This is a genomic window from Calditrichota bacterium (genome assembly GCA_013151735.1).
Classification (GTDB): domain Bacteria; phylum Zhuqueibacterota; class JdFR-76; order JdFR-76; family BMS3Abin05; genus BMS3Abin05.
Genome location: JAADHR010000017.1, coordinates 57,672 through 100,809, shown reverse-complemented (window position 1 = coordinate 100,809; position 43,138 = coordinate 57,672). Strand labels below are relative to the sequence as shown.

Sequence of the window (43,138 nt, the reverse complement as noted above, 5' to 3'; positions counted from 1 at the left end):
ATGCTGGAGTTGGTGGACAAGTTAGTGGAGATTCGGGTAATCCCGTATTATCTTCACCAATTGGATCCGGTTCAGGGAGCTGTTCATTTCAGGGTGTCCGTCAAAAAAGGAATTGAAATTATTCGGTATTTGCAGGAACATACGGGCGGAATGGCTGTGCCACGCTATGTTTTTGATGATCCGGAAGCTCCCAGTAAGGTGCGGCTGGCCTGATCTGCCCGCCGGATTATTAAATCATGTTGCAATAAACTGCCAGTACAAGTCCGCCAGAAGCGTGCAACAGTGACCATGCGCCACGGCGTACAAACACGAAGCACACTATTGAATGTTAACGAACCAGCAGCAGCTTTTGCGAGAGAACGTAGTGATCCGATTTCAGCCGCGCGAAGTAGGTGCCGGAGGGAACATTCCACCCGGAGGCGTCTTTTCCATTCCAGATAACGTGGTGTAGTCCGGGGGATTCTTTTTGCCGAACCAATACTTTGATCAATTGGCCCCGGGTATTCCAGATTGAAAGTGACACGTCCATTTCATTCGGCACATTAAACTGAAGAATGGTTTCGGGATTAAAGGGGTTGGGGTAATTCTGAAAGAGAATGAGTACATCCGGAACAGACGCTTCGCTTGAATTAAATTTTGCGGGCGCACTCACTTCCTTGGAAAACTTGCTTTCATTATTCCAGTAATCGTAAGCGGTCAGGGCAATATAATAGACCTTCCCTTCTTCCAGATTTGTAATCTTGAATTTCGTGACATTGCCCACGTCAATTTGGTGCGAATAGGCATGCGACCGCTCTCCGTAGTATACCCGATAGCCCGCTAAGTCGGATTCGGTATTCGGATCCCACTGAATGGTCAAACTTCCGTGTTTTCTTTGTGCAAAGCTACTGGGGGAGAACAAAACAATCGACAGAAGAAAAATAGCTATGCCAACAATTTTATTTTTCATGTCTGTTTGTATCTCAGTTTATTTACTGTATTTTCGCCAATTGGGATGCTTAATTTCGTAATGCGCAATTTTGTAATTGAGAACCCGGGGTGAAATCCCAAGGAGCTCCGCCGCATCCTTTTGTACCCAATTTGACATTTTCAAAGCTTTGACGATGACTTCCTTTTCAACGTCTTCCAATTTCAAACTATTTAAACTGAGAAGAGTTCCCGATTTTTTTCGCCGATCCTTTCCTCCAGCTGCAAAATAATCCCGTCCGGCCATGGCTAAATCCCTCGGCAGGATGGGTTGACCTTCTTCGCAAACCAGCACCGCCCGTTCAATCATATTTCGCAATTCCCGAATATTGCCCGGCCAGTAGTGATGCACCAGCAAATCCATTGTCTCGGGGTGAAATCCCGGGACATCCTTTCGTAGCTCCTGACTGAATTTTCGTCGAAAAAACTCCGCAATGAGCGGGACATCGTCTCTCCGGTTCCGAAGCGGCGGTAATTGAATATTCACCACGTTAATTCGATAGTACAAATCAGAGCGAAAATTTCCACGGTCAATCTCTTGAATGAGGTCCTTATTCGTGGCAGCAATCACCCGCGCATCCACGCGGATGACCTGGTTGCCCCCCACCCGCGTAAATTCCTGATCCTGCAGCACGCGAAGGATCTTGGACTGGGTCGTCAGGTGCATGTCCCCAATTTCATCCAGAAAAATCGTTCCGCCGTCCGCCTCTTCAAATTTTCCTTTCCGGCGTTGAAAGGCCCCCGTGAAAGCGCCCTTTTCGTGGCCGAACAGCTCACTCTCCAATAAATTCTCAGGCAAGGCTGCACAGTTCACCTTCACAAACGGTTTCGACGATCGCGGGCTGATAAACTGGATTAATCCTGCAATCAATTCTTTTCCCGTACCCGTTTCTCCCTGAATGAGAACGGTCGCGTTGCTTTTGGCTATCTTTTTTATCAACGCAAAAATGTCCTTCATTTCAGGGCTGCGGCTTACAAGCGGGTAATTATTGTCGAAACCGAAATTTCCCCAATCCCGTTCCCCAGACTTACCCATGAGTCTGGGAATCCCGTCAACCTCTATGGCAGCTTCCGGCATATACACTTCCTCAATTGTGTTATGTACGTGCAAAATTCCCCGAACGACTAAACAATGGCAAAATCTATTCCATTACAAAAAATCAGTGCCAAATTTGTAATTCGGTTGATCTTTAATCCTCATATCTGTATCGGCAAAATCGGGAAAAAATAAAGGAGGAATGATCACAAAATTACATTTTTGTGATCCGAATGGATGCGTGAATTAATTAATTTTATTAAAGTTAGTATTTACAAGGTGTTCGAGGAACGCTTGCAGTGTTGAAACATCGTAAACCGGAAAGGGACACGGGATACCCTTATTTCGGAGGGACCGGGCGAGGTGCAATACGTCGGGTTCCTTTAATCTTGCAGCTTTTAAAAGACGTTCATCGCTAAAAAACGTTTCTTTTGTCCCATCAAAAATCACATGTCCGCTTTTTAAACAAATGATACGCTCTGCCACCTCTGCAATAAAATCCATATCGTGGGAAACCAAAATGACCGTTTTCCCGGTAGTCTTTAATTCCTTGATGAAGCTTTTCAGGCGGTTCACTCCCTGAAAATCCAGCCCGGCGGTCGGCTCATCGAAAACCAGCACATCCGGCTGCATGACCAGAACACTCGCAATGGCAACCCGCCGCTTTTGCCCTTCACTAAGCTGAAACGGAGACCGATCCTTAAACTCCTGGAAATCAATATCCAGCAAATGAAAGGCCTCCTGTATCCGGCTTTGTATAACCTTTTCCGGTATCTTTAAATTACGCGGGCCGTAGGCCACTTCATCGTAAATCGTATTTTCGAAAAATTGAAACTCGGGAAATTGAAAAATAATCCCGATTTTCTGGCGGATTTTTCCGAGCTGCTTTTTTTGTTCCGCCAGGTTTGTTCCGTCAATCAACACCTTCCCGGCAGTCGGAAGAAGCAATCCGTTAAAATGCTGAATGAGCGTGGTTTTTCCGGAACCGCTGGGGCCAACGATACCCACAAATTCTCCGGGAGCAATCTCAAAGGAAACATGTTGGATTGCCTCGCCTTTTCCGGAGAATGCCTCGAGTCCCTGAGTGTATCGAAATGAAACATCTTCCAGACGAATCCTCAAAATGCCCCCCACAAATTCAGTTTTGTCAGATAGGGCTTGAGTCTGAAGCTCGGAGGAACGGCAATGCCAATGCGATCAAGATAATCTGTATTCTCGAATACTTCGGCTGGTTTTCCGTCGAGGACAATTTCCCCCCGGTCTAAAATAATGAGCCGCTGTGTTCGGAGGGTTTCCTCCGGAAATTGCGTAATCAGGATGGGTGTAATTCCCTCTTCCAATTGGAGACCAAAAATGGCATCCAGAATCTTTTCGCGCGAATAGGGATCCAAGAGAGAGGTGGGTTCATCGTAAATAATGTATCTGGGTGCCATTGCGAAAATGGCCGCCAGGGCCAGAAGCTGTTTTTCTCCTCCTGAAAGATAATGCGGCGATTGATGCCGGTATTTTTCCAGATCGAACTGCCGGAGAATCTCATTCACCCGCTGCTGCATATCAGGCGTGGGGACCCCCAGATTTTCCAGACCAAAGGCGATTTCCCGTTCAACGGTTGTGGAAACAATCTGGTTATCCGGATTCTGGAAAACCATCCCCACAAGGGCCCGCACCTTCAGGTTTTCTTCACTGTTTCTCGTGTCCAAACCATCCACGAACACCGTCCCCTCCGTTGGTAACAACAGACCGTTCAGGCATCTGGAAAGCGTGGTTTTCCCCGAACCATTGGCTCCCATAATGCTGACGGTTTCACCGGTCCTGATTTGGAAATCAATGGCGTTGAGAACAGGGGAAGGAGTTGAGGGATAGGAAAATGTGAGGCGAGACACGTTGATCATGAATCTGTTTTTCCATATAAAATGTGTTCAATCTTTTCTGCAATTTTCCGGGTCGCCCCTGCATTTTCAAGTACAATCGATTTAGCGCCCCTCCGAAGGATTTTTAGCTTTTCGCGATCCGAAATGAATTCATTCAATTTTTCAAGGACATTTTCCTTGTTTCGAATGATAAACCCCACACCCCGGCGTACCATTTCCTGCGCCTCGGGAGAATTCAGGATTTTCGGGCCAAACAGAACCACATTTGACGAAGCTGCCGGTTCCATAACATTGTGCACACCCGGATCAAAGCTCCCGCCCACGTACGCCACGTGACTAAATGCGTACAGATTGGCCAGTATTCCGATTTGATCGACCAAAAGTACGCGGGCCGCATTCATTCGCCCGGTGTTTTTCCATTCGGAATAACGCCGTACGGGAATGGCTTCCTCCCGGAAGTGCTGCAACAATTGGGTAATGTGCTCCTCTGTCGGCTCGTGGGGAACCACAACAAACCGGCTTTCGGGGTGCCTCCGGCAAAAATCAATAACGGCCGGTACGACGTGCTCCTCGTCTGAGGGCCAGGTGCTGCCAGCGATAAAAATGAAGGGCGCCGATTTCCACTCCTCCGGAAAAAATGCCCCTTCTTTTGATTCCTCTGCGCGCCGGAGCACCTGATCGAAACGGGTGTCACCCAGTGCTTCCTTCAAAGAAGCGGTTGCGTTTACTTTTTTAAATTGCTCCCGGTCGGTTTCGGAGGCCGGGTGAATGGCCGTGATTTTCGAATAGATTTGCCGGTACAAACTTCTGGCAGGGAAACGGGTAATTTTCGAATCCAGGGGCAGCGTACCATTAATAAGCATGGTGGGAATATGCCACCGATTGGCCGCCCAGATAAAATTCGGCCAGACATCGTGTTTTGTAATCACGATGAGATCGGGATGCAAAAGTTTGAAAAACCGGTTGATGCTTCGCAGGGAATCAAACGGCAGATAAACCGCCAGATCACTGTCTTTTGTCTTTTTAAAATGCTCAAATCCGGAAGGCGAAAAAAAGGTAATCACGAGCTTCCACTCCGGATGTTTCGTTTTAATCTCGGAAAGAATGGGTCGAATTTGCTCGTATTCGCCCAGAGATGCGCTGTGAAAAACAAGCAGGGGATGTGCATCCTTGCCGTGCGCGGTTAAAAACTCCTCAAGAGCTTTCCAGAGGGCCTGACGTCCGCGGATCCCATGGCGGATTTTTTGATTAAATAACCCGCCCAGGTGAAAACCCACCCACATCAGGGGGATAACAATGGAATTGTACAGAACAAACCAGAATAAGTCTTGCACAGAATACGTCACCTAATTTATGACATAGAATGTTAGATCGTTTTCCCGGAATCGGGTTTGGCCCTCTTTTTACCGGCGAAAAAAGCGATCATGAAATGTGCGGACGGCATTCAGAACCTCTTCGGGCAAAATAGTCCGCATGCACTGAAAATGCTCCAGCGGACAGTTGTCTGTGCCGTGAAACGAGCACGGGCGGCATTCCAGGTCTTTTTCCAGAACGGCGTGGGGGGTCCGAAAGGGGAAAAATCCAAATTCTTTCACCGTCGGTCCGAACAGAGCTACCACAGGTTTCGAAAAAGCCGAAGCCATGTGCATCACCCCCGTATCATTTGTGACCAGCCCGATCGCATTTTTCAACACGGCTGCGGTTTCCTGCAAGGAGGTCTTCCCGCAAAGATTTTGATCCCTGCCGGAATCCCCCTCAAGAATATGCCGGCACAAGGGCACATCATCCTTACCGCCAATCACCACAAGGTTTATCTGAAGCGTTTTACGCATCTGATCCGCCAGCCGTTTAAAGTAGGCGGCCGGCCACCGCTTGGTTGCACGTCCCCCGCCCGGAGCCAAAACCCAGTAAGCCCCGTTCTCCAGGTTCCAGGCTCTTTTCAGATTTTCTTCCACCTCTTCCGGGATAAAAAGTTCCGCTCCCCGGCCATCATCTTCAACTCCCAGCGATTTGAGCGCACTTAGATAGCGCAGCGGTACCGGAGCCACCTTACGATAATAATTTTTTTTGAAATAAACAAGAAAAAAGCGCTGAACCGAATATTTCGGATAGCGCCTAATTTTACCACCGACCAACCAGGACAATACATAACTTTTTGTGTGCTTTTGCCAGTCAATGACCCAGTCATAACGAACGGCCCGAAGCCTTTTCGCCAGGGCCAGCAATTCCCGCCACGAAAAGGGGTGGGGCAACGTAAAAAGGGTGTCTAAATGGGGATTGGTCTTAATCAGATCCTCCAGTTCAGGCTTAACCACCATATCGATTTGGGCAGTCGGATGGCGGGCCCGCAGCATTCGGATGGCAGGGGTAGCAAGAACCACATCCCCGATCGCACTAAAACGAATCAATAAGATTTTCAAAGAAAAACATTCTCCCAAAGAAAGTGGCGTTTTTACCGAACCGTAAACAAACCTTATCGAAATTGAATTAATTCACGTCTTCGTTTATCTCCCGCGACCAATCGCGCAGACTGCGAAACCAGGCAATCGTTTTGGTGAGTCCTTCTTCCACCTCAACTTTTGGCTCCCAATGAAGGATTTCCCTGGCCAGCGTAATATCGGGCTGGCGGACTTTGGGATCGTCAACCGGAAGCGGCTCTTCTTTAATAATGCTCGTACTGTTCGTCATCTGAATAATTTTTTCGGCAATCTGCCGGATGGTCATTTCATGGGGATTGCCGATATTTACCGGATCGTGATAATCTGACATCAGCAATCGGTAAATGCCTTCCACCGTATCATTCACGTAGGTAAAGCTTCGGGTTTGAGACCCATCTCCAAAAACGGAAACCGGTTTATTCATCAGGGCTTGCGGGATAAACGTGGGGATGGCGCGGCCGTCTCCCAGGCGCATCCGCGGCCCGTACGTATTAAAGATTCGTACAATTTTCGTATCCACGCCGTGGTAGCGGTGATAGGCCATCGTCAGGGCTTCGGCAAATCGTTTGGCCTCATCGTACACGCCCCGCGGCCCTACCGGATTCACATTTCCCCAATAGCTTTCTTTTTGCGGATGAATTAGCGGATCGCCATAAACCTCGGAGGTCGATGCCAGCAAAAAGGTGGCATTTTTTTCTTTGGCCAGTCCCAGGGCCTTGTGCGTTCCAAGAGAGCCCACTTTTAGGGTCTGGATGGGCATTTTCAAATAATCGATTGGGCTGGCCGGGGAGGCAAAGTGCAATATATAGTCAATCTTGCCGGCTACGTAAATATATTCGGTTACATCGTATTTAATGAATTTAAAATTTTCACTTTGCAGATGTTCAATATTTTCAATATTGCCCGTTGCCAGATTGTCCATCGCAATCACGTCGTGTCCTTTTTTAAGCAAATATTCGCACAGATGCGATCCCAAAAACCCGGCTCCGCCGGTAACCAATGTCCGCGGCATTTTTGCCTCCTTGTTAGAAAAATGGGTTCCCTGAGTAAAAATCAATGGGTTTCTATTTTCTGCCGGAAGGCTACGGCACCCAAACACTACGCACCCGCGGGGCTCTTTACGCCCGCGCCTTCCAACTGGATTATGTTCAGACCCTATTCAATAGATGTGTCGACAACCGTCAGCTTTTTCTGAAGTCCCGATGAAACAAGATATCCCAGCTCACGGGCATTTTTTTGAAATAAAATAACCCCCTCAATCCCCGGATGCGCTTCAATCACCTTCATTCCGGCCTGAGGACCCAGAACAAAAATCCCGGTAGCGAGGGCATCGGCCTCCATCGTGGTGGGGGCTACAATGGTCACACTAACACATTTCCGTGCAGGCCAGCCGGTCTTGGGATCCAGAATATGATGGTATCGAACACCCTTTATGATGAAATACTGCTCATAATCACCCGACGTGGCCACACATCCGGAATCCATCGGAAACCAGCCGAAAAAGGCATCCAATTTTCTCGGATGTCGAATCCAGACCTTCCGCTTCCCGGCCGTTAACGAACTGGCAATGGCACTGAAATCCCCGCCGGCATCCACCATGGCATCGGTCACCTGAAATGACCTGAGCACATCCATTCCCTCATCCACGGCAAAGCCTTTGGCAATGCCGCCCAGATCCACCTGCATTCTGCTTTTTTTTAAATAGAGGGAATGGGCTGTCATATCCATATTTCGGTAATCAACCAACGGCACCAGCCGGGCAATGGCCCCGGAATCCGGCAGGGTCGTTCGGGTGGAATCAAAATTCCAGAGCCGCCGCAAGGGACCAACCGTCACATCAAACCCGCCGTCTGTCCAGTCGGAGATTCTTTCCGCTTCCTGAAACAGACGAACCAGATTTGAATCGGCTTCAACCGGATGTTTCCCGGAAGAATGATTCAATTTCCAGATGGCATTATTGGGAATAAAACTGGATGTTTCCTCTTCCAGTTCGTGAATACGCTGAAACGCACGATTCACAGCTTCTTCAATCGCTTTTTCTGATTTGTTCTGATCGTAGACAGAAATGGTTACAAACGTCCCCATCATGAGCTGTGTTTTCTTAAAGTACGGGAACGGCTGTTTCCGAGAACAAGAGGAGAGAAAAATAACAACGAGTAAAAGAAAAATGAACCGTTTATTTTTCACGATTGGCTGCAAACTCCACCAACTGAACGAGTGCATCTTTGTAGGGGCTGGGTTTAAAGGGGTCCAAAAGTGAGAGCGCTTTTTGAATGTAACCGGCGGCCTTCGCCCGCGAATAATCGACCCCCCCGTTCTGAATCACAAAATCGCGTATTTCGTCAAAATTATCGCCCGCATCTCCTTTTTCCAGGAGCTTTTTAATGATTTCACCCTTTCCGTTTTTGGAATGATTCAGTGCATATAAAAGAGGCAGTGTGATTTTGCTCTCCTTCAAATCATTTCCAACCGGCTTTCCGACAATTTCTTCATTGCCCAGATAATCCAGAAGATCATCCTGAATCTGAAAGGCCCGTCCGAGATATTCGCCAAAATCCCAGAATCTTTTGATCGGATAAGCCTCCTTCCCCGAAGAGGTGAGGGCCCCAAGCTGGCAGGATGCGGAAATGAGCGATGCTGTCTTATTGGAAATCATTCGGAAATAGGTGGATTCATCCAGCTCATACCCCTGTGCACGCTCGATTTGAAGCAGCTCCCCCTCGCTCATCTGGATGGTAACCTTCGAGATCACTCCGTTAATGTCCCTGTCATTCAGCTCCACCATTTTATGCAATGCCTGGGAGAATAAAAAATCTCCAACCAAAACGGAAACCTGATTATTCCACAGGGCATTTACGCTTGCCCCCCCTCTTCTAATATCTGCTTCATCAACAATGTCATCATGAATCAGGGTGGCTGTATGAATAAGTTCCACAATAACAGCTGATTCGATGGATTTTCGGGTGCTGCCGCCCTCCAAATTGGAAATCAAAAAAATTAATAGGGGACGAAGCCGTTTTCCCTTGTGTGCCGCCAGGTAGGAAATAACGCTGTTTATAAGATCAACATCTGTTCTTAATGCTTTTAAAAACTCTTCCTCAAAAGCCTGCAGCTCTTGAGCAACAGGCGATTTTATTTCTTGAATTTCTGCAATTTCAGCCACTCGGTGATACCTGCATTTTAGATTTACTCATTTTTGACTTGATAATAAATGTAATAATTTTAATGAATATTGTCAATTAAAAATTTCAATTACCCATTAAATTTTGATCGGAGGGTGTGTTTTTCTCTTTTAATTTGCAGGCATCTTTCAGCTCTTTTAGCAGGTCTTCCATAGGAAGGGGTTTCATAAAATATTTGCTGGCCCCCATTTGTAACACTTTCCTTTCGGTGTCCATTGAACCGAATCCGGTAAAAACCAGAATTTGAACGTCCGGGAAATCGCGCCTGGCTACCTCAATAAGGCGCATCCCGTCCATGGCCGGCATTTTAATATCCGTTAAGAGCACATTAAAGTCATATTGATTTAATTTCATCAGGGCATCCATGCCGTTTTCTGCTGTTTTCACCTTGAATCCCTTCCGGGTCAAGAGAATCTCCAACAGCTGAAGAATATCCATTTCGTCATCGACAACCAGCACATCATAGCGATCCTTCATTGGCCCGCTCCTACTGATTTTTCGCGGATCAGCATCTTTTCCGCAATGGGTAATTCAATTATAAATGTGGTTCCTTCTCCCAATCGACTTTTTACCGATATTTCACCGCCTTCACGCTGAATAATTGAATGCGAAACATACATGCCGAGCCCGGTGCCTTTTCCGACCTCCTTGGTGGTGAAAAATGGCGTAAAAATGTGTGACATATTTTCATCGGGAATCCCCTGCCCCGTGTCGGTGAAAGTGATCCTCAGCTTGTCATCCCCCGTCGCACTGGTTTCAATAAAAAGCTGTCCTCCCCCGGGCATGGCCTGAATGGCATTGATGATAATATTCAAAAAAACCTGCTTTAAGGAATCGCTGTTAAAATAGGCCTGCGGAATTTTCTGATAGCTTTTGACAACCGAAATATTGTTCGCATAAAGATCTTTTTCGATCAAAGACAACGTCCGGTCAATTAAAAGGTTGACATCAATCTTTTCCTTATCTTTACCGGAATGACGTGAAAATTCCAGTAGATTATTGATAATATTGGAGGCGCGCGTAACACTTTTTTTGATAATCATGAGTTTATTCTGGGCATCATCGTTTTCTTCGGGTAAAATTTCACTTAAATAATAGCGCGCCGTTTCAATAATATTCAGGGGATTCCGCAACTCGTGGGCCACACCGGAAGCCAGCAATCCGATTGTGGCCAGTTTTTCCGATTGAATGAGCTTCTTTTCCAGATTCTTTTGCTCTGTAACGTCCTTCACATATTCAATCACATATTTGAGCCGGCCTTTTAGATCCAGCATGGGGTAACTCCAGAATTGGAACACCTTGTCCCCCATTCGTTTTTCCATGAACTCCGCTTTATTGGATTTCATGGTTTTTTGAAGCACACAATTCAAACAGGGTTCTCTATCTTCAGAATACACCTCATAACATTTTCGTCCAATGATGTTTTCGGGCGTTTCCCCCACCTTTTTGGCTACCATCCAGTTTGCCATCACAATTCCATAGTTTTTGTCAACTACCGTGATATAATCGGTAATGCTGTCAAAAAGGGTCTGGAGTTTATTCTTACTTTCCTGAATCATCTCCTCTAATTTTTTCTTCTCTGTAATATTTTTTGCGATTCCCAAAATGAGTTTTCCCTTTTTATCGGTCAAATGAGAAAAGGAAATCAGCATGTACTGAATGGAGCCGTTTTTCGTTTTAAACTGCAATTCGTAGTTTTTTTCAACCGGATTTTGAAGAATTTCATTGACCTTTTGCGTATCGGTAAACTCGGGCAGCAGTGTCAGAAACGATTTTCCGATAAACTCATCCGGATCATATCCGAGATCTCGAATGGTCTGGTTAACGAATGTAAACCGGTAGTCCATATCAATTGAGAAAATGATATCATCGACATTGTCAACCAGTTTTTCCAAAAACTCCTCTTTTTCGTGCAGTTTCTCTCGAAGGCGGTAGGTATTGATTGTATTTTTCACGATTTTGGGGAGCGTTTTCATATACCCAACATCTTTAACAATATAATCGGCTGCGCCTTCTTTCATGGCCTGAACGGCCACACGTTCATCTCCCTGTCCCGTAATGATAATAACCGGAACGGATACGCCCATGTTCTTTAGAATTTGCAGCACTTCCAGACCGGAATAATCCGGCAACTTGTAATCCAACAGAAGGGCATCGTAGGTGCTTTCCGTAAATTTCCGAATACAGTCTTCTCCGGTTGACGTAAATTCCACATCAAAACCAAAGGATTTTTGGGCGCGAAATGCCCTGTCGATTAATTCGATCTGATCCGGATAATCTTCGACCACAAGAATTCTCTCAGACATCGATACGATCCTTTTTATGAAACCTTTGAATCTTTTAGAATTGAATAGTCCTCCAAATACGCATGAAGTTTTTTGAGTTGTCCCATAAAATCTTCAAATTTGCCGGGTTTTACAATATAGCTGTTTGCACCCAATGCGTACATTTTTTTGACCTCTTCTTTTCGTTCAGAAGTGGTCAGGACAATAACAGGAATTTTTTTCAGGATGCGGGAGGCCTTAATTGCCTTAAGCACTTCGGTACCATCGAGCTTAGGCAGACGAATGTCTAACAGGATCAGTTTTGGGATGGGAATTGTGGCGGAAGGCTTTGTCTCTCGGCCCAGACCGAGCATGTCCAGAGCCTGTTGTCCATCTGAAGCATGGAAAACTTGAATCGTCTTCATCATCTTATGCAGTACACGGGTAATAATTTCCGCGTGATCCGGATTGTCCTCGACCAGCAAAACAGACGGCTGAGACATACGTATCCCTTTTAACAGATCATCCATTGCTTTCCCTTTAATTTATCCTCGCACACTCGCTTCATCCCAGTCCCCGGCCCGTTGCGATTCCTCCCAAGGGATTCGTATTTTTCCCCTCGCCTTGCTTTTTAGTTCGGAATCCGTTCCGAATATGAGACTGTTTTCCCGAAATCTTTCGTCCGTATTCAAAAGAGAACACACCTGCGCCGGGCGATTCTCACGTAACACAATTGCCTTTCTGCCATTGTAAGGAATCCGCCCACCGGCGGACGACGAAAAGCCCTCATTGCGTTACAGGGAGTTAAAGAGTGCACGCCCTGGCGCGTGTTTTCAATCAGACGTCTTCTCGCCCTGTGTTTTGGGCAAAGTAAAATAAAACGTTGAACCCTTTCCTTTTTCGGATTCCACCCAAACACGTCCCCTGTGATTTTCCACAATTCGCCGAACAATGGTTAAACCAACGCCTGTTCCTTCAACACTTTTTAGTTCTTTTAGCATATGAAATAATTCAAATATTTTTTTGTGATATTTCGGATCAATCCCAATTCCATTATCTTTTACATAGAATTGATACGATTCATCCAGCTCCTTGAACCCGATTTCGATTTTGGGTTCGGGCGTGTTGCCGATGTATTTCACGGCATTACTAATCAGGTTTGTGAATACCTGCAGAATCCGGGCCTTATCGCAAACCACTTCCGGCATCTTTTCCTGAACGATTACATTTACGTTCTTTTGTTTAATTTGCAAAAGAAGATCGTCGATGGCTGTTTTGACGATATCGGCAATGGCAACCCGTTCAAACGGATTCACAACCCGGCCGATCCGAGAGAGTTCCAGCAAATCGCGAATCAGGTTTTCCATTTGTTTGACGTTACCCTGAATGCGTTCCAAATAGTGATGGCCCTCTTCATCAATCCGGTCGCCGTATTCCGTCATCAGAATTGTGGTAAATCCGCTAATGGATACGATGGGTGCCTTCAAGTCGTGCGATACCGTAAAAACAAAATCCTCCAGTTCTTCATTGGCACGGCTCAGTTTTTCCGTATTTTGACGGGTTTCCTCATACAGCCGGGAATTCTGAATGGCGCTTGAAAGCTGTCCCGAAAGCGCTTCAAAGGCATTCACATCCCGTTCGTCAAAGGCATTTCGATCGCCCGCCAGCAGGGCCAATACGCCCATGGGCCGGCCGGCAATTTTGAGTGGAATGCTCAGCAGCGAACCGCTTTCAGGATATCCTTCATCAATACGCTCATTTCGGGTCAGATTGTTTATGAGAACGGTGTGTCCGCTTCGATAGGCCTTCCAGATGGGGCCTTCTGTTTCCGTGTTTTCCGAGCCTATTTTCAGGATGTCCGAAAGCTGTCCCTTTTGGGACTTCAGAACCAGTCTTTCATGTGCATTTTCCGAGAGATAGATAGAAACATTCCGGTAACGAAATATTTCGTAAATCGCCCGAACCACATTATCCAGCAGATGATTCAAATTCAGGGTAGATGCAATTCGTTTGCCCACCTCGTTAACCATTGCCAACTGGGCCGACCGCTTTCTCTCCCGCTCAAAAAGTCTGGCATTCTCCAGAGCCATCGTGGCCTGACTGGCAATGGCACTGAGCAGCCGAATTTCCCGGGATTCAATCTCATGGAATTGATCCCAGTAAACGCTTAAAATGGCAATTGTTTCTCCATTCGAAAGAATCGGAACACCCAGATAGGACTTCAGATTGCCGCTTAACGGATGGTCCGAAATTTCCGGCGGGGTAAACCCCTCCTTATGAAGATCACTGATGGAAAGGGGCTCTTTTTCAACAATCATCTGTTTCAGCTTTTTTGCCAGAGGCGTTTTCAGCATTAAATCAAAGACATTGTTCTCCGGTACACTCCTTCCGGAACCCGAACTTCCGACAAACCAAATGGTACTTAATTTTGCTCCCATGGCCACGGCAGCAGCCTTCACAATCGAATCGACCACTACATTGCTATTCAAACTGAGTCCCAGGGAATTGCTCACATCGACCAGGGCAGAATATTCCATCATGCTTCGTTTAACTTCCTGGTACAAAAGGGCATTTTCGATCGCGGTGGAAACCTGATTTGCAATTTGTTTGAGTAAACGCTTGTGAGCCGGGGAATACGCATTTTTGTCCAGTTTGCCGACACTGAAGGTGCCGATGTACTTCCCCTTTGACATCAGCAGAGCCCGAATTTGTGAATGCAGCTCCCGTTCAATCTGGCTGCGACGGTCGTGGATGCCATATTCCAGACCGCTGTCCGTTGCCTCCTGGCTTTCGCCCCAAAAATTGATCCATCCCAGATTTGAATTTTCAATAGGAACCCAGTTTTTATCGCCGAGCCGTTTGGCAAGCGGGGCCGTTCCCAGCGGAAAATACTGAATATGCTCGGTATTGTCATGAAAAAGCATAATCGATATAAAATCAAAATCCACAATCTTTTGCACCTCAAGTGCGATTATCCGTATGACCTCTTCCACATCCAGAGAGGAATTAACGGAGTTTATAATCTTATTGAGGGCTGCAATCTGATCTGTTTTCTGCTGATATTGTTTGTAAAGCCTTGAATTTTCGATGGAAATGGCCAGGTACGTTCCGGCCGTCTTTAAAAAATTGATTTCGTCCTGGAGGAATTGTCTGGGTGACTCGTAATACAAACTCAGCACACCAATTGCATCGTCTTTGGGGATGAGAGGAATAGAGATGGTGGCACTGTAGCCAATCCGCTGAGCAATGGGCTGCCACCTTTCGTAACGGGATTCTTCCAGAACATTTTCCACAATGAGGGTTTCTTTTGAATCCAGAACATCCCGGTACGGGCCTTCTTCCAGACCCACTTTCCAGGGTTGATCGAAAAGAACAATTTCTTCCGGTGGAATTTTTTGAGCCCGAAAAAGCTCCGAATTTCCATCAGTCGCTTTTAAGAACAGAGAGGCGTAAACGGCGTGGCTGATCGTTCCGATCTTGATCAGCGAAAGATCGATTATTTCCTCAAGGTCAAGAGCCGATGCCATGGTTTGCCCCATTTCCATCAGGGTAATTAATTCCTGATTTCGGCGGGTATACGCATCCTGCCACCCCCCTGAAACGGCTTCCCGATAAACAGCCAAAAAATAATCAATCGGCCCCTCTTCTCCGGTTCCGGGAAGACGCGAAAAGACGATGTCCACCGGAATTTGAAATCCATTTTTTTGGCAGACGTGAATTCCTTCAATTTCTGTTTTTCCCTCAAATTCCAGCCGTTGAATTTCGAGCTGAATCAGAGGAATTTCATCCGAGAGATGAAGCGATTCAAGGCTTTTCCCGATAAGCTCTTGAACAGGATATCCGGTAAGCTTGGCAGAATAGGCATTTGCCTGCAAAATTCGCAGGTTTTTTGCCTGAATCATAAAAAAACCATGATGCACCAGGTTGGTGATTCGAAGAATGGTGTCCCACGAAGATAAGACATCTTTGCTTAAATTTGTTTCGCCATTTGTGTGAGGAATCTTCTCAATCATTCCTTTTGCCCTATTTTGCACAAAACCCCTTTCAGCGGCAGAGCCAACCGGCACACGGCTCCTTTGAAGGGATTTTTCCCTTATCTTTTAATTCATCCCACTTAATTTTGTACAGGAAAAGAGACAATAAATGTGGATCCCTTTCCCACCTCCGATTCCACATCAATGGTTCCGTTATGGGCCTCCACAATCTTTTTAACAATCGCAAGCCCGACACCGGAGCCTTCAATTCCCCGAGAAGGCTGCAAGCGGAAAAAGACATCAAAAATACGATCTTTGCTTTTGGGATTAATTCCGATTCCATTATCTTTAAAGAACAATGTTAACGACGACCCGTTCCGTTTCCAGCAGATTTCAATTCGGGGATGTTGCTGATCCCCCATGAATTTGATGGCATTGCTAATCAGATTTGAAAAAAGTACCTGAACCAGACTCGGATTACATTTTAAACGGGGAAACCGATTGGGCAGTACCAGATCGATTCGCTTTTTTTCGATTTGGAACTGAAACTCATCCAGTACATTGCGGAGAATTGAACCCAGTGATGCGATTCGAAATTCATCCTTATCCTGTTGAATTCGCGATAATTCCAAAAGGTCCTGAATCATGTTTTTCATGACCCGAATATTCTTCAGCACCTTTTCGATATAAAATTTTCCATCTCCCGACAATTCATCAATATTTTCCGCCATCAGCAGCGAAATATAACCCTCAATGGAGATGATCGGCGCTTTCAAATCGTGAGAAACAGTATAGGTAAATTCTTCCGTGTTTTTGCGCCATTTTTCAAGGGCTATTTGTTCCCGAACCTTTTTCGTACGATCATTCAGAAGCCACAAAAAATACCCTTCATCCTGAGAGGTTTTCAGGGGTGTCCCCTTAATTTCCAAAACGATCTCTTTCCCCTTGCGGGGCACCAGTTGAACCTGTTTTGTTCTGAATGGATGTTTTTTAAGCGATTCCAATTCCGTTTGCAAGATTTCCCCGTATCTTAAATTGGCCTTTTTTAAAGGCAGACCGATAAACTGCTCTGCTTTCTTATGAAACAGTTTTTCCACCGGGCGATTTGCATAAACTATGCGAAAATCGCCGGATGTAATGAGCACGCCTGCGGCCGTTTCCCGTTCAAGGAAATGGATGAGTTCATCGGTCATGCATGGGGCCGACGGGGTGCAAAAATTTTCACTCATTTTTCGAATCAAGCGAAGTTGAGAGTCCAGGATGCCGGAATCTCCGCGGGGCAAATCCGATCGGGAAAATGCCAGAAAAAGTATCCCGCTGACCCGCTTATTGCTCATAATCGGAATGCGTTTGAGGCTTCGAATTCCATTTTTCAGGAGCTTCTCCCGTACGGCATCCGGCAGGGTGCCTTTTGTCTGAACATCCATAACAACGGCAGAATTTTGACGTTTCAGACTTTCCCCCCACTCCGGGAAATTGAGAATTTTGCAGAATCCCCTGCGAGAGTGAGTGCTTTCCAGTTCAAACCCAGTCAATGAGCCGTCAAACCATTTTAAACAACACGACACGGCCTTTGTGGCATCGCAAATTGTTTTAAGAATCTCCGGGAAATAAGTTTTTGCCTGATACTGGAAATCGAAGTGTCGCGCGATTTCAGCCAAATCAAGCATTCTCTCCGTCTGCAACTTTCTTTCGCCAATCCGATCTGGATTCATTTTGAACTCCCCGCATTGTTTCCCGACTGAAACGCAAGGGCTATTCCGCAATATGCCAATATATTTCGGCGTAATTTCTTATTTATTAATAATTTTAAGGGGATGATCCTCACAAATAAACATACTCATTTTAGGGAATAAAATCAAGGAGAAATCGAAATGTTACTCATTTTTAATAATTCTTCACGAGGCAAAAAGCTTTCCGGCTTTTTCCAGAATCAGGGGAATGGTTTCGTCAATGGGTTTTTTTACAATGGCTCCCGATGCAAATTGGTGTCCGCCGCCCCCCACATCCTGAGCTAACCCATTGATCACAATATTACCTTTTGAACGAAAACTCACTTTGGTTCGTTTTTCTGAAACCTCCACAAACATCAGACTGACTTCAACCCCATCAATTCGGCGGGGGAAATCGGAAAACCCATCGGTCTCTTCCGGATTGAGACCCACTTTCCGAAGCATCTCACGGGTAATCTTGAACCAGGCCAATTTTCTTCCATATTCAAAATTCAGCTGCTGAAGTGCCATGCCAAGCAGTTTGATCTTTTCGGGACTTTCTTTTTCATAAACATTTTCATAAATGGAGCGGAAATTCACCCCCTGTTTCAGAAATTCGGCAGCCATTTGGTGAGCTTTTGGCGTTGTATTATTAAACCGGAATGACCCTGTATCGGTTAGAACGGCTGTATAAAGTGCCTCTGCCATGGGTTTTGTAACAGGGGCGCGCAGTGCTTTTAAAATATCGTAAACAATTTCACCCGTGGACGAAGCCTCCGTCATAATAAAATCCAGCGCGGAGAACCGTTCACCATCGGGATGATGATCCACGCAAACAATCGGAAGGGGGTGTCTGCTCAACCATTTTCCGAATTCCTTCAGCCGGTACCAGTCGCTGATATCCAGAATAAAAACAACCTCAATTTCCTTGAGCCGCTCTCGATGCCGCTTGGCGCTAAAAACTTCCATAACCCCATTGGGATCCAGAAAGGTGTAGTTTTTCGGCAGAGGGTTATGATTCCAGATGAAAACCGTCTTACCAAGACCTTTTAAATAGTAGTAAAATGCCATTTCGCTGCCCAGCCCGTCTCCATCGGGGTTAACGTGGGTGGTTAACACAAAATGGTGATGGGTGGCGATTAACTGCCGCAAACGTTCAATTCGTGTTGAATCCATAGTTCCCCGAGCTACATAACCTTTGTTCCGTTAATTTCCAAACGAAATTTACACGATAAATAGGAGGCCGCCTTTTCGCAGGCCCGCATGTGTCCCAGAAAAATACCAAAATAATCCATGATTTTGGAGATTTGAGTATCAATAGACAATTCCAGAGTAATTTCCTTGCCATCGCCATCGACACGCAAAAAGGAATTTTCTACGGCAAAGTAAATACGCTCTTCCGGCTGCAATGTTTCAACAGTTGATGAACGGACGCGCGACCGGTGAACATCCGATTTATCGGCCAGCATAAGAGCGGCTGCAATCGGATTTACGGTGTCGAAATTGGCTTCGTCATGATTTCCAATGGCTGCAACCACTTCGATAATTTCACGGGGTTTCATTCCCATGTGTAAAAGAATGGTATGCGACAGCAAGGCTCCCATTTGTGCGTGCTGGGCCCGGTTAATAACATATCCGATATCGTGCAAATAACCCGCAATGGCCGCGAGTTCCGCTTCACGATCGGAACGCCCCACGCGCTTAACGATATTGTACGAAATATTTGAAACCAAATTGGCATGCCGTCGTCCGTGTTCGATGCAGGAACAGCCCTCCATGTGTGAGTCAGCCCCGTTCAGATACGCATCCACAAGGACATTGCTTCGTATGTCCTCGACGGTGAGTACTTTTTCTGAAGTGTGAATTGTTTTTTTCCGATCGATCAGGGAGCTAAAAAATTCTTTCATGAGTTGCCTCTAACAAACGGGTTAAATCGCTTTTCGTTTCTGATAGTGGTTCGGGGACCGTGACCCGGAAACACATCAAAATCATCCGGTAAAACAAATAATTTATTTTTAACCGAATCAATAAGAGTTTGATAATCGCCGCCCGGCAGATCCGTGCGACCAATAGACCCCGCAAAAAGGGTGTCGCCGACGAATACCTCCCCCGGTCCCACATAACTGCAGCTTCCCGGTGTGTGTCCGGGAGTGTCAATCACTTTCAAATGGATCGGTCCCAGCGCAATTTCTTCGGGCTCAGAAACCCAGCGATCCACCTCAAACCCCGGTGGACTCGAAAGGCCAAGAAGTTGACCCTGCAGAGCCAGGTTTGCCAGAAACTCCTTTTCATTCTCATTGGCCAGAACAGGAATTTGAAACCGATGCTTCAGTGCCTGTACCGCCAACAAATGATCGATATGCCCGTGCGTAAGCAGAATAAGCCGGGGAGTTAATCGAAGATTTTGAATCTCCATAAAAATAAGATCTTCGTCACCACCGGGGTCAATGATGGCCGTCTCCGGTCTGTTTTGGGGATGAACCAGATAACAATTCACGGAAAACGGACCGACGACTACCGTATGTATTTGCAATTTGCCGGATTGAATCATTCTGTATTTATTCAACTCAAGTTGGAGCCCGCTGCGCGCAATAACTGAAGAGCCTTTTTCATCTCTGCAACAAATTTATAAGGGACATTGAACTTTCCCATCATCATCTCTCCTTTCCGGTTTCCATGGCAATCGGAGCCTCCCGATACCAGCAGCCGATGGTCGCTGGCAAATTTATAAAAATAATTGACCTTCTCGTCAGAATGTTTGGGGTGAAGAATTTCCAGACCGTCGAGGCCCTGCTTCATCACCTGAAAGATTTCGGTATCCGTCAAGTCCATTCCCGGATGGGCCAGAAAGGTGAGCCCCCCCGCCTTGTGAATGAGATCAATTCCTTCGACGGGCGATATTTTTGGTTTTTCCACAAAGGCCGGTTTCCCGTCCCCAATGTATTTGTAGAATGCTTCATCATACGAAAGGACGAATCCCTCTTCCATTAGGGCATCGGCAATGTGGGGACGTCCTACTGCTCCATGGCCCGCGCTCGAAATAACAACCTCTGCATTTAATCGAATGCCCATTTTCCAAAGCTTGTCGAGTATTTTTTTGGCACGCTTAATTCTTTCTTCCTGAAAAAAGCGCACATACTCCAATATATCTTCGTTGTGGGGATCAAAAAAATACCCCAGAATATGAACATCATGAATACCGTTTGTCGTACTGAGTTCAATCCCCGGAATAATTTCGATACCCATTTCGTTGCCAACTTTTGTCGCTTCATCAATACCCCGCAAGGCATCATGATCCGTTATGGCAATGGCCCGCAACCCAATTTCTCCGGCTTTTTGAACCATGTATTCGGGTGAGAAGACCCCATCGGACCACGTGGTGTGTATGTGAAGATCTGCCCATCCGTTATCTTGACTGTCTTCCTTCATAAACTGAACATCCCATGCTTAAGGCTATCAATTCCCCGCTATTCCTGTTCGAAACTGCTCAGGAAACCCTTGGTAAGGTTACGCCTGTTTGTGCTTGATATTTCCCCTTTTTATCCGCGTATGAAATTTCGCAGTTCTCATCGCTTTCAAAAAACAGAACCTGTGCAATGCCTTCATTTGCGTAAATTTTTGCAGGAAGAGGCGTTGTGTTGGAAATTTCAAGCGTCACAAAGCCTTCCCAGCCGGGTTCCAGGGGGGTTACATTTGTAATAATGCCGCACCGTGCATACGTGGATTTTCCCAGGCAAATGGTCATAACATTTCGTGGAATTCGGAAATATTCAACCGATCGGCCCAGGGCAAATGAATTGGGGGGAATAACGCACACATCTCCGGTATATTCCACCAGCGACCGGGAATCAAAATCCTTGGGGTCGACGATTGTCGTATTAATATTCGTAAAAATACGAAACTCATTTGCGATGCGTACGTCATAGCCATAGGACGAAACACCATAAGAAATCACGCCTTTTCTTACCTGTCGGTCGGCAAAGGGCTCAATCATTCCGTTTTCAAGAGCCATTTTTCTGATCCATCGATCGGGCTTTATTGCCATTGTTTTCCTCCGAACATCTCTCAATACGATATAATATTTTCTATTTCAATCGTCCCCCCGGGATTCTCCTGATGCATTCCAAATGTTCAAAGCAACCCGGAAGGGTTTTCCCCCGATTTAATTCTTTTTTAATGCCGCCTTTTTGGCCTTATTTTTATAAACCACAACCGAAATCCACACACTGACCTCATATAAAAGGAGCAAGGGAACGGCCATCAATATTTGGCTTCCCGGGTCTGGCGGTGTTAAAATAGCGGCCGCCACAAACACAATAACCACGGCATATCGTCTGTATTTTTTTAGATAATGAGGTCGCAAAATGCCAATTTTCGTCAGAAAGTAAGAAAGGGCCGGTAACTCAAAAATAATTCCGGCCACCAAAATAATCCTCGAAACAAAACCAATGTAATCATTTATATTGATTGTGGGCCGGATCGACTCGGTACCCAATCCGTATAAAAAGGGCAGAATAAACGGGAGCATCACAAAATAGGCAAATACAATTCCAAGAAGGAAACAAATCGTTGAAAAAATAATTATCGGCCAGACAAATTTTTTCTCCCGCGGAAGCAGCCCGGGCGCCACGAATTTCCAAAATTGGTAAAAAATCACAGGAAGCGCCATGATGATGCCAGCGGCTATGGCAATTCCGAACCGAACCATGAGCATTCCGGTTGGATGCAAAAAGATGAGTTTGGGCGGATTCGGCATTCGGTTGTTCGGGTAGGTTAATATTTCCAGAAGCTGGTTCGAAAAAGGAAAAGCAATGAGGACCATTACAAAAACGGCTATAACGCTTTTAAGAAGACGCCACCGCAATTCTTCCAGATGGGCCAAAAATGGCATTTCTTTCCCATTGGAATCGGTTTTCTTTTTCTGTTTTTTTGCACTCATAAAGCAATTTTCACTCTGCTCATATCATTGCAAAGACACGTGTGGGTTTCTTTCCGTCGGACAATTTCATCATAAGAAACAAATATAGCCCTATTTTCTTAAAAAAACAATGAAATTTTATTCATTTTTTAATAGAACGACTTTCAGCCTGCTATGAACCCGTCCATTTCTTTCCAGATAGAAAAAAGCTCCGATAAATGGATCGGAGCTTTTTCGCAATTGCAAAATGTGTAAAAGCCTATTACATCTGGGATTTTTTATACAGCTCGCTGTATTTTAGCACCGAAGGCACATAATCCTCTGTTTCCTTGTACAGGATGCCTTTGGCCTTGTTGGCTGCCAGCCATTCGGCCGCCTTGCGCTCTCCCCCGTTGTAGGCCGCAATACCGCCCTCCAGCCCGTACGTGTCAATTAAGGCTGACAGATACCGGCAACCCAGCCGAATATTGTCGATCGGGTTGTAAAGAACATCCTCTGGCGTTGTCCAGTTAATACGTTCGTATGACGCCAGGAACATACCCGTCATGGGCATAATCTGCATCAACCCAAGCGCACCTGCTTTGGACGTGGCCCCGGGATCCCAGGTGTTGCCGGTTTCCTGTGAAATGACCGCGCAAATCAAATCCACGGAAAGATTGGGGTATTTTATGCTCATATTGTAGATCTCATTGGCAATTTCGTATTTTAAATTTGACGGCAGATTTTTGTTATGCTTGTCAATAATTTTCATAACCTTCTCAATATTGAATTGCCGGATTGAATCCACATTCATGGCCGCCTTCAAATCCATTAACGACCTTTCCAGCGACTGGATTTGCTGGTCGTAGCGGGTCATATACAAATACTTCGCCGTAAACCCCAACATCGACACCGAAAAAATAAATATCGTCGTTGCTAAAAACAATGTCTTGTATCTGGACATAAAAAATTTCTGTTTCTTTTCCATTGTTATGTGTCACCTCCCGTAACATTTGTTTTATTTAACTATCAATAGACGCAAATTCGAAAACCCCAGATTGTTTTTTAATGAATTACGTAAATTGTACCTATTTAGTTCCAAACGGTTCCCTTTTTTCTTCTTGTTTGCTGCAAAACATTCCCTAACTAATTGTTATAATAGAAGTTAGGTCATTGTCACATTTTAAAGACAAAAAAAATCCAGTTGATTTTCAACTGGACTGCTAAATATAGTGCAATATTTTGATTTTGTCAACTATTTTTTCAAATCCATCCTCTTCAATATTTTGTAGGCATTTTCCGAAATCGGATTCTGTAATTCCTCTTCCAGAATATCATAAAACATTTTCAATTTGGCCATTTTTTCCCGGCATTGCTGGCAATGCTGAAGATGGGCTTCTATTTCGCTTCGTTTTTCCGGGCTAAATCCTTTTTCATCCAAAATGAACAATTCCAACAATGTGTCGTCGATGTGTTTTTCCTGTTTCAGGTTCATTACGGATTCACCTCTTACGGTATCTACTAAAGTCATCTTTCACCACCACTTATTTTTTGAGACGTTTATACTCTTTTTTATCGGAGCTTTTTCTTTTATCTGAACAAACTAAAAAAGTTTCACTAAACAATCAATGCGTCCGATATTTCTGTCAGCCTTTCTTTTTTTTCAATAAGATGTGTTCCGAGAAAGATCGTATAAGTATTTCCCGGTCCCCCGTTTATTGAAATAATATTCAACTTCAAATTGTCTTTTCTGAATTCCATTGTGAGTTTCCCGGACCAATTTCCGACGCGGCCCCTCTTTTCCGAGATAGAAGCCATTTCCTTTCGAATGTCCCGTATGCTTTCGATAGGCATCAACCGATCCAGGGGCAATGTTTGTCCCCGGAACTGGGGTAATCCAAACATCTCAATTGCCTTTTCATTCCAGAATATAATTTCTTCATTTTGATTAAGAATAACCAGTGACTGGTCCGTATTTCTCAGGAGATCAATCCAAGCACCAGCCGTAAAATCCCCCCTGTTTTCAGGAGATTCCAAATAGTCACATTGATAGTTTCCGTTTTGGTCGCGTCTGCAGAATTGACGCATCATTTCGAAAACCACCTTTGACAGCATTTGTTGATTCTTCCACAGCCGGCTCTTTGACATAAAAAAGTTTGCTCCTGAAGAAATCGCCTGGATTTCAAGTTCAATCCGGTCAACAGAGGAGATCATTAAAATCGGGGTGTGAATATTTTGCCCCCGAACCAGCTGCACAAAATCTATGCCGTTCATATCGCCCAAATCATAATCCACAACGATCAAATCAAATTGACTTCTCAGAAGAGCCTCCAATCCGATAGAGCCTCTCGACGTAAGCTTAACGTCGCATTTGCTGAGGTGCCGCGAAATAATTTTCTGATGATCACTATTGTCTTCAACCAGTAATAGTTTCGGTTTCACCTGTTCATCATCCATTCTATTTGATTCTGATCCGCTCTATCGTTTCAGTTAACTGGCTTAATTCAAAGGGTTTCGATAAAAAATAGACATTTTCGCTTTTCTTAAACTTTTTCCGGACATCCCGCAAATCATACGCGGAAATGACCAAAATCGGCAAACCGGGATACTTCGTCTGAACAACCCTCACCAAGCCTGCACCGTCTAATTTCGGCATTCGATAATCCGTAATGACCAGATCAAAATTCCCTTGCTCGAGTGCCTGAATCGCCTCCAGTCCATTTGCCACAGTTGTAACCGCATATCCCAGGCGACTCAACCCGATCGACAATGCAATCATTGCATTTTTATTATCTTCGGCAACCAATACATTCACTCGAAGGTCCTTCCTCCGAGGTGTTCCGCATTCCCCATCTCCCAAAATCCGTTATCTTTATGCAGCCGGCATCCAGCACGATCAAAAAACCCCTCTCAGCATGTCGGGAGGCAAAGGAGAATCCTTCCTCGGTTTTTATTTTGCCTGCGGAAAAATTGGCCACTTCTTTTTAATTTCTCGCACCTTTCCACGGGCCAAGACCCCTCATAAAAACAAAATAACTTCAAAAATCATTCCAAGATGCAAAACGGTTCCTCTTGTGCAGGGAAATTGGCCTTTTAAACGGCGTACAGGGATTGTTTTGATTCAATCGTGTTCTGAGGAAATGAGAAAAGGTTCAAAATGAAATGTATTCATCTTTCAATATGAAATCATCCGGGAAAGATAGGGACTTGTTTTTTCAAAGGATGTTTCATCATCCGCGTTTCAGGATTTGAGTTTTCTCCATAACGTTGTTTGTGAAATTCCCAGTAAAGCAGCCGCCTGTTTCTGATTTCCACCCACCTGTTCCATTACCTTTTGAATGTAGCGCCTCTCCAATTCTTCCAGAGGAATAATTTCCCCTTTTGCTCCCAAGCTCTGAAAAATTTCCTGGTCTGCACTCCGGAACGGCAAATCATCCGGGCCGATTCTATCGCTTTGGCTAAGGGCCACGATGCGTTCAATCACATTCCGAAGTTGCCGAATGTTTCCCGGCCAGGAATAGTTTTTCAACAAAACCAACGCGCGCTTCGAGAAGCCCTTAACTGATTTGTTCAATTTCCGATTAAATTCTTCCAAAAAATGATAAGCAAGGAGCTCAATATCATCTCTTCGCTCCCTTAGAGGAGGCAAAATAATGGGGATTACGTGAAGGCGATAGAACAGATCTTCACGAAAGGTCTGTTTTTCCACTTCCTGGCGCAAGTCCTTATTGGTGGCAGCAATCAAACGCACATCCACATGGGTGGATTCGGAATCTCCCAACCGGCGAACTTCGCCATTTTCGAGAAAGCGAAGAACCTTTACCTGCGTGGCCAGACTCATTTCAGAGACCTCATCCAGGAAAAGCGTGCCCCGATCGGCTTGCTGTACCAAACCGATTTTATCTTTTGAGGCCCCGGTAAAGGCTCCCCGGACATGCCCAAACAACTCGCTTTCCAGAAGAGAATCGACTAATCCCCCACAATTGACGGCTACCCAGGGGTTGTTTTTTCTTGGACTGTTTTCATGGATGGCGCGGGCAATCAGCTCTTTTCCGGTTCCGCTTTCTCCCATAATGAGCACGGTGCTATCGGTTTCCGCAACCTGGGTTATTATCTTCAAGACTTCAATCATTTTTTCCGATTGACCAATAATCTGCTCAAAACGGTATTTTTCCCGAAGATCGTGCTGCAGCTGTTCTACCCTGGCCGCCAGTTCTTTTTTCTCGATGGCGCGCTGGATAATCAAAAGGAATTCTTCATTGTCAACCGGTTTCTGAATGTAGTCGTACGCCCCCAGTTTCATGGCCTCAACGCCGCCGGCGACCGTACCAAATGCCGTTACAACAATGACTTCTGTCTCAGGACTGATTTCCTTTGTCCGGCGCAGCACCTCCATTCCGTCCACAGGCTCCATTCGCAAGTCGGTAATAACCAGGTCGAACTTTCTCTTCCTTAACTTTGCAATGGCTTCCGCCCCTTCTGAGGCTTCTGAGACCGCATAGCCGTTTCTCTTCAAAAGCGTCGATATCACGCGCCTGACGTTATCCTGATCCTCCACCAGGAGAACCTCAGGCATGCGCTGATTTTTCATGGTCATTTAGTTCCCTTTCTATCCCAACCACGGGTAATTTGCGCTTCGGCCGCTGAATGCGGCTCTTTGGTCCTTTTATCTCCGCCAGTAAAAAATCATTCCATATCTTTGGGACTTTTTATTTGAGGCAACAAAAAGCGAAAGGTACTTCCCTTTCCAACTGTGCTCTCCACCGTTAAAAACCCATTGTGTTGCTGAATAATTTTTTGTGAGATGGATAATCCCATACCCAGGCCGCTTTCTTTTGTAGAGAAAAAGGGCTGGAATATACTCTTTATCTTTTCGGAAGAAATTCCAATACCATTATCCGCAACAGAAATCTGGACATAATTCCGGCCGTTAAGCAACCGTTTCTTAAGCGACACCAAAATCTTCCCCTTGCGTTTGTGCGCCCTTTGGATGGATTCAATGGCATTTTTGATCAGATTAATCAGAACCTGCCGGATAAGGTACGGATCAAAATACGATTCGCCCAAATGGGTTTCTGCTTTCAATTGAAAGGTAATGGACCGTTCCGTTTCTTTAAACATGCGAACACTATCGTAAACAAGACCTTCCAATGGATACCACTGGAAATTCGGTTTCTGCGGCCGTGCAAACTGAATGAATTCGGAAACAACCGATTCCAGTCGTTTACTTTCCTCCGAAATGATGCGCAAAAGCTCGGAATCTTCTTTGGGAATCTCGGGATTCATTTTCATCAGGCCCACAGCCGTGTTTATCGCACTTAACGGATTTCGAATTTCATGGGCAATTCCTGCCGATAATTCTCCCACAGCCGCCAACTGTTCGGAAAGGCGCAGCCGATTTTCCAATTCAACCTGTTTGGTTACATCCCGGATCATCAGCATTCCATACCGACCATTCTGAAAATGCAAGGCGCCCCCGTTAATATCGGCAATAAACTCACCCCCTCCTTTTTTCTGCATGTGAAGTCTGAGAATTTCCATTTCGTTCTGTCCAGAAATCGTATGGAGATAAGACGTGATTTTTGCGCGATCCTTGGAAACAACCAAATCCGGGAAATAGATGTTTTCAATCCCCCGATCCGAAAGGCCGAGGCGTTCAATCAGCGAATGATTTATTTCAACCACATGGAAATTATCCAGATTCAGAAGAACAATCCCATCAAAAGCCTCCTGAAACAGGTGTTTATACCGCTCGCTGGCCTCTTCCAACTGCCGGGTCAAATTGTATTTTTCAAAAGCAATTCCCAAATCACTGGCAATAGTTTGCAGTAATTTAATCTCATATCGTTTAAACACCCGGCTTGTCCGTGTTAGAAGACCCAGGGTTCCGATGGCTTTTTTCCCCGCAAAAATGGGAACAGCGGCATAGGAGCGAAAACCGGATTTCAGTACAATTTTCCGGGTCAGGCGGGGTTCTTTTGAAATATCCGGAACAACGAGAGGTTTTTTGTATTTTGCCACCCAACCTGCCAGGCCTTCCCCCACATTCAGCAGATCCACTTCACGAATGTACTCAGGGGTGGTTCCTGTGCCATAGCGATAGTGCAATTTTTTGTCTGCACCAATAAAATAAATCCCCACAGAATCTGCTTGAAAGAGCTGAACAATCTCCTGAACCAGGTTCTGGTAAACGTCTGAAAGATTACGGGAACGATTAATTTGACCGGCAATTCGGTACAGGGTTTCAAGCTCTTTGTTTTTGCGGGAAATTTCGGCTTCGCGGCGTTTTTGTGGGCGAAGATCCCAGGCAATCCATTCCACAATTTTTTCACTCTGAACGCGAAATGCAGTTGCTGAAAGTGCGGCCGGTATGGTTTCGTTGTTTTGTGACAGAAAATGGATGTCTCCCATCGACAGCCCCCGGTTGCCAATCTTTTTCAGCTGAGCGGCAAGGAACTCCTTTTCCACCACCAGAGATGTAATCGGGCGGTCAATCAACTCTTCAACGGTACGGTTGAGAAGTTTTCGCGCGGCCGCGTTTACGGATTGAATTTTTCCAACACAGTCGGTTACAAAAAGTGCGGTACCCACTTTTTCCAGGGTTTTTCGATACTTCTTTTCGGAGGCTTCAATTTCCCTTTGAATCCCTGTCCGCTCGAGTGCAATAGCAATGGATGTGGCAAAAATCTGGAAAATTCGGGCATCCTCTGGTTGAATCGTATCCCCAAAAAGCACAAACGCCCCCACAATCTTTTTGCCGCTCAAAATAGGTATGGTCAGCGAACGCGAAATATGAAGCTTCTTAAACCCCGGCACGACCGATTCAAAAACATGCCGCGGATAATTTTCCAAGAGATGCTCAACCACATCTTCCCGAAATACAGGCTCTTTTGTTTTTAAAACCTGACCCAAAGCCTGAAAATCGTCTACGCCCAATTCAATTGAACGAGGCAGCGTTTTTCGAACCAATGGAAAGGCCAGAAATTCCTCGGGAGAAAAGGAATGAGCCACCACATGAAACACCTGCCGGGCGGGATCGAGAACCAACATCAGCGTGTGGTAGCCCGACTGCTTAAGGCCTGAAACCGCTGCCCTGAAGATTTGTTTTTCCGTTTTTGCCTGTTGAACCCGGAAACTGTTCTGGTACAATGTCAGCAAAAGCTGCTCGCGGGCCACCTCGCCCGTTTGATTGTCGAACCAAAGAAGCCAGTGCCGAGAGCCTTTCAGCAAAAGGGGCGTCCCTGAATATTTGATTGAAAGGGTTTCATCCGGCGAAAGTCTCTGTTGAATATTTGCACTGAAAGCCCGTCCGAGGGAAAGCTTCTTTCGAAATTCTATTTGATGGGAGCGTTTTGAAAAAACGGCCTCCAAAGGCTGCCCCGTTCGAAGTTTTTCAGCCGGAAAAATCCGAAAAAGGGCGCGATTCACCTCCAGAATATTTCCATTGCCATCGGTTAAAGCGACACCCTTGGTGAGGCTCTGAAAAAGCGACTCGTACTTCTCACGAGCCGAACGAATATTCTCCTGCATTTGAATCCGTGAAAGAATAGACGTAACCAATTGACCCAGAGCCACTAAAATAGGGAGCTGTGTTTCCCTAAATGTTCCCTTCCTGTAACTGGCAAAGGCCATAATTCCAACGGCTTCTCCATTTTTTAACAGGGGGATACCCAGCCAGGATTCGGAATTTTTCAATTTGCCATAAAAAACAGGCCGTACCGGAAGATGGTCAATTTCTTTGTTGAAATCTTTAATAAACAGCATTTTCTTTTGTTCAATAACATACCGAATAAAGCCCAGTTTTTGAATGGGAAACGTCTTCTTCCTGCTGACAAAATCCTCATCAATAAACAACTCAAGTGTAATTTCTTGTGTATCCTTATTATACGTACCCAGATAGTAGGTATCACAGACAAAGAAACGCTTAATTTCGTGATATAAATTTTCAAAGAAATCATCAACTGAATCTGAAAGATTTAAAAAAGACGTTACACGATTGAGAATCTCCAATTCCCTCAACCGATCGTCTTTTTCTTTAAGATAACCCAGGCTGCGGTAATGGGAGGCAAATTGAGTGGCTGAAATCCATAAAAAATCGAAATCCGTCCGGGAAATGGCTGCTCCTGAAACAAGCAGAATATCAAGCATCACCTCGTCTGTCAGGGGGAGAACAATTTCTCCCTGAAGATTGGGCATAACAGGTTTCCAATAAATCCCGAAGGTGGCTTGGGTCTCGAATTGCAACCAGACAGGTTGACCCGTTTCGGCAGCCTTTTTTACGGCAGGCGAGGGATCTTTAGGCCTCTTCCGCTCGTTCCGGGGATGGTCATCGGGTTGTACAAACTGAAGCGCATAGTCGCCGTCTTCTGTTTTGCGCCATACCCAGATGGGCAAGCCGGGGAAAAGGTGTCCAATGGCTGCTACATATTCCGAAAGAAGGGCCGCGCGGTCAGGCACGCGCCACACACGAGAAAAAACCCTGCTAAAATCCTGCGCCTTTTCCGATGGTCTGATGTGTGAAATCTGTTGACTCATAATATTCAAGGGTGTTGGAGTGGCTTACATACTGTTTTTTTCGCAGACAAGCATTTGGGCAAATATAAACGCTATTACATTCAAAAACAAGGTGCCACGCATACTCGTGCATAACATCTTTCGGGGATGTTCTTTTTAAAAATGCTGCCAGACAAAAATCAGGTTTCTCTGAGACGGTTGAACCTTGTTCTAAAGAACTTAAAATAACTTAAAACTTTTTGTCTGAAATTGCAATCATATTTTTAAGGGAGAACTATTTTGCAGAGGGAAATGAAAAAGTGAAAATGAGCCCAAAATTCAATCGGCCTCCAAATTTCAAAACTCTTTTTGGGTTTTATTTGTTTTTTTGTGGGAAAAGTGGCCTTTTTGAAAAGGGGGCACAGCCGCCTTTTAACCCGCCCCCCTGCTTCCCGCCTCATTTGACACACACGGGTCTTGGTACGAGTCGGGGACCGAAAGCAGAAGCACAGGGCACATAACCATTTGCTACGGGATCAAAATCAGAAAAAGAATGACAAAAACCAGTGTGTGGGCAACCTCCAGGAACCCAATTTGCCGGATGGTAATTTTGCGAAAAAGCCCCGCTGTAAAGACTCCGAGAAAAAGTGTGGTAGGGACGGAGAGAATCCACCAGACCCCGGGAATCCATTCCAGAAGAATGGCCCCGGCCAGTAAGCCGAGTACCAGCGCCCAGTACAAAAAAAGCGGCCTAAATAATGTCCAGACGGATTGTCGCGCCGCGCCGCGTTTCCGGCTGTTCATCCATCCCCGAACGGTGTAAATACTGTGTGCAAAATAGAGACTGTTCACCAGCCACACGGCAATTACCCATCGACTGAAAACGCCTCCCAGCACCAGGCTTGTAACAGGGGCCGCCAGAGTCAGCAGAAAGACACCAATCCATTGTCCAAACAGAGAGCGGCCCCGCTTCTTCATATCCAGAATAATATAGATCAGCCCGAGAAAGCCCGCCAGTCCGCCTACAAAAATTGCAGAGCGCACATCTGACTCCAGAAAAAACCAGACACTTCCGCCCAAAACCAGAAGCGGAAATGCGGATGAAATCAGGATCATGCTGCGCCTTTCAGGATGCATGCGCAGCACCGAGGGATTCTTCACGGCCCATTCCATAAAGGGGTTTTTCAAAACATAAAAAAGTGTTAAAAAGAGAAACCAGAGAACGGTTTTCAGATTCCAGACGTGGGCTGCCTGGGCACCCGTTAAAAACGGGACAATCCACATGGCCCAGGCGCCGTATTCATCCGGAAAAACCTTTTTCAGTTCACGGGTGGTCATCGGTTCTTAGAATTTCTCTCCTTTTGCCTCACGAATGGCGCTTCCGGTTGCCCGGATGCGGGTCCAGTTATTGTAAAAGAACAGGACCATCGCCAAGACCTCCAGGCCACTTCCAACAACAATGGCCCAGTGCCAGAGCAAGCCGCTGGCATAAGCCGACACAATTTCGGCTGCCGTTCGCAGAAACACGCCAAATGAAACCATATAATACACGCCGCGGGCCAGGTCGGGACTGTAATGGGTGTCATCCTTCAGCGGCCGCGGAAACATCCATTGCGCCACACCCATGATCATCAGCATAACAAACCCCACCAGAATGACGTGCGTATGGGCGGTAATGAGCTGTTGATCCGGAAATGTACCGAACAATTCCTTCTGAATAATCATTGCAATTCCCAGTACCAGTCCCACTGCCAGAAAGAAAACACTGGTTCGAATGTACCACCTTACAATTGTGTGCATTTTTCCCTCCTTAAGATTTATTAAGAACGATTTAAGTCCCTTGTATTACGTTCCCGGCACGTCGAACGTGCCGGGCACTCTTTTACAAGACTCATCTCACAAACGCCACTGCATTAACTCGCGGACGTCTTCAATCCCGTTTTTGAGCTTAATCACCTTTTTATCATTCAAAACCGAAAGATATGCTGTGATCTTCCGCTGAACATCCTCGTCGTCCACATTTCGGTGATCGTAATTCACCCGTTTCAGAAAAAGCTCCACCGCTTCCCGCGGCTGGCCCATAATTTCAAAGGCCTGTGCCGCCGCCTCACCCGGATGGGCATTCACCCACACAATAGCCGCTTCCAGTTCTTCCATAAAAACTTCCGCCACGTCCGGATGGTTTCGAATAAATTCGCCTTTAAAAAGCACACCGGCATTGGGCAAATTTCCCAACTCGGGGTGAATTTTTTGCCACAGGTCGCTGAACGACAACGACATCCTGGCCTGATCGCCCACCGCATACAACGCCTGGCTGGCTTCCGGTTCGCGGAGTAAGACGGTGTCTGCCTCCCCCGAAATAAACTTATCCCGGATTTCCTCGGGCCGCCCAAAAGGCTGACCAAATTCAAAGACAAAGTCATCCGGATTGTATCCAAGTGCCTGCATCAGATAGGATGTAATGGCGTAAGGGGGTGCATTCTTAAAAAGCGGCGCATGAATGACATGCCCTTTCAGATCATCAAATGAATCGGCACGATAGCCGCGGGTGAGGACATAAAAATTGTCCCAGATATCGATGGACGCCATCCTGATGTCGGCCCCGTTCTGGAACAATTTTACAGCCGCCACAACGGCCGAAAATGTAATGTCGGCCCGGCCATTCACAACCCATCCCATGTGCTTTTCGGTCTGCTGCCAAACCTTGAGTTCCTCCACCTTAATGTGCTCCATCAGCCGGGATGATTTCAGAAGCTGCATCAAAATCGGGTACACCACCGGAGTGGCGGATTGAATAACCAGAGGGATTCGACCGTCTTCTCCAATTTCGTACCGGCGGGCCGGCTTTTTCACCCGGCAAAAATACACGTGGTGCTCAACGCCCGACACCTTTTCCGTTACCGATTCAAAACCCAGCGGAAGCAGCATGTTGATGAGGGGAACCGGTTCAAAATATTGAATCAGCCGGAATCCGTCCCCTACCGGCACATCCTGCGCCTTCTTTAGAATCGCACTGAACGGGTCTTCCTTCCAGCCCCGGACATCAATCACTTCAAAGCTTTCTTTGTATGATTTCCAGTGTTTGACACGCTCTTCTGGAGATTGAACCGTATGAATGGCAACGTGAAATTCTTCGCCGGTGACCGCCTCGGTAAAAAACTCATACCCCATTTCGGCAAGCATATTTTTCAGCGGAACCGGATCGAACGAATTAATAACCGTCAGAATTTCTCCCGGCACCAGGTGTTTGACCTGTCTCATCACCTCCGGCAGAAAAAAATCATCCCGGTCTCTCACATCCATCACAACAACCCTTTTCGCCGCATCCACCCATGCCGGTTTCTTCTCCGGCAGGGGAGTACCCTTCTCAGAAATACAGTCCGGAAACTGCTGGTACAACTGTTCCTCTGTTCCAATCTCCTTATTCAAACGGTGGAGAAGCTCACAAACCGAAATATCCAGAAACTTCGACACATCATTGATTGTGGCCCATTTGGCCACCGTATTGTACACCAACTTGTTGTTCAGTTTTTTGGCCCGGGGCGACACTTCAATTAAAATATCCTTCAAATTCGGATACGCATCCAGCATTTCTTTTATTTTTGTTTTTCCTAATATAACCACTTTCTTTTCCTCGGTTTTTTGGATGATTGGTTTATTCTCCCGTGTGATTGTAAATGGGCTGATTAATTTCTTGCAGCCGCGCACGGTATTCCTGCGTGGAGATTTTATTTTTCCAGTGCCCGGTCAGACGCGCTAGGCCGGTTACAACCACAAAGGTCAGTACGATGGCCAGCGCGTAGACCCACGGCCGGATTGGCTTTCTTTTAGCCGGCAATCGCAAATCAAGCGTGTTTTCCACCGGACACACCGCCGTACACCGCAGACAGGTTGTACATTCATCCGAACGCACACGCTTCAGCCGGTGCACCTGAATGTTGGCCGGACAGGCTTCTGTACACAGGCCGCAATCGATACAGGTTTCGGGATTGCGCGTGATCCTTACGGGACTGAAAAGGCTTAAAAAACCGAGCAGTGCCCCGTAGGGACAAAGGTACCGGCACCAGAAATTTTTGATGGGGATCGAAAGCACCACCAGCCCAACAAGCACCCAGAATGAAAAACTCGAGAGATGTTCAAAAAACATGAGCATTTTGATATCTGCAATTTTGTTGTAGGGGCTGTAAATAAACGAGCGAAGAACAAACACACTCATTTTGACCAGAATCCCCCAGGCGAAAAAAATGAGCAACAGATACTTGATGCTGCGCAGGGGATAGTCCAGAATTTTGGGAAGCATCACATTCCGGCCGAAAAGTTTGCGGCCGGTCTTCCACAGGTATTCCGACAAAAAACCGATAGGACACACCCACGTGCAAAAGCTGCGTTTCAGCAAAATTCCCATCAACAAAATGGCAATAAAAATGGCCAGTCCGGCCGGATGAATGGAATTGTAGATGCCAGTCAGAATCCAATATTTCAGGCTGATCAGCGAACTCAGGGGCAAAAAAGCTTCAACGCCGGGCGGGCGTGTGACGGGCGTCCCCCCGAAACGCAAATAGTGAACAAATTCTACAAACCGCCAACCGGTGTAAAGTGTGGCCAGCATAAAAATTATTTGTACGGACAGCCTTAATTTTTGACCATCCAAAGCATCCAGCCGCCCCCTCAACCCCCTTTTTGTAATTTTCCCCCCGTCCTTTTTTTCCCGTGCGTCCGATTGAGATTCTTTCTCCATAGTTCTCTCTATCTTTTTCGATCTGCTCTGTTTTCTTCTGCTTTTTCATTTTTAATGCGAAAATTAAAGGTCGCTGTGTTTTGTGCCAATTGTGAAAAATTCGTTTTGCTCAGCATTTCATAAATTTTCGAACGGATTGCCGACCATTGTTGGTGCAGCGGACAGGGATGACTATCGGAACATTCATTTAAACCAATGACACATTTTTTGAACAAATCCGCCCCGTCAATGGCCCGGATAACATCAATCAAAAAAAGGTCCGTTGGTTTTCGGGCAAGTTTTACGCCGCCGTTTGGCCCTTTGTATGAAATAATTAATCCGGCCTGAATGAGTGTCTGAAATATTTTACCCAAAAAATGATATGAAATATCCAGCTCGCTGGCGATTTCCCGAATCAGAACAAAGGGGCGATTCACATGCAGAGTTAAATAGAGAACGGCTCGAATGCCGTAGGATGATGTTTTGGAAAACAACATGTTTTCTCCATTCAAGTTTTAAGACTCCGTTGTCTGAAATATATGAATTTTTTTCCGTCACTTCAAGAAAAAATTTTTTTATTGAATGCGTCTGCCGCCCACCAAAAAGCGTTGATATTAAACGTCCAACGAGCAGGTCAGCCCCTGTAAAATCACTCCAATTCATTGGAATCTCCCCCCGAACACACTCCTATTTTCTCATTAATTGTTTTTTCTCTATTAAAAAATTTAATTTCTGCCGATAAACTCAACAAAATCTATTGATTTTTTCAATTGAAAAAATTATATTGGTTAGAAATTTCTTTGTAAATCTAACTTTTTATTTTTTGTGATTTTAATTTACTTTTAAAACAAAGCAATCCGAACCAAACAAAAGGGAAAACAGGTGAAGCGTTCAACTATTTTTTTTCAGGTGTTTTTCATAGCCATTTTGGTTGTTTTAAGCACGGCAGGCATTTCGTTTGGACAGGAATCGGAAGCACAGGAAATAGAAAAATTGGGGAGCGAATTGCCCATCTGGAGTATTATTCCGTTTGCCGGCATTTTGCTTTCCATTGCACTTTTTCCACTCTTTGCCCCGGATTTCTGGCATCACAATTTCGGAAAAATTTCGGCACTCTGGGCAATTATTTTGGCGGTTCCTTTTCTAATATTTTTTAAGGGAGAGGCCTGGCATGAGCTGCTTCACACCATTATCCGCGATTATATCCCTTTTATTATTTTGCTTTGGTCCCTGTTTACGGTGACCGGTGGAATTCTCATCCAGGGCGCTCTTTGGGGGAGCCCCGGACTTAATGTGCTGCTTCTCTTTGTTGGTACCTTTCTTGCCTCATGGATTGGCACAACGGGAGCATCTGTTTTGTTAATTCGCCCCCTGTTGCGAATTAATCGAATCCGAAAGGCAAAAATGCACACCATCATTTTCTTTATTTTCCTGGTCAGCAATATTGGGGGATCACTGACTCCTCTTGGCGACCCGCCGCTTTTTATTGGATTTTTACACGGGGTCCCGTTTTTTTGGACATTTAAGATTTTTCCCGACATGTTCTTTGTCTCAGCAATTTTGCTGATTCTATATTATCTTATCGATTCCTATTTCTATCGCAAAGAAGGGCTTTCAAAATTGGATGTCCACATCAAAGAGATTATCCTGACCGATCGAACCAAAGAAAAGGGAGACATTGAAATTGATGAAGTGATCACCCGTTACAATAAGGCTGAACACAAAGAAGAGCGCATAAAAGAGCGCTTCCGAATTCGGGGTTTGCCAAACGGGTTTCTGCTTCTCGGAATTATTGGAGGCGTCCTGTTTAGCGGGCTTGTTCACATGGGGGAGGTTTCTATTCTCGGCATCCCGGTCAAGGGACAGGACCTGATTCGCGACGCCTTTCTGATTTTAATGGGATTGATTTCTTTTCGGTTTACACCCCATCAAATACACAAGGACAACGGATTCACCTGGTTTCCCATCAAAGAGGTGGCCTATTTATTCGCCGGTATTTTCATCACGATTGTTCCGGCACTCATTTTACTGCGTGCCGGTGAAAGCGGAAACCTCGGCTTCCTCATCCGGGCCGTTAAGGAACCCTGGCATTATTTCTGGGCCACCGGCTCCCTTTCCAGCTTCCTGGACAACACTCCAACGTATCTGACCTTTTTCAGTACAGCGCTGGGTAAGTTCTACGCGGGCATCCCTGAAAGCATCGCCGTCGGACGCCTCATTGCGGAACATCACGAGTACCTGCAAGCCATTGCGACCGGCGCCGTGTTTATGGGCGCGATGACGTACATTGGAAATGCCCCTAATTTTATGGTCAAATCCATTTCCGAAGAAAACGGCGTCAAAATGCCCAGTTTTTTTGGCTACATGCTGTGGTCAATCGCCATTCTCATCCCTGTTTTCATTCTCAGCACACTTGTTTTCCTGCGATAACCGCATCTGTTTGATATTTCAAAAGTCCCCGGTGCTTTGGGCGTACCGGGGACTTTTCATTTACACCCTCCTTTTTACAGCGGTTAGTCATTCGACATCTTTGTCCATAACTTATTATTTTCAATTAATTTTAAAGTCCATTTTCTTTTTGCCGATAATAAATATGGGCACAGCACATGCTGAATCCACCCTCTGGGTCAATTTCTTTAAAACGCGCAAAAAGCAACTTCGGCAACAAATAAGTACTGAAAATTTCATAAAATTAGCGGGGTAAAAAAGAGGCAATTATGGCATCACGAACCATTTACTACACCAATGAAAAACAATCCCCTCATTCCAAATTGCTCGAAGCACGCATTCGGGAATCCGCCGACGGGGTTATTATTGGCTTTCCGCATCTTCTTCGTCTCACCGAAAAAACCGTTCCACTGGTTTACCGCAGTCTGATGGCCGTTCTTCCGCATTCGGGCACCCTTATTTTTGATCTGTCCAATGTGGAAAGCATCGACAGCAGGGGGCTTGCCTTTATTATTACCCTGCACGATCGTCTGGATAGTGAAAACCGTCCATTCTATCTTTTGGGATTGAAGCCCTCCCTTCTCAGAATTTTCAGAATTACACAAATTGATGAATTAATTCCGATTTATTCATTGGATTCATCCCTGGAAAACGAGTTTCATTCGGCTGAAGAATTAAATAATCCGGATGACGCAAACCAGTCCTTCTCGGATTTGGATTTTATTCAAAGAATTGAAACGCAATTCTGACCGATTGAAAGAAGACTTAAAACGTGCGAATATGTGAATGAAAACAAGTGCACCCCCAAAAAAATCTGTCACACAGATGGAGATTTTGATTCTCCTCACGGGATTCTCTCTGTCCGTTGTGTTGATTTCACTCATTAGAACACCGGATCATTTCTGGAGGGTTTTGGGTTCTTATCATCTCTACATGGTTTGGATGGTCTATGGAGCGCTTTTTCTTAAAAGGGACAAATTTTTCTGGGCGGCATTGGCCGCAGTTCCAGCCTTTTTGATTTCTCACTATTTTTTCTTTTATTTTCCAAACGGTCCGCTTACCAGCTGGCTGCGGTATGCCGTTCCGCCAACTCTGGATATGTTGGCCATTTTCGGTCTCCTCTTCATTTATTACACCCAGACAAAAGACAAACAAATTTCACTGAAGACTAAACAGACCCGGTCAGAAAAACGTTCCGAGGTGCTTCACCGCGAACTGCAAAAGCAGCGGATCAAATCTGAAAATCTGGAACGGTTGATTCGAAACCAGGAATACACCTTTTCGCTGGTGTACAAGATATTTCGATCGTTTCTGACATCACGCCCGGATTTTACCCGGGCCCTTTACCAGAGTGTAAGCCGAATCACCCGGGCGCAGGAATTGGTAATCTTTCGGGTAGAGGATCACACCCTGATTCCGGAAAAAGCAAAAGAGGCGGGCCAGAAGAAGGCTATTTCCCTGGAATCCAACCCCTTTCTAAAAAGAATTTCAGAAGGGGAGAGAATCTTTTCCATAGCCGACATATCCAAAAATGACGCCCTTTTTTCCGAGTGGAAAAAGGCGTCACACCGGGGGCTCATTTACATTCCGATCCGCGAGGCGGGTCAAGCAAAGTACCTGATCAGCGTGGATAAAATGCCTTTTGCGCTTCTGCACCAGCGGACCTTACAGGCCCTGAATTACATTAGAAAAATGGCTGAACTGGCCCTGGCTGTTACCCGGGAGGTGCAGGAATCCAGAGACAGGAAACGACCCCTCTGGCAGCAGATTATTCAGTCTCCCTACGATTTTCTCTCACTTGTCGAAAGCGAGTTTCGGCGAGCCAGGCGTTTCCAGTCATCCTTCTCACTCATCGCCATTCGGACACAGACGGGCGTGCCTGACCTTTCCGTTGCCGAATTAACCCAATCGATTCAGACTGAAATCCGGGAACTGGATCAGATTTATGTGGACAAGCCGCGCAGCCTGATCTGGATAATTCTTCCCTTTACGGGCTTTTACGAGATGTCCGGTATTTTAAATCGTTTAAACAAGAGACTGAATTATCTTGCCGGCCCAGACAATGAAAAACGAAAATTTGATTACGGGTTCAGCGTATTCGAACCCGATTACGAATCCTCCAAGGTCATGATGAAGCAGGTTTTGGAGGTTTTGCAAATCCATGCAAAAATTCTTGAAAAAATGAGTCGCCGCCATGCCCCAGGAAAAACCGTTTACTCAAGCTAATCTTTCGGATCCAATCGGCGTAACTACGGATCTGCTTCTCAGCAAAAATTCTGAGCAAAGGGTTCAGGGTATTCATCAATTGCGGCGGCCCTTTTATGCGCTGGCGATCCAGGAATTGCATCGGCTCTCCAGACATTCCAATCTGACATTTAAAATTGCGGCAAAGGGTGAATTGGACACACTGGATGTCCAGTTTCGAAAACGAATCTACAAAATTCGCCAAAAAATGCGTCGGGAACCCGATTATCCGGGGTACCAGCTGGCCCTGGCCGTTGTGTTTTTACGCTATTCGCAAATCTGGCCCCATGTTCCTGAGAACCGCACCTATTTTCTCACGCAGGCAAGCAAACTTCTCAATCAGCTCATCCGACTGGTCCAGCCCAAAACAAGATATTTCTATTACAGGGGATGGGTCAGGAAGGAAATGGGAGATTTCCGCGGTGCCATTTCGGATTTCAGGAAAATTCTTCATTTGCACCCGACCCACTGGGGGGCCGTTCTGGGCCTGTTGGAAAGTTTATTTGAATTGGGTGACTTTCAAAAAATTTCGCTGGTCATTGAGTCCTGGCCGGGTACTTTCAATCACCCGTACCAGCGGGATATTGCAGGCATGTGGCGAAAAACAAAACAGAACGGTTTGGGCACATTTTTATAAATTCCGGCTCAAGAGCCGCTCATTCCGAACTTTTAGCAATAAGACTCCCCCGCGTGCTTCAGCCGAAAAACAGCCGCGTTCTGTTCGAACGAAAACCCGTAATCTCTAACTCAATTCTGTTCGTATGAACCCACGCGGACTTTGTCCGGAGTCTATTTATTGGCTTCCACCAGAATTCGTCCCATTCCAAACCCGCAATTTTTTCCCACGTGCAAGATTTCTGCAATTTTGAGCAGGGGCCAGTACTCTTCCAAATTCCCGGTGTAAGAAATGTCGCCCAGGTAGCCGCCCAATTTGTGGTTTGAGTCATCCCGCTTGCGGGGATTCCGCCAATCGTCCCAGATCAAATTATCCTCTGAAATCCGAATACTGCGGGCATTTTCAACAAGCTCCGGGAATTCAACCAAATCCGGATAATTATTGTGGAAATAATTTAAGATTGAGACACGCGACAGAATATTCTTAATCAGCGTCCGAAAATACAAATGCCAATTGGTGTATCCCACGCGCTTCATCCGCAAGGGGGTCAAAAATGTAACTTCCACGCCTCCCAGCGGGTCGTTGTTTTTCCAGATATTCTTTTTGTAGATATCCTCCAAAGAAACAGAAATATCCCGGTCGAACGATTCCTCTGATGGCGCAAACGAATACTCACTGACCACATAATTCGTTTTCAGATTTATACCCAAGATTTTTCGAATGGTAAATTTTCCGCGGTTTCGTCCCATCCCCATCTCACCGATTTTGCGCATGGTGGCCACAAAATAGGGAAAATACTCAAGGGCCTTCCCGATCAAAATAAGATCGAATGCAATATCCTCATTCATGCTGTAGAAGGTCTTTCGGCTCAGGGGAGGTTCAAAAACAAAGGGTTTGGGTGGCGTTTGGAAGCGTTTGGCCAGATCACCGTAGTCCTTTTTAACCCCGCCTTCTATCACGTGATAGTAGGCACATTCACCCTTTTTGGGACAGGATTTACAGGAGACTTCATTTTCCGTGCAACTGATTTCCTTGAACACATCAATAAAATCTCTGCGAAGCGAGCTTCCGGCGTAATGGGAGAGCTTTAGATAATCTCGCGGCCGTAAGAGGAATCTGTATTTTGCCATTCGGAAATTTTGCAGGAAGTCATTCATTCCAATCATCCTTTTCAAAAATACAAATCGATCCGTTGTATCACAATTTTCAACTCCCCATCCCCAACCCGGGTACAAAATATTCCAAAAACACCTTAGCAATAGCTGCTTTACAGGGCAACTTAAGAACTTTATCTAAAAAAATCAAGTAATTTTTACAAAATCTTCATTTTTTACGAGCAATTGCCCGCAAGCGGCGTCAATATCCTCTCCATTGCTTCTGCGTACGGTCACCGGAGCCGGAAAATCCAGCAATTCCCGGATAAAACGATTCATGGTTTCTTCATCGGGTGCGCGGAATTCCGGAAGTGCGGGATTGTAAGGAATCAGATTAATCTTGCAGCGGATACCGTTGAGCAGCCGTCGGAGCCGGCGGGCATCGTCCACGGAATCATTTTTCCCCGCAATCAGCACATATTCGAAGGTCACGCGATGGCGGGACGCGCGGGAATAGTCGCGCACCGCGTCCAGCACGTCGGAAAGCGGATATTTTTTATTAATGGGCATCAGGTCGCTTCGCACCGAATCGGTTGTGGCATTCAGGGAAACAGCCAGCTTAAAGCGTCGATTTTCACGCGTGAAGCGCCGGATGGCCGGGACCACCCCGCTGGTAGAAAGGGTAATTTTTCGCTGCCCGATGGACAATCCTTCAGGGTGTGAAAACAATTCGGCTGCACGAAGGACGTTTTCATAATTGTGAAAGGGCTCTCCCATTCCCATTAACACAATGTTTGTCACCCGGACGCCCAACTCCCGTTCCACAGCCAATACCTGATCCACGATTTCCCAGACCTGCAGGTTGCGTTTGAGTCCCATTTGGCCGGTTCGGCAAAAGCGGCACCGCAGGGCACACCCCACTTGGGACGACACGCACACCGTGCGGCGGCCGCCGTCGGGCATGTAAACACTTTCTATGGCTTCGCCATCGGGTAATTGAAAAAGAAATTTAACGGTTCCGCTCTGGGTTGAGCGATTTAACCGAAGGATTTTAAGTGTGGGGATATCCGCTTTTTCAGATAGTTTTTGCCGAAGACTTTTGCTGAGATTGGTCATTTCCTCAAATGAGGTCGCATTCTTATTGTAAATCCATTGAAAAATCTGGCGCGCCCGATACGGCTCAATC

The 43,138-nt window shown here is 45.8% G+C and carries 38 protein-coding genes (1 of these 38 running past the window's edge); 5 read left to right on the top strand and 33 right to left on the bottom strand.

Going from position 1 to position 43,138, the window contains the following annotated elements; translation table 11 throughout:
• Positions 1-12 precede the first annotated feature (12 nt).
• Entirely contained in the window at positions 13-213 is a 201-nt protein-coding gene (locus GXO76_01095) for a hypothetical protein (protein NOY76441.1), read from the top strand.
• Between the two features lie 115 nt (positions 214-328).
• On the opposite strand, the gene GXO76_01090 is transcribed toward GXO76_01095, so the two are convergent.
• The 31 genes from GXO76_01090 to GXO76_00940 form a co-directional block, all read right to left on the bottom strand.
• On the bottom strand, positions 329-949 hold the full coding sequence (locus GXO76_01090) for a T9SS type A sorting domain-containing protein (GenBank protein NOY76440.1): 621 nt from the start codon (positions 947-949) through the stop codon (positions 329-331).
• A gap of 18 nt (positions 950-967) precedes the next feature.
• A complete protein-coding gene (locus GXO76_01085; GenBank protein NOY76439.1) occupies positions 968-2,044 on the bottom strand; it encodes a sigma-54-dependent Fis family transcriptional regulator in 1,077 nt (358 codons plus the stop codon).
• 204 nt (positions 2,045-2,248) lie between these two features.
• Positions 2,249-3,124: an energy-coupling factor transporter ATPase gene (locus tag GXO76_01080; GenBank protein NOY76438.1), complete on the bottom strand. Its 876-nt coding sequence runs from the start codon at positions 3,122-3,124 to the stop codon at positions 2,249-2,251.
• Entirely contained in the window at positions 3,121-3,894 is a 774-nt protein-coding gene (locus GXO76_01075) for an ATP-binding cassette domain-containing protein (protein ID NOY76437.1), read from the bottom strand. The genes GXO76_01080 and GXO76_01075 overlap by 4 nt, the downstream gene beginning before the upstream one ends.
• Positions 3,891-5,219, bottom strand: coding sequence for a hypothetical protein (locus tag GXO76_01070; GenBank protein NOY76436.1), 1,329 nt, complete (start codon positions 5,217-5,219; stop codon positions 3,891-3,893). The genes GXO76_01075 and GXO76_01070 overlap by 4 nt, the downstream gene beginning before the upstream one ends.
• Before the next feature lie 57 nt (positions 5,220-5,276).
• Positions 5,277-6,293 (bottom strand): lipopolysaccharide heptosyltransferase II, encoded by a 1,017-nt coding sequence (gene waaF, locus GXO76_01065; protein NOY76435.1) that lies wholly within the window; start codon positions 6,291-6,293, stop codon positions 5,277-5,279.
• 67 nt (positions 6,294-6,360) lie between these two features.
• A complete protein-coding gene (locus GXO76_01060) occupies positions 6,361-7,323 on the bottom strand; it encodes an SDR family oxidoreductase (GenBank protein ID NOY76434.1) in 963 nt (320 codons plus the stop codon).
• 143 nt (positions 7,324-7,466) lie between these two features.
• A complete protein-coding gene (locus tag GXO76_01055; GenBank protein NOY76433.1) occupies positions 7,467-8,399 on the bottom strand; it encodes an FAD:protein FMN transferase in 933 nt (310 codons plus the stop codon).
• Between the two features lie 88 nt (positions 8,400-8,487).
• The gene (locus GXO76_01050) at positions 8,488-9,474 is read right to left on the bottom strand and encodes a polyprenyl synthetase family protein (protein NOY76432.1); all 987 of its coding nucleotides are present in this window, start codon (positions 9,472-9,474) and stop codon (positions 8,488-8,490) included.
• Between the two features lie 85 nt (positions 9,475-9,559).
• Positions 9,560-9,970, bottom strand: coding sequence for a response regulator (locus GXO76_01045; protein ID NOY76431.1), 411 nt, complete (start codon positions 9,968-9,970; stop codon positions 9,560-9,562).
• Positions 9,967-11,799, bottom strand: coding sequence for a PAS domain S-box protein (locus GXO76_01040; protein ID NOY76430.1), 1,833 nt, complete (start codon positions 11,797-11,799; stop codon positions 9,967-9,969). Before GXO76_01040 ends, GXO76_01045 begins: the two co-directional genes overlap by 4 nt.
• Positions 11,800-11,813: 14 nt before the next feature.
• Entirely contained in the window at positions 11,814-12,260 is a 447-nt protein-coding gene (locus GXO76_01035; protein NOY76429.1) for a response regulator, read from the bottom strand.
• A gap of 330 nt (positions 12,261-12,590) precedes the next feature.
• Positions 12,591-15,770, bottom strand: coding sequence for a GAF domain-containing protein (locus tag GXO76_01030; protein NOY76428.1), 3,180 nt, complete (start codon positions 15,768-15,770; stop codon positions 12,591-12,593).
• Between the two features lie 101 nt (positions 15,771-15,871).
• Positions 15,872-17,446: a PAS domain-containing sensor histidine kinase gene (locus tag GXO76_01025; GenBank protein NOY76427.1), complete on the bottom strand. Its 1,575-nt coding sequence runs from the start codon at positions 17,444-17,446 to the stop codon at positions 15,872-15,874.
• 183 nt (positions 17,447-17,629) lie between these two features.
• Positions 17,630-18,619 carry a bifunctional oligoribonuclease/PAP phosphatase NrnA gene (locus GXO76_01020; GenBank protein ID NOY76426.1) on the bottom strand — a complete coding sequence of 330 codons (990 nt, stop codon included), beginning with the start codon at positions 18,617-18,619 and terminating at the stop codon, positions 17,630-17,632.
• An 11-nt stretch (positions 18,620-18,630) separates the two neighbouring features.
• Positions 18,631-19,350, bottom strand: a complete 720-nt coding sequence (locus GXO76_01015; GenBank protein ID NOY76425.1) for an HD domain-containing protein — start codon at positions 19,348-19,350, stop codon at positions 18,631-18,633.
• Entirely contained in the window at positions 19,347-19,994 is a 648-nt protein-coding gene (locus GXO76_01010; GenBank protein ID NOY76424.1) for an MBL fold metallo-hydrolase, read from the bottom strand. The genes GXO76_01015 and GXO76_01010 overlap by 4 nt, the downstream gene beginning before the upstream one ends.
• 11 nt (positions 19,995-20,005) lie before the next feature.
• A complete protein-coding gene (locus GXO76_01005; protein NOY76423.1) occupies positions 20,006-20,872 on the bottom strand; it encodes a PHP domain-containing protein in 867 nt (288 codons plus the stop codon).
• Positions 20,873-20,930: 58 nt separating this feature from the next.
• Positions 20,931-21,488: a dCTP deaminase gene (locus tag GXO76_01000; GenBank protein NOY76422.1), complete on the bottom strand. Its 558-nt coding sequence runs from the start codon at positions 21,486-21,488 to the stop codon at positions 20,931-20,933.
• Positions 21,489-21,605: 117 nt separating this feature from the next.
• A complete protein-coding gene (gene tatC, locus GXO76_00995) occupies positions 21,606-22,382 on the bottom strand; it encodes a twin-arginine translocase subunit TatC (protein ID NOY76421.1) in 777 nt (258 codons plus the stop codon).
• Positions 22,383-22,623: 241 nt separating this feature from the next.
• Complete coding sequence (locus tag GXO76_00990) at positions 22,624-23,328, bottom strand: lytic transglycosylase domain-containing protein (protein NOY76420.1); 705 nt, start codon at positions 23,326-23,328, stop codon at positions 22,624-22,626.
• A gap of 267 nt (positions 23,329-23,595) precedes the next feature.
• On the bottom strand, positions 23,596-23,871 hold the full coding sequence (locus GXO76_00985) for a hypothetical protein (GenBank protein ID NOY76419.1): 276 nt from the start codon (positions 23,869-23,871) through the stop codon (positions 23,596-23,598).
• Positions 23,872-23,957: 86 nt separating this feature from the next.
• Positions 23,958-24,797 carry a response regulator gene (locus GXO76_00980; protein ID NOY76418.1) on the bottom strand — a complete coding sequence of 280 codons (840 nt, stop codon included), beginning with the start codon at positions 24,795-24,797 and terminating at the stop codon, positions 23,958-23,960.
• Between the two features lies 1 nt (position 24,798).
• On the bottom strand, positions 24,799-25,155 hold the full coding sequence (locus GXO76_00975; protein ID NOY76417.1) for a response regulator: 357 nt from the start codon (positions 25,153-25,155) through the stop codon (positions 24,799-24,801).
• Positions 25,156-25,581: 426 nt separating this feature from the next.
• Positions 25,582-26,916 carry a sigma-54-dependent Fis family transcriptional regulator gene (locus GXO76_00970; protein ID NOY76416.1) on the bottom strand — a complete coding sequence of 445 codons (1,335 nt, stop codon included), beginning with the start codon at positions 26,914-26,916 and terminating at the stop codon, positions 25,582-25,584.
• Positions 26,917-27,026: 110 nt separating this feature from the next.
• On the bottom strand, positions 27,027-30,875 hold the full coding sequence (locus GXO76_00965; protein ID NOY76415.1) for a GAF domain-containing protein: 3,849 nt from the start codon (positions 30,873-30,875) through the stop codon (positions 27,027-27,029).
• 486 nt (positions 30,876-31,361) lie between these two features.
• Positions 31,362-32,171: a YwiC-like family protein gene (locus GXO76_00960; GenBank protein NOY76414.1), complete on the bottom strand. Its 810-nt coding sequence runs from the start codon at positions 32,169-32,171 to the stop codon at positions 31,362-31,364.
• 6 nt (positions 32,172-32,177) lie between these two features.
• Positions 32,178-32,633, bottom strand: a complete 456-nt coding sequence (locus GXO76_00955; protein NOY76413.1) for a cbb3-type cytochrome c oxidase subunit I — start codon at positions 32,631-32,633, stop codon at positions 32,178-32,180.
• A 96-nt stretch (positions 32,634-32,729) separates the two neighbouring features.
• On the bottom strand, positions 32,730-34,457 hold the full coding sequence (locus GXO76_00950) for a DUF2249 domain-containing protein (GenBank protein ID NOY76412.1): 1,728 nt from the start codon (positions 34,455-34,457) through the stop codon (positions 32,730-32,732).
• A gap of 31 nt (positions 34,458-34,488) precedes the next feature.
• On the bottom strand, positions 34,489-35,571 hold the full coding sequence (locus tag GXO76_00945; GenBank protein NOY76411.1) for a 4Fe-4S binding protein: 1,083 nt from the start codon (positions 35,569-35,571) through the stop codon (positions 34,489-34,491).
• Between the two features lie 8 nt (positions 35,572-35,579).
• Positions 35,580-36,047: an Rrf2 family transcriptional regulator gene (locus GXO76_00940; protein ID NOY76410.1), complete on the bottom strand. Its 468-nt coding sequence runs from the start codon at positions 36,045-36,047 to the stop codon at positions 35,580-35,582.
• Positions 36,048-36,534: 487 nt separating this feature from the next.
• On the opposite strand from GXO76_00940, the gene GXO76_00935 reads away from it, so the two are divergent.
• From GXO76_00935 to GXO76_00920, 4 genes are all read left to right on the top strand, one after another.
• Complete coding sequence (locus GXO76_00935; protein ID NOY76409.1) at positions 36,535-37,980, top strand: sodium:proton antiporter; 1,446 nt, start codon at positions 36,535-36,537, stop codon at positions 37,978-37,980.
• A 287-nt stretch (positions 37,981-38,267) separates the two neighbouring features.
• On the top strand, positions 38,268-38,747 hold the full coding sequence (locus GXO76_00930; protein NOY76408.1) for an STAS domain-containing protein: 480 nt from the start codon (positions 38,268-38,270) through the stop codon (positions 38,745-38,747).
• A gap of 76 nt (positions 38,748-38,823) precedes the next feature.
• The gene (locus GXO76_00925) at positions 38,824-40,224 is read left to right on the top strand and encodes a hypothetical protein (protein ID NOY76407.1); all 1,401 of its coding nucleotides are present in this window, start codon (positions 38,824-38,826) and stop codon (positions 40,222-40,224) included.
• Complete coding sequence (locus GXO76_00920; protein ID NOY76406.1) at positions 40,193-40,879, top strand: hypothetical protein; 687 nt, start codon at positions 40,193-40,195, stop codon at positions 40,877-40,879. The genes GXO76_00925 and GXO76_00920 overlap by 32 nt, the downstream gene beginning before the upstream one ends.
• A 152-nt stretch (positions 40,880-41,031) precedes the next feature.
• Here GXO76_00920 and GXO76_00915 read toward each other — a convergent pair whose 3' ends face one another.
• A complete protein-coding gene (locus GXO76_00915; GenBank protein ID NOY76405.1) occupies positions 41,032-41,988 on the bottom strand; it encodes a CRISPR system precrRNA processing endoribonuclease RAMP protein Cas6 in 957 nt (318 codons plus the stop codon).
• A 171-nt stretch (positions 41,989-42,159) separates the two neighbouring features.
• Positions 42,160-43,138, bottom strand: partial view of a 23S rRNA (adenine(2503)-C(2))-methyltransferase RlmN gene (gene rlmN, locus GXO76_00910; protein NOY76404.1) — the 3' portion only. Its footprint extends 65 nt past the window's final position; 979 of the gene's 1,044 nt are visible here — the last part of the coding sequence; the start codon falls outside the window, past its right edge; its stop codon occupies positions 42,160-42,162.

Bases quoted from the DNA above. Each gene is read 5' to 3' on its own strand.
- GXO76_01090 (NOY76440.1), bottom strand. From the start codon at position 949: ATGAAAAATAAAATTGTTGGCATAGCTATTTTTCTTCTGTCGATTGTT.
- GXO76_01085 (NOY76439.1), bottom strand. From the start codon at position 2,044: ATGCCGGAAGCTGCCATAGAGGTTGACGGGATTCCCAGACTCATGGGT.
- GXO76_01075 (NOY76437.1), bottom strand. From the start codon at position 3,894: ATGATCAACGTGTCTCGCCTCACATTTTCCTATCCCTCAACTCCTTCC.
- GXO76_01060 (NOY76434.1), bottom strand. From the start codon at position 7,323: ATGCCGCGGACATTGGTTACCGGCGGAGCCGGGTTTTTGGGATCGCAT.
- GXO76_01055 (NOY76433.1), bottom strand. From the start codon at position 8,399: ATGATGGGGACGTTTGTAACCATTTCTGTCTACGATCAGAACAAATCA.
- GXO76_01045 (NOY76431.1), bottom strand. From the start codon at position 9,970: ATGAAGGATCGCTATGATGTGCTGGTTGTCGATGACGAAATGGATATT.
- GXO76_01040 (NOY76430.1), bottom strand. From the start codon at position 11,799: ATGTCTGAGAGAATTCTTGTGGTCGAAGATTATCCGGATCAGATCGAA.
- GXO76_01035 (NOY76429.1), bottom strand. From the start codon at position 12,260: ATGTCTCAGCCGTCTGTTTTGCTGGTCGAGGACAATCCGGATCACGCG.
- GXO76_01030 (NOY76428.1), bottom strand. From the start codon at position 15,770: ATGATTGAGAAGATTCCTCACACAAATGGCGAAACAAATTTAAGCAAA.
- GXO76_01025 (NOY76427.1), bottom strand. From the start codon at position 17,446: ATGAATCCAGATCGGATTGGCGAAAGAAAGTTGCAGACGGAGAGAATG.
- GXO76_01020 (NOY76426.1), bottom strand. From the start codon at position 18,619: ATGGATTCAACACGAATTGAACGTTTGCGGCAGTTAATCGCCACCCAT.
- GXO76_01015 (NOY76425.1), bottom strand. From the start codon at position 19,350: ATGAAAGAATTTTTTAGCTCCCTGATCGATCGGAAAAAAACAATTCAC.
- GXO76_01010 (NOY76424.1), bottom strand. From the start codon at position 19,994: ATGATTCAATCCGGCAAATTGCAAATACATACGGTAGTCGTCGGTCCG.
- GXO76_01005 (NOY76423.1), bottom strand. From the start codon at position 20,872: ATGAAGGAAGACAGTCAAGATAACGGATGGGCAGATCTTCACATACAC.
- GXO76_01000 (NOY76422.1), bottom strand. From the start codon at position 21,488: ATGGCAATAAAGCCCGATCGATGGATCAGAAAAATGGCTCTTGAAAAC.
- tatC (NOY76421.1), bottom strand. From the start codon at position 22,382: ATGAGTGCAAAAAAACAGAAAAAGAAAACCGATTCCAATGGGAAAGAA.
- GXO76_00990 (NOY76420.1), bottom strand. From the start codon at position 23,328: ATGGAAAAGAAACAGAAATTTTTTATGTCCAGATACAAGACATTGTTT.
- GXO76_00985 (NOY76419.1), bottom strand. From the start codon at position 23,871: ATGACTTTAGTAGATACCGTAAGAGGTGAATCCGTAATGAACCTGAAA.
- GXO76_00980 (NOY76418.1), bottom strand. From the start codon at position 24,797: ATGGATGATGAACAGGTGAAACCGAAACTATTACTGGTTGAAGACAAT.
- GXO76_00970 (NOY76416.1), bottom strand. From the start codon at position 26,916: ATGCCTGAGGTTCTCCTGGTGGAGGATCAGGATAACGTCAGGCGCGTG.
- GXO76_00965 (NOY76415.1), bottom strand. From the start codon at position 30,875: ATGAGTCAACAGATTTCACACATCAGACCATCGGAAAAGGCGCAGGAT.
- GXO76_00960 (NOY76414.1), bottom strand. From the start codon at position 32,171: ATGACCACCCGTGAACTGAAAAAGGTTTTTCCGGATGAATACGGCGCC.
- GXO76_00955 (NOY76413.1), bottom strand. From the start codon at position 32,633: ATGCACACAATTGTAAGGTGGTACATTCGAACCAGTGTTTTCTTTCTG.
- GXO76_00945 (NOY76411.1), bottom strand. From the start codon at position 35,571: ATGGAGAAAGAATCTCAATCGGACGCACGGGAAAAAAAGGACGGGGGG.
- GXO76_00940 (NOY76410.1), bottom strand. From the start codon at position 36,047: ATGTTGTTTTCCAAAACATCATCCTACGGCATTCGAGCCGTTCTCTAT.
- GXO76_00930 (NOY76408.1), top strand. From the start codon at position 38,268: ATGGCATCACGAACCATTTACTACACCAATGAAAAACAATCCCCTCAT.
- GXO76_00925 (NOY76407.1), top strand. From the start codon at position 38,824: ATGGAGATTTTGATTCTCCTCACGGGATTCTCTCTGTCCGTTGTGTTG.
- GXO76_00920 (NOY76406.1), top strand. From the start codon at position 40,193: ATGCCCCAGGAAAAACCGTTTACTCAAGCTAATCTTTCGGATCCAATC.
- GXO76_00915 (NOY76405.1), bottom strand. From the start codon at position 41,988: ATGGCAAAATACAGATTCCTCTTACGGCCGCGAGATTATCTAAAGCTC.